The organism is Paenibacillus sp. Lou8.1, from assembly GCF_024213565.1.
Lineage (GTDB): Bacteria > Bacillota > Bacilli > Paenibacillales > Paenibacillaceae > Paenibacillus > Paenibacillus polymyxa_B.
Genome location: NZ_JANAVN010000014.1, coordinates 1 through 57,192, shown reverse-complemented (window position 1 = coordinate 57,192; position 57,192 = coordinate 1). Strand labels below are relative to the sequence as shown.

General features: G+C 45.5%; 55 protein-coding genes. 42 read left to right on the top strand and 13 right to left on the bottom strand.

Annotated elements, in window-relative coordinates; all coding sequences use genetic code 11:
* Together NLX78_RS19490 and NLX78_RS19485 are read left to right on the top strand one after the other, a co-directional pair.
* Window positions 1-1,063, top strand: a 1,063-nt coding sequence (locus NLX78_RS19490) for an Ig-like domain-containing protein (RefSeq protein WP_254351313.1), incomplete at its 5' end; no start/stop codon positions are given.
* Window positions 1,064-1,089: 26 nt separating this feature from the next.
* Entirely contained in the window at window positions 1,090-5,661 is a 4,572-nt protein-coding gene (locus tag NLX78_RS19485; RefSeq protein WP_254351312.1) for an S-layer homology domain-containing protein, read from the top strand.
* Window positions 5,662-5,979: 318 nt separating this feature from the next.
* Here NLX78_RS19485 and NLX78_RS19480 read toward each other — a convergent pair whose 3' ends face one another.
* Genes NLX78_RS19480 through NLX78_RS19470 form a run of 3 tightly spaced genes read right to left on the bottom strand, consistent with a single transcriptional unit; the run spans window position 5,980 to window position 9,089 of the window.
* Window positions 5,980-7,083 carry a CobW family GTP-binding protein gene (locus tag NLX78_RS19480; RefSeq protein ID WP_254351311.1) on the bottom strand — a complete coding sequence of 368 codons (1,104 nt, stop codon included), beginning with the start codon at window positions 7,081-7,083 and terminating at the stop codon, window positions 5,980-5,982.
* A gap of 18 nt (window positions 7,084-7,101) precedes the next feature.
* Window positions 7,102-8,079, bottom strand: coding sequence for a TIGR03943 family putative permease subunit (locus NLX78_RS19475; protein WP_069291814.1), 978 nt, complete (start codon window positions 8,077-8,079; stop codon window positions 7,102-7,104).
* A gap of 8 nt (window positions 8,080-8,087) precedes the next feature.
* Window positions 8,088-9,089: a permease gene (locus NLX78_RS19470; protein ID WP_254351310.1), complete on the bottom strand. Its 1,002-nt coding sequence runs from the start codon at window positions 9,087-9,089 to the stop codon at window positions 8,088-8,090.
* Between the two features lie 234 nt (window positions 9,090-9,323).
* Between NLX78_RS19470 and NLX78_RS19465 the strand changes: the two genes are divergently transcribed.
* From NLX78_RS19465 to NLX78_RS19425, 9 genes are all read left to right on the top strand, one after another.
* The gene (locus NLX78_RS19465; RefSeq protein WP_254351309.1) at window positions 9,324-10,316 is read left to right on the top strand and encodes a CobW family GTP-binding protein; all 993 of its coding nucleotides are present in this window, start codon (window positions 9,324-9,326) and stop codon (window positions 10,314-10,316) included.
* Window positions 10,313-11,437, top strand: coding sequence for a FecCD family ABC transporter permease (locus NLX78_RS19460; protein ID WP_254351308.1), 1,125 nt, complete (start codon window positions 10,313-10,315; stop codon window positions 11,435-11,437). Before NLX78_RS19465 ends, NLX78_RS19460 begins: the two co-directional genes overlap by 4 nt.
* On the top strand, window positions 11,434-12,222 hold the full coding sequence (locus NLX78_RS19455) for an ABC transporter ATP-binding protein (RefSeq protein WP_254329759.1): 789 nt from the start codon (window positions 11,434-11,436) through the stop codon (window positions 12,220-12,222). The genes NLX78_RS19460 and NLX78_RS19455 overlap by 4 nt, the downstream gene beginning before the upstream one ends.
* Before the next feature lie 64 nt (window positions 12,223-12,286).
* Window positions 12,287-13,309 (top strand): ABC transporter substrate-binding protein, encoded by a 1,023-nt coding sequence (locus NLX78_RS19450; protein ID WP_254351307.1) that lies wholly within the window; start codon window positions 12,287-12,289, stop codon window positions 13,307-13,309.
* A gap of 217 nt (window positions 13,310-13,526) precedes the next feature.
* A complete protein-coding gene (locus tag NLX78_RS19445; protein ID WP_185156274.1) occupies window positions 13,527-14,234 on the top strand; it encodes a metal ABC transporter ATP-binding protein in 708 nt (235 codons plus the stop codon).
* Window positions 14,180-15,028 carry a metal ABC transporter permease gene (locus NLX78_RS19440; RefSeq protein WP_254351306.1) on the top strand — a complete coding sequence of 283 codons (849 nt, stop codon included), beginning with the start codon at window positions 14,180-14,182 and terminating at the stop codon, window positions 15,026-15,028. Before NLX78_RS19445 ends, NLX78_RS19440 begins: the two co-directional genes overlap by 55 nt.
* A 55-nt stretch (window positions 15,029-15,083) precedes the next feature.
* A complete protein-coding gene (locus NLX78_RS19435; RefSeq protein ID WP_254351305.1) occupies window positions 15,084-16,082 on the top strand; it encodes a metal ABC transporter substrate-binding protein in 999 nt (332 codons plus the stop codon).
* Window positions 16,083-16,283: 201 nt separating this feature from the next.
* Entirely contained in the window at window positions 16,284-18,545 is a 2,262-nt protein-coding gene (locus NLX78_RS19430; protein ID WP_039273336.1) for an ATP-binding cassette domain-containing protein, read from the top strand.
* 11 nt (window positions 18,546-18,556) lie between these two features.
* The gene (locus NLX78_RS19425) at window positions 18,557-18,979 is read left to right on the top strand and encodes a MarR family winged helix-turn-helix transcriptional regulator (RefSeq protein ID WP_061831374.1); all 423 of its coding nucleotides are present in this window, start codon (window positions 18,557-18,559) and stop codon (window positions 18,977-18,979) included.
* 286 nt (window positions 18,980-19,265) lie between these two features.
* Here the strand turns inward: NLX78_RS19425 and NLX78_RS19420 are convergent, their stop codons facing one another.
* Window positions 19,266-19,517 carry a helix-turn-helix domain-containing protein gene (locus tag NLX78_RS19420; protein ID WP_039273332.1) on the bottom strand — a complete coding sequence of 84 codons (252 nt, stop codon included), beginning with the start codon at window positions 19,515-19,517 and terminating at the stop codon, window positions 19,266-19,268.
* Window positions 19,518-19,757: 240 nt separating this feature from the next.
* Between NLX78_RS19420 and NLX78_RS19415 the strand changes: the two genes are divergently transcribed.
* The 6 genes from NLX78_RS19415 to NLX78_RS19390 all read left to right on the top strand — a co-directional run bounded on the left by NLX78_RS19415 (window position 19,758) and on the right by NLX78_RS19390 (window position 22,560).
* Window positions 19,758-19,970: a hypothetical protein gene (locus NLX78_RS19415; protein ID WP_254351304.1), complete on the top strand. Its 213-nt coding sequence runs from the start codon at window positions 19,758-19,760 to the stop codon at window positions 19,968-19,970.
* Window positions 19,971-20,515: 545 nt separating this feature from the next.
* Window positions 20,516-20,878, top strand: coding sequence for a response regulator (locus NLX78_RS19410; RefSeq protein ID WP_023988407.1), 363 nt, complete (start codon window positions 20,516-20,518; stop codon window positions 20,876-20,878).
* Window positions 20,879-20,962: 84 nt separating this feature from the next.
* Window positions 20,963-21,451, top strand: a complete 489-nt coding sequence (locus NLX78_RS19405; RefSeq protein ID WP_039273324.1) for a hypothetical protein — start codon at window positions 20,963-20,965, stop codon at window positions 21,449-21,451.
* 104 nt (window positions 21,452-21,555) lie between these two features.
* Window positions 21,556-21,750 (top strand): hypothetical protein, encoded by a 195-nt coding sequence (locus NLX78_RS19400; protein ID WP_013310131.1) that lies wholly within the window; start codon window positions 21,556-21,558, stop codon window positions 21,748-21,750.
* 12 nt (window positions 21,751-21,762) lie between these two features.
* A complete protein-coding gene (locus tag NLX78_RS19395) occupies window positions 21,763-22,098 on the top strand; it encodes a YolD-like family protein (protein ID WP_013310132.1) in 336 nt (111 codons plus the stop codon).
* Between the two features lie 117 nt (window positions 22,099-22,215).
* Window positions 22,216-22,560 carry a cupin domain-containing protein gene (locus NLX78_RS19390; protein ID WP_061831375.1) on the top strand — a complete coding sequence of 115 codons (345 nt, stop codon included), beginning with the start codon at window positions 22,216-22,218 and terminating at the stop codon, window positions 22,558-22,560.
* 105 nt (window positions 22,561-22,665) lie between these two features.
* Here NLX78_RS19390 and NLX78_RS19385 read toward each other — a convergent pair whose 3' ends face one another.
* Window positions 22,666-23,535 carry an aminoglycoside 6-adenylyltransferase gene (locus NLX78_RS19385; protein ID WP_250261495.1) on the bottom strand — a complete coding sequence of 290 codons (870 nt, stop codon included), beginning with the start codon at window positions 23,533-23,535 and terminating at the stop codon, window positions 22,666-22,668.
* 315 nt (window positions 23,536-23,850) lie between these two features.
* On the opposite strand from NLX78_RS19385, the gene NLX78_RS19380 reads away from it, so the two are divergent.
* The 7 genes from NLX78_RS19380 to NLX78_RS19350 all read left to right on the top strand — a co-directional run bounded on the left by NLX78_RS19380 (window position 23,851) and on the right by NLX78_RS19350 (window position 29,357).
* On the top strand, window positions 23,851-24,144 hold the full coding sequence (locus NLX78_RS19380; protein WP_254351303.1) for a hypothetical protein: 294 nt from the start codon (window positions 23,851-23,853) through the stop codon (window positions 24,142-24,144).
* A gap of 85 nt (window positions 24,145-24,229) precedes the next feature.
* On the top strand, window positions 24,230-24,925 hold the full coding sequence (locus NLX78_RS19375) for a response regulator transcription factor (RefSeq protein ID WP_250261493.1): 696 nt from the start codon (window positions 24,230-24,232) through the stop codon (window positions 24,923-24,925).
* Between the two features lies 1 nt (window position 24,926).
* The gene (locus NLX78_RS26770; RefSeq protein ID WP_323873420.1) at window positions 24,927-25,982 is read left to right on the top strand and encodes a HAMP domain-containing sensor histidine kinase; all 1,056 of its coding nucleotides are present in this window, start codon (window positions 24,927-24,929) and stop codon (window positions 25,980-25,982) included.
* A 221-nt stretch (window positions 25,983-26,203) separates the two neighbouring features.
* Window positions 26,204-27,385, top strand: a complete 1,182-nt coding sequence (locus tag NLX78_RS19365; protein WP_250261491.1) for an alpha/beta hydrolase — start codon at window positions 26,204-26,206, stop codon at window positions 27,383-27,385.
* A gap of 90 nt (window positions 27,386-27,475) precedes the next feature.
* Entirely contained in the window at window positions 27,476-28,426 is a 951-nt protein-coding gene (locus NLX78_RS19360) for an ABC transporter ATP-binding protein (protein WP_061831377.1), read from the top strand.
* Window positions 28,427-28,439: 13 nt separating this feature from the next.
* Window positions 28,440-29,156 (top strand): ABC transporter permease, encoded by a 717-nt coding sequence (locus tag NLX78_RS19355; protein WP_254351302.1) that lies wholly within the window; start codon window positions 28,440-28,442, stop codon window positions 29,154-29,156.
* Between the two features lie 36 nt (window positions 29,157-29,192).
* A complete protein-coding gene (locus NLX78_RS19350; RefSeq protein WP_250269015.1) occupies window positions 29,193-29,357 on the top strand; it encodes a YdeI/OmpD-associated family protein in 165 nt (54 codons plus the stop codon).
* Window positions 29,358-29,459: 102 nt separating this feature from the next.
* Here the strand turns inward: NLX78_RS19350 and NLX78_RS26765 are convergent, their stop codons facing one another.
* From NLX78_RS26765 to NLX78_RS19335, 3 genes are all read right to left on the bottom strand, one after another.
* A complete protein-coding gene (locus NLX78_RS26765; RefSeq protein ID WP_367988473.1) occupies window positions 29,460-29,756 on the bottom strand; it encodes a hypothetical protein in 297 nt (98 codons plus the stop codon).
* A gap of 262 nt (window positions 29,757-30,018) precedes the next feature.
* Window positions 30,019-30,900, bottom strand: a complete 882-nt coding sequence (gene hslO / locus NLX78_RS19340; RefSeq protein WP_235308256.1) for an Hsp33 family molecular chaperone HslO — start codon at window positions 30,898-30,900, stop codon at window positions 30,019-30,021.
* 31 nt (window positions 30,901-30,931) lie between these two features.
* Window positions 30,932-31,414 (bottom strand): RrF2 family transcriptional regulator, encoded by a 483-nt coding sequence (locus NLX78_RS19335; protein WP_039275257.1) that lies wholly within the window; start codon window positions 31,412-31,414, stop codon window positions 30,932-30,934.
* A 237-nt stretch (window positions 31,415-31,651) separates the two neighbouring features.
* On the opposite strand from NLX78_RS19335, the gene NLX78_RS19330 reads away from it, so the two are divergent.
* The 8 genes from NLX78_RS19330 (at window position 31,652) to NLX78_RS19295 (ending at window position 42,074) form a co-directional block, all read left to right on the top strand.
* The gene (locus tag NLX78_RS19330) at window positions 31,652-32,665 is read left to right on the top strand and encodes an LLM class flavin-dependent oxidoreductase (RefSeq protein ID WP_061831380.1); all 1,014 of its coding nucleotides are present in this window, start codon (window positions 31,652-31,654) and stop codon (window positions 32,663-32,665) included.
* 264 nt (window positions 32,666-32,929) lie between these two features.
* Window positions 32,930-34,999, top strand: a complete 2,070-nt coding sequence (locus NLX78_RS19325) for a bifunctional aldolase/short-chain dehydrogenase (protein ID WP_254351301.1) — start codon at window positions 32,930-32,932, stop codon at window positions 34,997-34,999.
* A 341-nt stretch (window positions 35,000-35,340) separates the two neighbouring features.
* Window positions 35,341-36,561, top strand: coding sequence for an L-rhamnose isomerase (gene rhaI / locus NLX78_RS19320; RefSeq protein ID WP_254351300.1), 1,221 nt, complete (start codon window positions 35,341-35,343; stop codon window positions 36,559-36,561).
* Window positions 36,558-38,033 (top strand): rhamnulokinase, encoded by a 1,476-nt coding sequence (gene rhaB / locus NLX78_RS19315; protein ID WP_254351299.1) that lies wholly within the window; start codon window positions 36,558-36,560, stop codon window positions 38,031-38,033. The genes rhaI and rhaB overlap by 4 nt, the downstream gene beginning before the upstream one ends.
* 20 nt (window positions 38,034-38,053) lie before the next feature.
* Window positions 38,054-38,812 (top strand): DeoR/GlpR family DNA-binding transcription regulator, encoded by a 759-nt coding sequence (locus tag NLX78_RS19310; RefSeq protein WP_250261483.1) that lies wholly within the window; start codon window positions 38,054-38,056, stop codon window positions 38,810-38,812.
* A 268-nt stretch (window positions 38,813-39,080) separates the two neighbouring features.
* Window positions 39,081-39,809 carry a (Fe-S)-binding protein gene (locus tag NLX78_RS19305; RefSeq protein ID WP_254351298.1) on the top strand — a complete coding sequence of 243 codons (729 nt, stop codon included), beginning with the start codon at window positions 39,081-39,083 and terminating at the stop codon, window positions 39,807-39,809.
* Window positions 39,806-41,335 carry a LutB/LldF family L-lactate oxidation iron-sulfur protein gene (locus NLX78_RS19300; protein WP_254351297.1) on the top strand — a complete coding sequence of 510 codons (1,530 nt, stop codon included), beginning with the start codon at window positions 39,806-39,808 and terminating at the stop codon, window positions 41,333-41,335. Before NLX78_RS19305 ends, NLX78_RS19300 begins: the two co-directional genes overlap by 4 nt.
* Complete coding sequence (locus tag NLX78_RS19295; RefSeq protein ID WP_250261480.1) at window positions 41,319-42,074, top strand: LutC/YkgG family protein; 756 nt, start codon at window positions 41,319-41,321, stop codon at window positions 42,072-42,074. The genes NLX78_RS19300 and NLX78_RS19295 overlap by 17 nt, the downstream gene beginning before the upstream one ends.
* A gap of 12 nt (window positions 42,075-42,086) precedes the next feature.
* On the opposite strand, the gene NLX78_RS19290 is transcribed toward NLX78_RS19295, so the two are convergent.
* The 4 genes from NLX78_RS19290 to NLX78_RS19275 form a co-directional block, all read right to left on the bottom strand.
* Window positions 42,087-43,193 carry a sensor histidine kinase gene (locus NLX78_RS19290; RefSeq protein WP_250268205.1) on the bottom strand — a complete coding sequence of 369 codons (1,107 nt, stop codon included), beginning with the start codon at window positions 43,191-43,193 and terminating at the stop codon, window positions 42,087-42,089.
* A gap of 15 nt (window positions 43,194-43,208) precedes the next feature.
* Window positions 43,209-43,910, bottom strand: a complete 702-nt coding sequence (locus tag NLX78_RS19285) for a response regulator transcription factor (RefSeq protein WP_069291836.1) — start codon at window positions 43,908-43,910, stop codon at window positions 43,209-43,211.
* A 110-nt stretch (window positions 43,911-44,020) separates the two neighbouring features.
* Window positions 44,021-45,211: an acyltransferase gene (locus tag NLX78_RS19280; RefSeq protein ID WP_254351296.1), complete on the bottom strand. Its 1,191-nt coding sequence runs from the start codon at window positions 45,209-45,211 to the stop codon at window positions 44,021-44,023.
* 317 nt (window positions 45,212-45,528) lie between these two features.
* Window positions 45,529-45,954 (bottom strand): CHRD domain-containing protein, encoded by a 426-nt coding sequence (locus NLX78_RS19275; protein WP_023988435.1) that lies wholly within the window; start codon window positions 45,952-45,954, stop codon window positions 45,529-45,531.
* Between the two features lie 168 nt (window positions 45,955-46,122).
* On the opposite strand from NLX78_RS19275, the gene NLX78_RS19270 reads away from it, so the two are divergent.
* From NLX78_RS19270 to NLX78_RS19260, 3 genes are all read left to right on the top strand, one after another.
* A complete protein-coding gene (locus NLX78_RS19270; protein ID WP_254351295.1) occupies window positions 46,123-46,545 on the top strand; it encodes a hypothetical protein in 423 nt (140 codons plus the stop codon).
* Between the two features lie 233 nt (window positions 46,546-46,778).
* The gene (locus tag NLX78_RS19265) at window positions 46,779-47,942 is read left to right on the top strand and encodes a rhamnogalacturonan acetylesterase (RefSeq protein WP_254351294.1); all 1,164 of its coding nucleotides are present in this window, start codon (window positions 46,779-46,781) and stop codon (window positions 47,940-47,942) included.
* Between the two features lie 115 nt (window positions 47,943-48,057).
* Complete coding sequence (locus NLX78_RS19260) at window positions 48,058-48,381, top strand: MGMT family protein (protein ID WP_023988438.1); 324 nt, start codon at window positions 48,058-48,060, stop codon at window positions 48,379-48,381.
* Between the two features lie 155 nt (window positions 48,382-48,536).
* Here the strand turns inward: NLX78_RS19260 and NLX78_RS19255 are convergent, their stop codons facing one another.
* On the bottom strand, window positions 48,537-48,725 hold the full coding sequence (locus tag NLX78_RS19255) for a hypothetical protein (protein ID WP_013370989.1): 189 nt from the start codon (window positions 48,723-48,725) through the stop codon (window positions 48,537-48,539).
* A gap of 318 nt (window positions 48,726-49,043) precedes the next feature.
* Between NLX78_RS19255 and NLX78_RS19250 the strand changes: the two genes are divergently transcribed.
* The 7 genes from NLX78_RS19250 to glpX all read left to right on the top strand — a co-directional run bounded on the left by NLX78_RS19250 (window position 49,044) and on the right by glpX (window position 56,408).
* The gene (locus tag NLX78_RS19250) at window positions 49,044-50,207 is read left to right on the top strand and encodes a TolC family protein (RefSeq protein WP_254351293.1); all 1,164 of its coding nucleotides are present in this window, start codon (window positions 49,044-49,046) and stop codon (window positions 50,205-50,207) included.
* A 13-nt stretch (window positions 50,208-50,220) separates the two neighbouring features.
* The gene (locus tag NLX78_RS19245; RefSeq protein ID WP_254351292.1) at window positions 50,221-51,681 is read left to right on the top strand and encodes an efflux RND transporter periplasmic adaptor subunit; all 1,461 of its coding nucleotides are present in this window, start codon (window positions 50,221-50,223) and stop codon (window positions 51,679-51,681) included.
* A 6-nt stretch (window positions 51,682-51,687) separates the two neighbouring features.
* Window positions 51,688-52,407, top strand: a complete 720-nt coding sequence (locus tag NLX78_RS19240) for an ABC transporter ATP-binding protein (protein ID WP_254351291.1) — start codon at window positions 51,688-51,690, stop codon at window positions 52,405-52,407.
* Window positions 52,404-53,615, top strand: coding sequence for an ABC transporter permease (locus tag NLX78_RS19235; RefSeq protein WP_254351290.1), 1,212 nt, complete (start codon window positions 52,404-52,406; stop codon window positions 53,613-53,615). The genes NLX78_RS19240 and NLX78_RS19235 overlap by 4 nt, the downstream gene beginning before the upstream one ends.
* Window positions 53,616-53,851: 236 nt before the next feature.
* Complete coding sequence (locus NLX78_RS19230; RefSeq protein WP_223822107.1) at window positions 53,852-54,466, top strand: helix-turn-helix transcriptional regulator; 615 nt, start codon at window positions 53,852-53,854, stop codon at window positions 54,464-54,466.
* A 13-nt stretch (window positions 54,467-54,479) separates the two neighbouring features.
* On the top strand, window positions 54,480-55,283 hold the full coding sequence (locus tag NLX78_RS19225) for a pyruvate, water dikinase regulatory protein (protein ID WP_069291845.1): 804 nt from the start codon (window positions 54,480-54,482) through the stop codon (window positions 55,281-55,283).
* A gap of 147 nt (window positions 55,284-55,430) precedes the next feature.
* Window positions 55,431-56,408, top strand: coding sequence for a class II fructose-bisphosphatase (gene glpX, locus NLX78_RS19220; protein ID WP_013310165.1), 978 nt, complete (start codon window positions 55,431-55,433; stop codon window positions 56,406-56,408).
* Window positions 56,409-57,192: the final 784 nt, after the last annotated feature.

Below are 57,192 nucleotides of genomic sequence, written 5' to 3'. Positions count from 1 at the left end.
CAACGTGACGATCACGCCGGTGATCCCGGAAGCCGTGAACCATGCGCCGACGGTGGAAACGTCGATCAGCAATGTAATGACAGGGGCCGCGGATGGAGTTAAGACGGTGAGCCTTGCGAGTGTGTTTGCAGATGAAGACAGCGACGCGCTGACATACACGGCAACCTCGACAGATACGGGAGTGGCAACAGCAGCGGTAAACGGAAGCGATCTGAAAATTACGCCAGTGAACGCGGGTACGGTCACGATTACAGTAACGGCAGATGACGGAAACGGGGGTACAGTGGATACGAATTTCACTCTAACGGTGACCCCTCCACCTGCTGCTAATCACGCTCCTGTTGTTCAAAGCACGATTAATGATGTTTCTACAGAAGCAGGTGCTGTGGACACAACTATTGGACTTGCTTCAACTTTTGCAGATGAAGATTTGGACTTACTGACGTATTCCGCTGATTCATCGGACCCTAGCGTAGCAACGGTTTCCGTTACAGGCGACCAACTGAGTATTACTCCGCTTGCAGTGGGAAGTGCTACAGTCACAGTTACCGCAGATGATGGGAAGGGGGGAACCGTTCAAACGATCTTCCAAGTCACTGCTGGAGAAAAGAAGGGACTTTTCTTCTCCGAGTTGGCATGGGGGGAGAGCGACTCTATGATGCAAATTATTGAGCTTTATAATGCGGGTTCTGAGGAATTGGATGCTTCAAAAATTAGAATTGAACGCAGTGATAGTGGAAATTCGATCGAAATAAGTCAAGACGCTGGTGCTTTTATTCCAGGTGGAGCTACTTTCGTGATAGGAGATACCATGTATTTTGGTGATGCGCATGTAGATTACTTCACAGACATGGGATTTTATAACGATGATTCAGCACCTGTTACTTTATCGCTTTATTACGATAATCAGTTGATTGATACGGCAGTGTTTCAGCCTCATACCACTTTAGCTAGACAATCCGATGTTACCCATGGAAATGCAGACTACGAGGCAAGTGAATGGTTTGATGAAGGAACCGATTATACGGATAATATCGGCATCTTTAGTAGTGAGGCACCATAATGAATAAAAAGAATAGAGGAAACATCATGAGTTCTAAACCTAATAAATGGCTGATTACATTAGCCTTGGCTGCACTTGTTGCTCCAACGGCTTTGCAGACGATTGCATCTGCTGCCAGCGGTGCATCAAACGGAGTAGCTCTGGCCAGTCTGCCTTTTAAAGACATCAATAATATTGCTTCAGAGCAAAAGACAAACATCCTGCGAGCCATTGAAGCCGGGCTTCTGCATGGCGACCCATCTGGATCCTATCGGCCAACGGATTTGTTGACCCGTCAAGAAATGGCGGTTCTATTAACTCAAGCTCTGCAACTCTCTATTTCTAAAGCAGCAAGCAGCAGTTTCTCGGATGTAGAAACGAAAAGTTGGTCGAGTCCCTATATTGAGGCTGTACATCGTGCAGGACTCATGAATGGAGACGACGGCTCCAAATTCAGGCCCAAAGCGGCAGTAACCAGAGAGGAGGCTGCGGTTCTGCTTATGCGGGCCGCCGGGCTTCCTATTACAGCTGACGCCACGGAGTCTGCTAAACTTACTGATTGGAATCGGGTCAGTCCGTGGGCACGGCCTTACGTTAATACGGCTTTACAGTCGGGCTCCATGAAGACGGATCAGTCCGGTTTCAAACCTAAATCGTCCGTTCAGCGCCAAGATATAGCCCAGTATATGATGTCTACCTTTTTCCCTAAGGACCATGTAGTCCAACTCCAAAAAGTAGAGGATGGAAAGGCCTGGATTAACGGGATTGAATATAAACTCTCGGATTCAGTTAAAGGAATCCTGCAAACCTCTAACCAAGAGATTCTCAAAGGAGCAGATATTCAATTTGTAGCATCACAGCGGACCATTGAATCGATCACTAAACTGGTCATCCATGCGAGCGGGCAAGCTCCGATAGGGCAAGCTTCCGAATTCAGCGGCAATCTTGTATTAGATGGTCATAACTCCTCGATTGACGGAGATTTAACTATTGACGGTGATTACATTTCGGTTATGAATTTGAATGTCAAAAATAGTTTTACAGTTACGTCAAGCCTTGAACATGATTTCTATGCCTCTAAATTTACGGTACAAGGAAAAACATATATTCAGGGCGGTGACCAGAACACCGTATTGTTTAACACATCTGAGCTGCAGGATGTCGAGGTATCCAAACAGGATGTCCACGTAGTCATTCAAGGAAATTCGACGGTGGATCAAATGTCGTTGATTTCCAATGCAACGATTGAAAATGATTCATCCTCAACGATACAGCAGTTGGATGTTCTTACCGGTGCCAAGCAAGTAGAGTTGCAGGGGATTATTAAGCAATTGTCGGTCAACAGTGATCAGCCCGTAGCTCTGACAGGCCAGGTCTTTATTAATACATTGGCTGTGAACAGTTCCTCTCCGATCAGTCTGGAGGTAGCTGGAACTATTTCAAATTTACAAGTAAATAACTCTGCAGCAAATATTAGTGTAAGCTCCTCCAGCCAAGTCACGAATACTTCATTTGCAGTAGGTGTGTCTTCTTCGACGGTATCAGGAGTCACTGGAGTCACTACAACTTCTTCTGGTAGCTCGCGTTCTACGGTTGTGGCCAATACAGCACCGAAGTTAGTGACCAAATATGACGATCATGCCGTAACGGTGGGCGATTCTGAACTTCAGATTGACTTGCTTGGTCATTTTACGGACGAGGAGCAGTCTGAGCTCAAATATACGGCAGTGTCGTCTAGTACAAAAATCAGTACAGTCCGAGTAGAGGGAACAAACCTGTTTATCAAGGCTGTTGGCAAAGGGACTGCGACCATTACGATCGCCGCAGATGACCAGGCCGGGAAAAAAGCGGGAACGAATTTCAAGGTCCGTGTCAATGAATCTCCTGTTTCATTGAGTATCCCCAATCAAAACGAACAGTTGGGGAGCGACGACGTAACCTTATCTTTAGGATCGTTTTTTACGGATTCTGAAAATGATCCTATGACTTATGAGGTTGCGATCGATGATCCTTCCATTGCTACCTTTACCCTGACGGGTGATCAATTGGTATTAACTCCGGCAGCTGTAGGACATGCCCAAGTTACCGTCAAGGCATCCGATGGTCGGGGAGGCAGCGCAAGCCAGTCGTTTCAATTGGTTGTAACTGCAGTACCTAATCAAAATCCGGTTGTAAATCAGAAGCCGGGCAACCAAACGCTCACTGTGGGCGATGCGGACTACATCCTGGATTTATCTCCGGTGTTCCTTGATTCGGACAGCAATCCGCTAATCATCTCGGCAGAATCCTTGGATCTATCTATTGCGACGGTCTCCGTTAACGGAAACCAGGCCACAGTTCATGCGGTTTCCTCAGGAACAGCAAACATCCAGCTAAAAGCGGCAAATGGCCTTGGAGGCGAGGTTAAGACCGATTTTGATATTACCGTTAATGAACCTCCGGTATCCTTGCGAATTCCGGATCAGACGAAACAAATCAATTCAGACGACATTCAATTATCTTTAAACGACTTCTTTACCGACCATGAGAAGAATTCGTTGTCATACAGCATTGATATTTCCGATTCTTCGGTTGCGACTGCAGTGCTAAATGGGGACACGCTTACCATTACACCGTTAAAAATTGGCAGCACATCAGTATCTGTTAAGGCATCTGATGGCCATGGAGGTAGCACAAGCCAGTTGTTTCAAATGGAAGTAACTGATGTATCTAACCAAAATCTGGTTATAGACCAGAAGCCGGGTAATCAGACACTGAATCTAGGCGATGCGGATTATATCCTGGATTTATCTTCGGTATTCCACGATCCCGATGGCGACCCTGTGGACGTTTTGGCAGAATCTTCGGATTCGTCAGTTGCTGTTGTATCCGTTAACGGATACATAGCCACGGTCCATGCAGTTTCCTCAGGAACAGCAACGATTCAGCTTAAAGCAAAAGATGGCCGCGGGGGCGAGGTCACTACTGATTTTGATGTTACCGTCAATGAATCCCCGATTTCCACAGGGATTCCGGATCAGATGAAAGAAATAAATACAGGCGATATTCAATTGTCCTTAAATGATTTCTTTTCCAGTCCTGATAGCGATGTTTTAACTTACGATGTTGATAGTGTTTCTGACCCGACTGTTGTGACGGCTGCCGTTTATGGGGATATGCTTACTCTTACACCGTTAACGATCGGTAGCACATCGGTATCGATCAAAGCAACCGATAGCTGGGGAGGGGAAGTGATCGAAACTTTCAAAACCACCGTCACGGCTGGAACTCCACAGAATCAGTATCCAGTAGAAACTAGACCTGCCAACCAGTCGCTTACTGTAGGTGGTGCGGTCTACTCACTTGATTTAGGTTCCGTTTTTACTGATCCTGATGGGGATACGTTGACCTTTAAGGCAACCTCTTCTGATCCGTCCGTTGCTTCGGTGGAAATCACTGGAGCTCAATTGGAAATTCAGGCACTAAGTGCAGGGACGACAATCATAGAAATCAAGGCTATGGATGGCCGTGGAGGGGAAACTTCAAGCACCTTCCAAGTCAGTGTCCAATCATCCGGTTCGTCTAACCCATCTTCTAATCAGCCGCCTCAAGTAGATGCGACCATTTATGAACAAGTGTTGACTGCAGGAGTTACGAATGCAAGAAGCTACGACCTATCTCAATTGTTCAGTGATGCTGACGGGGATGCCTTGACGTTTACTTCTACTGTTGAATCAACCGGTATGGTAAATGCAGAGGTTAACGGATCAACGTTGACTCTTACTCCAGGTAATCAGGCAGGAAGTACCAAGGTAACGATTACTGCGAATGACGGGCATGGCGGAACAGCCACCTATAATTTTCAGGTAACGAATGCTCCTCTGGCGACGAATGGAATTGTTCAAATCCGAACCAAGCAAGGGGTCAAAGATCCGATTACTTATGACATGTCAACAGTGTTCCCGGGTGAAACTTCATTTAAAATCTATTCGGGTACGGCAGATTCCACCTTTACTGGGCCAATCCCTCTTAATGGGACGGTTTGGACATGGAACGGGGATATTTTTCAATACTTCTGGGTAATCGGGGCGAACGGATCTGCCGCTGTATTCCAAGTGACCTCAAATCCTCAAGGACCGGAGGATCTATATTTTTCCCAGTATCTATCTTTGGATAAAACCCGTACTGCTATTGAGCTGTTTTATAATCCGGTAGGAGATACTTCTAAACCTATAGAAAATGCAGGATACTCACTTGAGATTCATCAATACAATTTAGCTACAAATACTCCCAAGGTGTGGAGCCAGCCTATTAATTCGTTTTGGAAAGGCATGCCTTATATATATATCGATTCCATCTTTTATGACTTTTTCGACATTGTTCCTGCGACATACTATAATGATGAATTGATGTTACTAGAAACGAATACAAATGTAACGACAGGCTATGTCCTGAAAAAGAACGGCGTAACGATCGACGTCTTAGGTGATCCTAACGGAAAAACGCAATTTATGCCGAATAATGGGACTATTATCCGAAAATCGGGGATTAAGTCCGGTTCCTCCTCTTATAATCTTCCAGGAGAGTGGAACTCTTATCCAACCGGAACGCTTCAATATTTTAGTCATCATACTCCATAACATTTTGTTGAATTAACGGGAAGCCCTCCAGCGCTGATGGTACTTGGGGCGAAGGGTCCCGGGAGAGTAGGATGTCGCCAAGCAATTAATGTATAACTCTTCATAGTGGTACTCAAGCTGTCGAGACATTCTCGACAGCTTTTTTTATTCCCAATCTTTCAACATGGCATCCTATAAGGTACATACTGCTTATATGCAAATTTATGATAGTTACGAAAAAAAGACCGTTCCCTGACTTTTAAAAGTCAAAGGAACAGCCTTATTAATTTCGTAGACATACCAAAGGGAATTTTCATCATTACGAGCCGAATATGTCGATTACAGCGACACGAAGCACTGTTCCCATTGATCGGTAATGGAGGCTTTGTCAAGCTGTTCTCCAATGAGTGTGACATATCCCTGGCTCACAGGAAGTGCAGTAGGCTGCCACTCCAAGTGATTTCCTGAAAATTGCAAAAGCATAGTACCTTCCTGAGGAAGCACGCAGTAACCTTTCGCACGAAGCAACGAGGAACCTAACCCTGTCAAAAGGTTTTCCAATCGTTGTTTTTCGAGTGGCTGAGGAGAATATTGATGCAGCGTTAAGCTCTCCAGACGGGAGAACGAATGAGGCTGCTTAGGATCGTGGTTATGACTGTGTGCCGCAATAACTTTGAAAGCCGTACTTCTGGAGACACTACTGGTGTTTCCGATACTTTTGACGGGAATGGAAACGGACGGTACACCTGCATCGGTGGACTGGACTTGTGCAGGTGCAGGTTGAAGTGTCTGTACAGGTTTTGCGGCAACGGATGCGGAGGCCAGAACAGGCTCTAGTAGTGGTTCAAGGTCAATCCGGCTATATTCAGTAGTTTGCAGCTTGGCCGTATCGTTGAGCTTGCGGATGCTCTTGACGACCTTCGTCACTTCACGGCTACTTGCTGCATCCGCCTTGTTCACCACAATAAAGTCTGCGGTGCGCAGTTGTCCGTGCAGGGTGCGAACCAGTTCTTTATCAGCCGTAAAGCGGCTATTGTATTCATGGAACAGCTCAGCATCTACAACACTGATGCTGTGAACCAGATAAAGCCGATCTGCCAGTAGAGGGGAGCGAAGCTCCTCCAGTACTTGTTCGGGGTTGGCTACCCCGGTGGTTTCCATGAAGATCAGGTCTGGCTTCTGACTGAGCAGGGTATGCAGAGCCCCTGCCAGCTCATTTCTTTTGCTGCAACAAATGCAGCCTTCTAGCAATCCTTCTACTGTTACGTCAGGCATTTCCTCTGAAATTATAGCGCTGTCTACATCATATTCACCCATTTCGTTCATTAAAACAGCAGCACGAAGGGGAATTTGGCGAGTATGGGCTAACAGGCGTAAAAGCAGTGTTGTTTTGCCGCTTCCAAGAAAACCACTGATTAAAATAACAGGAACTTTGTTCATCATTTTCCCTCCTTGGTGGGTTTAGTGTACTGTGTTCAAGCGATCAAAGGTAGCTACCGAGTCTGCTTGGGTATAGACATAAGGGGATTCTGGCTGCTCGACAGCGGTTATTTTTTCGGATCGAATTTCAAGTACTGGAACGTTGCCCTTTTGTGTGGCATGCAGTGTTCCTTCAATGGTCACCCAGGTATCCTTGTCAAAGGACGGGGCCTTCTGGGATTGGACGATGATCCCGAATGGCATGGCATCGGCAGTACAGCACATGACGAGGAATCTTCCTACTGCAAATAGGCCTTTACCCGGCAGGTTGTCGTCTTTATAGACAAAGCCAGTCACCTGTACTTTTTTTCCTTCAAAAGCTTGTTTATATAACTCAATGGCGCCAATAGTTTCGGAGAAAATCTCCGGCTTGATCTGTATGATAGGTTGCTGATACAGGCGTTTCGCCAGCTCGGCGAATTCTACATTGTACTTGTCAGGCGGAACGAACAGCTTATCCAGCGTTTCCTGACTCCATTTTCCCTCTGGAGGGGGCGAAGTTGGGACAGAAGATGCAGTTGATAAAAGGGAGGAGGTGGATGCTTTCGTGGTCTGTATATCTGTTTTTCGTCGGATATCCGGGTTGGGATACGTGAAGGACATGCCTTTTTTGGCGGCCATATCACTACCAAGTGCCTGATTGGGCAGCAGAGAACCGAACAGGAGCGGGATGAGCAGCATTCCATATACGAGTGTTTTTTTGAACCAGCTTTGCGGCAACGGATGCTCACAATCACATACATCCTCACCGTCCCGCTCTCCGATGATTCCGTGCCATGCCATCGCCAATGCGATGAACAAGAGTGGTACAGGACAGAGTAGGAGCAGCTTTTGCATATGGGGAGCTAGGTAGTAATGAAGTGCATTCGTACGGTTTAATGAGATAATGTACACAGCCAATCCGATTAGGAGCAAGGAGCGCATACCATATTGCCAGCGGATGCTAAAGGTTGAATTCACGTTTGTATTCACCTCCCCAATAACCATTCTGCAGCTATAGAACCCACAAGGACGAGTGAAGCAATGAGCAAGCCCAGGATGGCGACAAATTTAGTGCGGAAGGTGCTGAGCAGCATGAGCGTGCCTTTGAAGTCTAACATCGGACCGAGTACAAGAAAGGCTGCCAGCGGACCTAGTGTAAAGGTGTGTGAAAAAGCAGTGGCTACAAAGGCATCGGAGGTGGAACATAGCGACAGTATGTAGGCAAAACCCATCATAAAGGCGTACGATCCGACCGTTCCGTTGCTTAACGAAAGCATCTCATCACGTGGGATGAAGGTTTGGATGCAGGCTGTTAATAATGCGCCGATAGTGAGATATTTACTCATGTCCAAAAACTCGTCACCAGCATGTACAAAAAAGCCCCGCCATGTGCGACTATGCCGATGAGTCTGATTGTTCTGCTTTTGCTGGTTAAAAGAGAGCAACGACCGTTTGAGCGGATGCACTCGCACAAAGGCATACACGATCAGCCCGATGATCGCGGAGACGGCAAAAGCCAAACCCATTCGAACGGCAGTGACCTCGGGATGGGAAGGGAAAGCCATCATCGTCGCAGCCAGTACCACGGGATTGATAATGGGCCCGCTTAAAATAAAAGTGATACCCATATAGGCAGGCATTCCCTTGAGCATTAATTGGCGAACGACAGGGATCATGCCGCATTCACAGATGGGAAACAGCATACCTAGTAAGGAGGCCAGCAGGACACCCGGTACAGGATGCGCAGGCGCTATTTTTCGAATCCATGTCTCCGGTACAAGCCACTGCAAAAGGGATGAGACGAGTACACCGATAAGGAGAAACGGAACAGCTTCCAGAAAAATACCCATAAATACCGTTTTTAACGGTTGCAGCTGGCCCATATCTAACAAACGAAGCCACTGGGGAGATAGCGTGACAAGCACAGGGATGAGAAAGGCAAACGGAATCATAAAAGGCAGCATCTTCAACAGCGTACTGTTTTTCATTCCACGTCTCCTTGGGAATAAGGGTTCTTATCTACATCCTATGTCTGTAGAGGGACAATCATGCCCGCTGGATTGTGCTTGTCTCACCTCCTATATTGACAATTCAAAGAGTGGTCATATATATTTATGTTTGTTATTAGTAATTATTACGATTAAAATCCGATAAATGATTGCAAGAAGGAAACTTTTACGGTACGATCCATATTAAATGTTGTAAAGACAAGGAGGGGTTATATGATACCGATAGTTGTTTTATCCGGTTTTTTGGGTAGCGGTAAAACCACTCTTCTTCAGCATGCGCTGGCTTACTACAAGGAGAAGGGCCTCAAGCCAGCCATTTTGATGAATGAGTTGGGTGATGTTAATCTGGACGGCAGTTTGGTGAATGGCCAAGCACCCATGAAGGAAATGCTCAGTGGTTGTATATGCTGTACTATTCGCGGGGATTTGGGCGTCGAGCTCATGAATCTTGCTGAGGAATATAAGCCGGACGTGATTATTGTAGAATGTACTGGAGTAGCTAACCCGATGGAGATCGTAGATGCAGTGACAGACGCCTCCATCTATTCTTCTATGATTCTACAATCCGTTATCACGGTCATAGACGCGCGTCAATTTCTGGATTTTGCCTCGGGGAACGAGAGAGGCAAGTCGCTTCGTTTGATGCAGGATCAGCTTCGGTGCGCTTCCAAACTGATTATTAATAAGACCGATTTATTGGCTGTTGGCGAGTTGCAGAAAGTACAGGCCCTCGTAAAAGAGTTAAATCCATATGCTCTGACTGTGAGCACGCAACGAAGTGACGTGGACGCGGATATTTTTTTCTCCACTCAAGGAGAGGGGCGTATGGACGTTGACCATCACTCTCATGATCACCATGACCACGCCCATGACCACGAACATGGGGAGCATTATCATTCCTACGACCACGTAGTGGTTCACACGCATTTCTTTGGACAACCTGTGCCACGCTCCGAGTTTGAACAGTTGTTCCGCAGTTTGCCAGCTGAAATTTACCGGGCCAAAGGAATTGTGCGGTTTCTGGAATCAGAGGGTCAGATGATGTTTCAGTTTGCCTATCGGGAGCTGGAAATCATTCCGATCCGCCCGCAAAAGCCAGTGAACGATGTAGCGGTTGTCATGGGTGAGAATTTCTCTGCTTCCGAGATCGAGGAACAATTGAGAAAGTTGGAAGCGGCCGAAAAGCCATTGAGTAGTAGTTCATGACTTCGAGAACGAGCAACCTTAATCCATCAAGACCTAATCCATCACAACATAATTCTCGCGCACACCTAGCTGGCAAGTCTACTTGGGGATTTACAACAATTCTGCTGCTGACTGCTGGGCTGTTGCTTTCGGTGACACTCGCAGTCATGCTCGGTCCTGTAGCTGTCGCACCGGGAACGATATGGCGAATTGCACTGTCTCATCTTCCCTGGCTGGACCAGTGGATACCCGTGACATGGACCAAGCCTGAGCAATATATCGTTTGGGAAATCCGCTTTCCACGCGTGCTGCTAGGAGTTGTCGTAGGAGCAGGACTTGCTGTTACAGGGGCGACTATACAGGCATTAATTCGTAATTCGTTAGCGGACCCCTATATTTTAGGAGTCTCGTCTGGGGCTTCGGTGACAGCCACGTTGGTAATTGTGTTCGGAGCTTTCGGATTTTTAGGACGACTTGCTCTGCCTTTATCTGCTTTTATAGGCTCGTTAGCTGCAATGCTTATGGTGTTCGCGTTAGCCCGTGTGGCTGGGAGCATATCGACGACCCGCTTATTGCTGGCAGGAGTGGCGGTGTCCATGATGCTGTCGGCTGTGACTAGCTTTATCGTTACGATGGCCCCGAATGAAAAAGGCATTCGTGACGCGATGTATTGGATGATGGGAAGTCTGGCAGGTGCTCAATGGGACACGCTTTTCATTCCAAGCCTCATTGTAGCCGTTGGAACGGTAGTCCTCCTGACCCGATACCGTTCGCTGAATGCTTTGCTAACGGGCGAAGAAACCGCAGTAACGCTAGGTGTGAACGTACAGACGTTCCGCGTATTACTGGTTGTTGTGGCGTCTCTTTTAACCGGGGCAGTCGTATCAGTGAGTGGCTCAATTGGCTTTGTGGGGCTTATGATTCCGCACATCGTTAGGCTGATAGTGGGATCAGATCATCGGCGTGTACTGCCCGTCAGTCTGTTGGCGGGAGCTATTTTTGTCGTGTGGGCTGATGTATGTGCCCGGCTCGTGCTGGCTCCACAGGAGCTGCCGCTTGGTATTGTGACGGCTGTGTGCGGAGGACCCTTTTTTGTGTGGCTGCTGCGTCGTAGTTCCTACTCGTTTGGAGGCGAAAAATGAATATAGAAGTCGAATGCGTGACCTTCAGTATTCACGACAAACGGCTGATCGACGGCATCTGTCTCCAGGTAAAAGCAGGGGAGCTGGTCGGATTGATCGGTCCGAATGGCAGCGGGAAATCGACGTTGCTCAAAAATATGTATCGCGTGCTAAAGCCTGACAGTGGTTTGGTTACGTTGGATGGCCAAGATATGCTGCGGATGAAGTATAAAGAAACGGCCCGACAAATGGCAGTGGTGAGTCAGGATGCGCCGCAAACGTTTGATTTTTCAGTACGGGACATCGTCCTGATGGGTCGCCATCCGCATAAGAAACTGCTGGAAGCAGATACTGTCGCCGATCATGAATTGGTCGAGCAGGCGCTGGAGCGGGTAGGCATGAATGCTCAGGCGGATCAGGGCTTTGCCAGCTTGTCTGGCGGCGAAAAGCAACGGGTATTGATCGCCAGAGCTTTGGCCGGGCAGGCGAAATTTCTTGTTTTGGATGAGCCAACAAATCATCTGGACATCCGGTATCAGCTGCAAATTCTGGATTTGGTCAAAACACTTCGGATAACTACGCTAGCTGCACTACATGATTTGAATTTGGCTGCATTTTATTGTGATCGAATGTATGTATTAAAAGAAGGCAAAGTGGTAGCCTCCGGCATAACAGAGGATGTGCTTCAGCCAGACCTGCTGTGGAGTGTATTCGGGGTGGAGACAGAAATCTGTATTCATCCAAAAACCGGGAAGCCGAATATTACCTTTTTACCGGATTCTCTTAGGAGAGGAGGCTATCCATGATGCTAACAGAAAAGGTGATATGATGAGGTAAGATAAACTACAAATAAAAGAGGAGACGGTACATATGAAAAAATATAGCAAGCTCGCGTTACCGTTGGTTATGCTCGCTTTGGCGATGATGCTGTTGTTATCAGCCTGCGCAGCAGGAAACACGGCTCAAACAAGCGATCCATCGGCAAACCGGCAGCAACCTGCCGCATCGCAATCGGCAACCAATAAGACGTCGGTAGAGCTTGAGAACATGGGCGTTAAAATGGCATTTCCCGAGGCGCCCAAACGCGCGGTTACACTGAACCAGCACGCGACTGAGGTTATGCTGGCTCTTGGACTGGAATCCTCTATGGTAGGAACTGCGTATTTGGATGATCAGATTTTACCGAAATATAAGGCTCAATATGACAAAATCCCGGTACTGGCCGAACAATATCCGTCCAAAGAGGTGTTTATGGCCGCTGCACCGGATTTTGCCTATGCAGGCTGGAAGAGTGCCTTTAATGATAAAAATCTGGGTTCCCGTGAGGAGCTAGCCAAACAAGGGGTGCTGACCTATGTACAGGAGTCCTCAAACAAACCGGGTCCCATATTAGAAGATGTATATCAGGATATACTAAATATTGGGCGTATTTTCAGGGTTGAGGAGCGTGCAGAAAAGCTGGTAAATGACATCCGTGAACAAGTGAAGTCCATTCAGACTCAAATTGGTACTGTTGAGCAGGCACCCAAGGTGTTTGTTTATGACAGCGGAGAAGACAAGCCCTTTACGGCTGCCAACAATTATCTAACGTCTTTGATTGAAAGTGTGAAGGCGAAAAATATTTTTGATGATATTGACAAAAGTTTCACCGAAGTAAGCTGGGAAGAGGTTGTGAACCGTAACCCTGATGTGATCGTCATTCTCGACTATGGTGATACTTCACTGGCTGATAAAGAGAAGCTGCTCCTGAGCAAGCCTGCGCTGGCTGGTGTGGAAGCGATCAAAAACAAACGGTTTATAGTCCTGCCATTATCCGCGGCGGCTGAAGGTGTACGTGCACCGATTGCACTGAAAACCTTGGCTGTAGGCTTGTACCCGGACAAAATGAAGTAAACAAACAAAAGAGTTGCCAAAACATTGACGAACCTTGCCTAAACTGTTAAACTTGCTAATGCGTAAAGGTTACGTTTATCAAACGCTTATTTTTTTATTACCAAATCGTAATAATTACGGTAGATGGTTTAATGATCATAAACGACCTGGAGAATCTGCGCAAATGATGATCGCTCAGATGGCTCCAGGCTTTTTAAAGGAAAAGGAGATTTGCGTCATGTTATTGGCCTCATTGGAACAGGTCACATTTGGCTACGGAGATGTTCCTAACTTGGTGGATGCCAATGTTGAAATTTTTTCGGGAGAATTTGTGGCTATTACCGGACCGAATGGTGCTTCCAAATCAACCATGCTCAAACTATTGCTCGGCTTGCTTCAGCCTTGGAAGGGCAAGGTGTTTATGTCTAACCGTACAGGTGAAGGCAAAAAGCTCGTTGTCGGCTTTGTATCCCAACAAATTGCTGCTTTCAATGGCGGATTTCCAAGTACGATTTTGGAATTTGTCCGTTCAGGAAGATATACTCATGGCTCTTGGTTACGCCGTATGCGGTCTGAGGATCATGATCTGACTGAGCAGGCGCTGCGTCAGGTAGGCATGTGGGATTTGCGTCACCGTAAAATCGGCGAATTGTCCGGTGGACAGAAGCAACGCATTTGTGTGGCGAGAGCGCTCGCTCAGGAATCGGATTTGCTCATTTTGGATGAGCCCACGACCGGCATGGATCAGGAAAGCCGCCATCATTTCTACGATCTGATGAATCAGCAGGTTAAGAAATATGGAAGAACTGTGGTCATGGTGACCCATGGACTATCGGAAGTACAACATTATCTGGATCGAATTATTGAGCTTGAAAGGAAGGAAGATGGCGGATGGAAATGCTGCACTACGACTTCATGCAGCGGGCATTTTGTTCCGGTGGGGTAATTGCACTGCTGGCCTCGGTGCTTGGAGTATACCTGATGCTGCGGCGTCAGGCTCTCATGGCGGACATGCTATCGCATGTATCGCTGGCAGGGGTGGCAGCGGGTGCCTATTTAGGCATTAACCCGACGATAACCGGATTTGTTGTTGCCGTAATCGGCGCGATTATCGTTGAATACGTCCGCAGGTCTTATAAAACATATAGTGAGATATCTGTGGCTATTATTATGGTAGGTGGCCTCTCGACGGCTGTTATTTTAATGAATCTGAATCAGAGCATTAACAAAGGATTTTCCGCTTATTTGTTTGGTTCGGTCGTAGCGGTCAATCAGACAGAGCTGATGTTGATGATTGTAGTGGCTGTGATCGGAGGTATTTTCTTTTTTGTATTCCGGCGTCCATTGTATCAGATTACCTTTGATGAAGAAACGGCGAAGACCAATGGTCTTCCTGTCAAGTCCATTTCATTTGCATTTAGTATTTTAACAGGGATGATTGTAGCTGCTGCAATGCCGATTGTCGGTGTGCTACTTGTCTCCTCACTCATCGTGCTCCCTGCGGCGCTGGCGATTCGAATTGCACCGAGCTTCGCGGCAGCCATCTGGATATCTATGGTCACTGCGTTGATCGGCGTATTTATGGGTTTAACGGCATCGTATGAACTCAGTACACCCCCAGGGGGGACGATTGCCATGGTGCTGTTATTATTCCTGATTGTAGGAGCTGGTATTCAAAAGCTGGTCCGTAAGCTGGGCAAGCAACAGGCTTCTCGACGGAAGAATGCGACAGGCCAGTGAGTGTAATTACAGTGAGAATTTACTAAAAAATCTAACATATAAAGGAGTAATGAATATGAATACATGGTTCAAAAAATCATTTGTATTGTCTGCGGGACTAGCACTTATTTTGTCTGGCTGCGGAGCCAAATCGGATAATGCAGCTACAAATGCTTCCCAAACCGAGCCGAATGCGGCACAAACAGCAGACAGTGGTAAGAAGCTGAATGTAGTCACCACTTTTTATCCAATGTATGAATTCACGAAGCAAGTTGCTGGAGACCATGCTAACGTAACCGCGTTGATTCCTGCTGGTGCTGAACCGCATGACTGGGAACCGAGCGCCAAAGATATGGCACAGGTTAAGGATGCTGACGTATTTGTGTATAACGGTATTGTCGAAGGTTGGGCAGAACAGGCTTTGAGCAGCGCGTCCAACGATAAGCGTGTTGTAGTTGAAGCGAGCAAAGGGTTGAACCTGATGGAAGGGACTGGTGAGGAGGAAGAAGGAGAAGAAGCACACGCAGAGGAAGGCCATGATCACGATCATGTGCTGGACCCTCATGTATGGCTTGATCCAGTCTTAGCTCAAAAAGAAGTAGAAGCTATAGAAGCAGGGCTTGTAAAAGCCGATTCGGCAAACAAAGCTGATTATGAGAAAAACGCCGATGCTTATATCGCTAAGCTGAAAGAACTGGATACCGAGTTCAAAACGGGTCTGAAAGATGTAAAACGTAAAGACTTTATTACGCAGCATGCTGCTTTTAGCTATTTGGCTAAGCAATACGGTCTAACCCAAGTACCCATTGCCGGTTTATCTCCAGAGCAAGAGCCTACACCGGACAAGCTGGCGGGTATTATCAAATTTGCCAAAGAAAATAATGTTAAAACGATTTTCTTCGAAACTCTTGTTGATCCGAAGGTCGCTGAGACCGTAGCTACTGAAATCGGTTCAAAAACCGATGTACTGAATCCGCTCGAAGGATTGACAGATGAAGACAAACAGAAGAACCTGGATTACCTTGGTGTGATGAAAAACAATCTGGAGGCTTTGAAAAAAGCCTTGAATGAATAAGTAAACTTTAAATAAATAGTTCGAAAAAGACGTCGGCATAATAGCGGCGTCTTTTTTTATGACTATCGGCCCTTTGGTTACTGGTGATTTTCGTGTCTGCTGACTAAGTTCAACATTGCCATTCATAAAAATAATGATAAAATATAGTTGAGCATATCAACTATCAACCTAATCAACTATATTGTAAAGAAGGTAAATGAAATGAGCGACAATTGTATACGGGTATTAGGAGCGAGGGAACGAAATCTAAAAAATATAGATGTGGTGATCTCCAAAAAAGAAATTACCGTTTTTACAGGTGTATCCGGCTCAGGGAAATCATCTTTGGTATTCGATACAATAGCGGCAGAATCACAACGGCAATTAAATGAAACCTACACAAGTTTTATTCGTCACCGTATGCCGCATTATGGAAAACCAGATGTGGATACAATTGAAAATTTATCAGTCGCTTTTATTATCAATCAAAAACGGTTAGGTGGTAACGCAAGGTCAACAGTAGGGACAGTTACAGATATTTATTCTCTATTGCGACTGTTATTTTCACGAATCGGAACTCCGTTTGTAGGGTACTCTGATGTGTTCTCATTCAATAATCTGGCGGGTATGTGCAGCCAATGTCAAGGTTTGGGAAAGGTTGAAACAGTTGATATCGAACGACTGTTAGATAAAAACAAATCCTTAAACGAGGGCGCAGTCTGTTTTCCCACCTTTGAACCTGGGGGTTGGCGATTAACACGCTATATTCATTCGGGTTTTTTTGACAATGACAAAAAAATTAAGGATTATTCCGAAACCGAGTTGGAAATGCTTCTTTACGCTGATGGTATAAAAGTGAAAAAACCCTCACCTGAATGGCACAAAACCTCGTTGTATGAGGGGCTGATCCCGCGCATTGAGCGGAGTTTTCTAAAAAAAGAAGAAGGAGAAAAGATAAGATACAGTAAACAAATTGAACGTTTTGTTACCAAACAGACTTGTTCACACTGCAACGGGACACGCCTGAGTGACAAGGTCCTATCTTGTAAAGTGAATGGGAAAAATATCGCTGAATGTGCTGAAATGCAGGTGAGTGAACTTTTAGAGTTTATTGAGGCCATTCATACTCCGATGACCACCACAATCGTTTCAGAGTTAGTCAATCGGCTGCGGCAGATGGTATCGATTGGATTAGGCTATTTAAGTTTAAATAGAGAAACACCTACTCTTTCAGGTGGGGAGTCGCAAAGAATCAAAATGGTTTGTCAACTGGGAAGTAGTCTGACTGACCTTACTTATATTTTCGATGAGCCAAGCATAGGGCTACATCCCCATGATATAAGCAAAATAAATGACCTTATGAAACTTTTGCGAGACAAAGGCAACACCGTGCTTATCGTGGAACATGACCCCGATCTGATAAAGATTGCAGACCATGTAATCGACATGGGACCGGGTGCGGGAATTTATGGTGGTGAAATTGTATATCAGGGCGACTTACAAGGATTAAAGGAATCGGGTACACTGACTGGGAAATATTTGTCACACCAGCCTGAGTTTAAACTCAATACACGCACCCCAAAAGGCTGGCTTTCCATCGAAAATGCAACATTACATAATTTGAAAAATATTTCGGTTCAAATACCCAAAGGAGTAATGACCGTTGTAACTGGTGTCGCTGGTTCAGGAAAAAGTACGCTTATCAATCAAGTATTACCTCAATTTTTTCCTGAAACTATATTCATCGATCAAAAAGGGATACAAGCGTCAAAACGTTCAAATATAGCCACCTTTATGGGGATCTTTGATAGGATCAGAAAGTTATTTGCAAAAAAGAACGGTGTTAGTGCCTCCCTGTTCAGCTTTAATTCGCAAGGGGCTTGTCCTGTTTGTAAAGGCTTGGGTGTTACATACACAGACTTAGCTTTTATGGATACAATTGTTACCGTGTGCGAGGAATGCCAAGGGGATCGTTTTACCGATGAAGTGCTCCAATACAAGCTAAGAGGCAAAAATATTAGTGAAGTCCTTAAAATGACTGTAGCCGAAGCTTTGGACTTTTTTCAGGAAGAAGAAATTAGCAGGGGATTAAAAATGCTTTCAGATGTTGGAATCACTTATATTCCTTTGGGACAACCACTAAACACTTTATCAGGCGGGGAATTACAGAGGATAAAGCTTGCTTCCGAGCTTGAAAATGACGGGCAAATTTATGTTCTGGATGAACCTTCAACTGGCCTGCATATGGCGGATATAAAACAGTTAATTGGTGTAATGAATCGCCTAGTGGAACAAAATTCAACCCTTATTGTAATCGAACATAATTTTGATATTATTTGTCAATCTGATTGGATTATCGACTTAGGTCCTTTTGCCGGGCAAAATGGTGGTGAAATCATATTTACGGGGTTAACGGAAGATTTAGTTAAATGCAGAGATTCACTTACAGGAAGTTACCTGAAAGAATATATTGAGCGCACATAGGAGGAAAAGCAATGCCAACAAAAGATTTAGAAGATAGTTATGTTCCTTTTCAATGTATGATTTTAGCTTACTCTAACCGGTTCAGCGTAGAAGGTGTATCAACGGCACAATACTATATACTGGATACTTTGAATAAGCAAGGTCCTAAAACAACAAAAGAACTCGCTGAAATGAAAGGTATTTCACAATCGGGTATTTCTAAATTGACGAAACGTCTGTTGGAGAAAAAGTATATAAATCAGGAAAGGCAACTCAATGACCGCCGCTCTTATAATATTGTACTTACTAGTGAGGGAAAAGCGTTTCTTAACCGTGTTGAGGATTTCGGAAATGAAATCATGAATTTAATGGAAGAAGCATTAACAGAAGATGAAGTACAGTCCTTCTCATTGATGTGCAAGAAAATTACGAGCCTATACGCTGAAAAGCTGTAGGATAGTCATGAGCGTGATCAACCACGCTTTTCATCTGATAACAACAGCGGCCGCTTTGGAAGAGAGGCTTTTATTTACCCTAAGCTATCGAGTGTATCGAGAAAATCATTATCCACCAGCCGGAACAGGCACGGTAAAACCGCCGCCTGCTATGAGTTTGTTGCTTCCTTTAGGACACTGTCCGAAAAGGTCAGAAATATACTTAAAAAGCTGCGGTATATTATATTTACTTATTGCTATAAGCAGTTATCTCTATTACGTAGACCATAAAAACGATCTCTCTCCATTAGACAGAAGAGAGATCGTTTTTTGCGTTGCGTGGGATATATTCCAGAACATCGCTCAGGTTATGTCTCTGACCTGTAAGATCTTCTAATGTGTCGAGAATGTGACTTAATGTTTCCAGATCTATGCGTTTTGTCTTACCATCGCACATATCGTAGATTAAGTTCGGTCGAACTTTTGCTTCACGAGCCAAGGCATTTTTTGTGATTCCTGCTTTGCCCAATGTTTCCTCTAACTTTATATTTATCGCCAAAGATAATCACCTCTTATCAAGTATTTTACCCTGTTAGTAAGCATTATGAAATAATCATTTGACGATAAACGTTTAGGAGTGTATATTCATTATAGGAGTTATCGTATAACGATAAATATTAAACGATAATATCTACTAGAAATCTATTTTTCACAAACGAATTGATTATTATACTTGCTTGGTTGTTAGATTAAGTTTTGATCCGGTCAAATAAATTTTTTTAGAAAAGAGGAAAAGGACATGTTAGACATTGCTGTGCTTGAGAAGATTGTGATTGTTCATGTATGGGAAGAGGAAGAACTTGATTATGAAACGAGCGAGGCTTATCTTATTAAGCCAGGCTATGCTATGTATGTTCTGGCACTGTTCATTTGGCAAGAGTGGAGAGAATTTATCAAACGGGTTTGCATCGTTTTTACGTTGAAGATCGGAGCACTGCATCTATTCAATTAGCATCTTGTCTAACAGGAGACATATCTGTAAAGATACAAGAAATTGTTATGAAGTTATTGAGTAAAAATGCATTAGATTGGCTCACTTGTGATGTAATGCATGGTATGACAGGGGGCTTTGAATTTGAAACATTATAATATAGGCTACATATTCTAAAGTTAAGAATCCTAAAAAAGTAGAAATTGTTAATCAGAACGGGTTCACAAACTTACATGAAAACGGAGTAGGCGGAATGGTGCTGTACAAGAAAGTACCATCCGTCTGCGGAGTGGCACGATAGGTAGTTTTTAAATTCAGCTTATATAGTACTAAGGTTTCAATAGATACCTAGTACTTTGTAATCTTCACACTACATAAATTATTTACGTCATTGTGAAACGTTTTTTTGAAAACTAATGCTGTAGTAGCTAGTTTCAAATTTCTTTTATAATTCATTGGTAGCGTTTTTATTTTTACAGATTCTTTCTATTAATATTACTAGTTTATTCACCGATATTGAAGTTTGGGCGTGCAATATCATTTGACAACGGATTGGAGAGGTTAATTTGGCAACAGTTATAGTAGTGGATGACTCTTTATTTATGCGTTCTGTGCTTAAGGATATTCTTTTGGATTTAGGTCACGCTGTTATCGCGGAAGCAGAAAATGGGTATGATGCTGTTTTGAAATACGCACACTTTCGTCCCGATTTAATCACCATGGATATTAATATGCCTAAGATGGACGGACTTGAGGCTGTTAAAAAGATTGTAGAGCTTGATCCTCAAGCCAACATTTTGATGTGTTCTGCTTTGGGGCAGCAGGAAGCGATTATAAAAGCATTTCAGGCAGGTGCAAAAGACTTTATTGTTAAACCATTTGAGATGGAAAGGGTCGTGAATGCAGTCACAAAAATGCTGGGGAGTTAATGAATCAAGATTTTAATACATAAATATTGAACATGTTAAAGCGAGAATTCCATGCTTATTTTCACGAATATGGAGATGAATAGGATGAGCAATCGAGTGTTGTCTCAAAAAGTATTTATAGACGAATTGATCGCTACGATCAAGAATGGAGGGCTTGTCCCTGTAAATTATGAACACCTCATCAGCGAACAAAGAGAAAGAATGGATGCTCTTAACAATGAACTTACCCTTCGTATTGAGGGATTAGAGACTGATTTGATCTCTGCTTCGACACATTCCATTCCTTTTGCCAATGGCGAAATTATGTTTCTTGCTCGTTATATTGTACTCATTGGGGACCATACCGAGGGATACTTTGTGTTCTATCGAGCAGAAGATTGTGAAAGTCCAGAGGAATATCAGTTTTTAACAAGCTCTTATCAACTTCCACATTTATTACTTGAATTATCTCTTTCTTTAAAAGAACATGGTACTAATGAGCCGATTGATATTCTGACTTATTGGAATGGCCCTGTCTATCCGCTGAAAGATTTGAATAAAGAAGATATTAAGCTATCCACCTATGAATTTTAATTCCCTTGAGAGAGTCAAATCCCTCAGGGGATTTTTTTACATTGATAATCAAACGCATGTTCGCATATAATACAAACAAACGTTCTGATAAGGAGTGAAGGATCATGTTGGAAAAATACGTGGGGCAGATCGTGGAAATCGTGTATTTGGATCGGAAGGGCAAGCTGTCTCATCGGCGTATCGAGGTGCATCGTGTGCAGAATGGCTTGATACGAGCCACCTGTCTACAGACAGGCCAGCCACGTGTTTTTCGATTAGATCATGTATTGGCATGGCATCCGGTAACCAGAACAGCATAGGAGGGGCTTACGATGGGGAAAAAGCTTGAAGGAAATGGCATATGGGAAAGCTCGCGCATGATTTTGCCTGAGCATCGGGAGGCATATTTAAGACTGATGAAGGAGCAAGGAAGGCGCGGCAAGCCAGCACTGGACGATCAGGAAATGCAGCAGATTGAACAGGCCATCATCGTATCCTATAACGAACGGAAGCCTATTACGCTAAAAGTGTTCAACCCGTTTGATGATGAGGAGCTTCGTGGATTGGTCACGGTGATTAATACAAGTCGGCGAGAAGTGAAGCTGTCCCGTGGGGAAGAGGATTTTAGCTGGATAAAGTTGGAGGAAATTATCGAGGCGGATATATAAAAAAGTCTGACTAAGTCGGACTTTTTCTACATTTGTCCTGCCGTTTTATAATTAAGATTGTAGCTCTATGAATTCATATATAAAATAAACTGTAATTGTAAAAGGAGGAGTTCAATAATGAAAATTAGTAAAAATAATGCGGAACATTATATATGGGGAGATCAATGTGATGGTTGGCGCTTGGTGAAAAATAATGATTTGAGCATTATTCATGAGCGGATGCCCGGAAATACACATGAGGTCAGACATTATCATCATCATGCGCGCCAATTTTTCTTTATTTTATCAGGCACAGCGGTACTTGAAGTGGATGGTGAACGAATCCAATTAGGATCTCAGGAAGGATGTGAGGTTCCTCCTATGGTGCCTCATCAAATGTTTAATGAAACGAATCAGGATGTTGAATTTTTGGTTATTTCTCAGCCTGCGAGCAGAGGTGACCGGGTTCTGACCGAAAAATAATATTTTGGAGCAGACCTAAAGGAGCATATAGGACAGAATAACGTTAGAGTATAAAAATAAAACCAGCCTAGCACATGAAAATCAAGTGCCGACTGGTTTTTTTTATCAATAAATGTCCTTAGCATCTGCTGGGAGAGCTTTTACGTGATGGAGATAGTTCGTAACACGTTGATCGTCCAGAGTCGGATATTCGTAGCCATAATAGTTCGCTACTTCCAAGGCAACTTCTCTAAATAAATTTCCCATGATCAAAAGAGACTGCCACATATGTTCATAATCTGCATCCGCAAATGTTTGGATGTAGAGCGTCCAAAGTCCAGGCTCAAGGTGGTTCTTGAAATATTTTCCCTGTTTACCCGGATCTGCCGCGAAGTCTGTTCGTATACCAATATGCCATTCCAGCATCAAGTGGAGCGCATCTCTAACAGGCCGATCTAGCATACATTTAGCATAGGGCAGCTCCTGTCGCCATAACCCTTTAGCCACATAAGTACTGACCCACCAGAACTCATTACAGGAATCTGCATAGGTTTGGGCGGTTGGAGGGACTGTCTCATAATCTTGAAGATTTGGCGGTGGAAAAGGCTTTACCAGTCCGTCTTTATCCAAGAGCAGTACACTTAAGCTGTCTCGGGGCCAATTGGCGATGTTAGCCACAGGGCAGAGGGTAAGATCTATGCGATTGCCATCCGTAAATAACATAAGAAAAGCAAAGCGATCATGGGACGTCACAGTAGGCTCCACATGCTCATCGGGCGTCTGCATAATGATCAATTCACCAAAGTGGTGAATCCAGCCACGTTCCTGAATAAAGCTGTCCATGGAAGATACGAGAAAGACGATGTCATAATCCTGAAAAATATCTCGTAGAGCATGTGGATTAGCGCGTGAACCGTTCATAATCACAGCACGTACCCGTTCGTCCTCTTGAGCAAATTGGAGAATGGTATGCAGCATCTCTTGTTCACTTCTCACTATAGTCGTCTCCACAAACGGTATCGAAAGGAAAAAAACGTAGACAAGACAGCAGTAGAAATAAGGGCCACCAGCTCAAGGATCATCAAGAAAAACGACCTCCTGTAAGTTCTTTTATCTGGGAAAAGTCTCCTACCCTTACAATAGCCTATACACAGAAGCCATTCAATTGTGCTGCCGAGGCCTTCTTCATTACCCAAAGTACACTTGACCGAATTGTATGTTTTATCCATAATGAAGCGAGGCATCAAGTACAGACCATCGAAACTCTCATAGGCTTATGGGAGGCAAATCAGACAGATGTGTGCTTATCACATGATTCAAGGAATGGAACTCGCAAAATCTTATTTTTATAAGGCATTCGGTCCTTTTAATACAATGAAGCATCACATATCGATTCAAGGTGTCATTAGCGGCACCATACCGGGTAGAATTTTTTTATCTAATAATGGGGATAACGCTGTATTGAGCAACCCCCAAGGCATTTTTCTGGGAGGAAGTCCGGACAATAAAGCCTTTTTAAAAGAAATCAACATGTTGCTTCAAGAAATCCTATTACCTCAACTGGCATCCAAAGGAGAAATATCCGGAACTGGAGAGGCGCTTTGAGCGCGACTTTTTTTGTCAATTCGAGTCCATGCGGCTCTTGTGTTATATAAATGCAGTCCATTTAAAGAGGTTGGGAGGTATAAAGATGCCAAAAACGATATTAGTTGTAGACGACGATGAAGAAATCGTAAAACTCATCACAAAGAGTTTAAGATACGAGCAATTTGCAATAATTTCGGCATGTTCCGGGAAAGAAGCCTTATCTGCATTGAAAGAAAATCACATTGATTTCATCGTTCTTGATATAGTGATGCCTGATATGGATGGACTTGATGTCTGCAGAAGTATCCGAAATTCCTATAATGTCCCAATTCTGTTTTTAAGTGCGCGTGATAAGGACATTGATAAAATCGTCGGGCTCGAAATAGGAGCAGACGATTACATGACCAAACCTTTCAGTATTCAGGAGCTTGTCTCCAGGATAAAGGCTCACTTCAGAAAAGTGGACAGGCTTTTTAAAGAGTGGGATGAACTTAGTCCCAGTAACGAAAAGGCGGATGCTCCGCTCATTTTGAACGATAAGACGTTTGAAGCATTTCTGAATAGCAGGAAGCTCAACTTATCAACGAAGGAATTTCAGATTCTGTCTATCCTCATGCGCCACCCCAATCATGTATTGACTCGTGAGCAGATATATGAAAACGTCTGGGGAGACGAATACGGAGAAATAAATACCGTAACGGTTCATATAAAAAATATCCGTAAGAAACTTGGTCCTGAATATGACTTTATTAAAACAATATGGGGCATAGGATATAAATACACGGAAAGAGAGCAATAGTATGAAACTGAAAATAAAGCTTCCTCTTTTGTTCCTGCTGATGTTTATAATATTCATGTTTTCGATTGGAATGTATCTGAAGCTTGTCTTTGCAGTATATTCCCCTATACGCAGTTCATTGCTGGACTCGCGATATATAGCATTGCTCCTGCCCATATTTGCAATTGCCTGTTTCATATTTATTATTCTGATTATCTATATTCATTTTTGCATAGAGAAACCCATTCAGCTTCTGAATACCAGGCTTGAAGAAGTAAATATTGTACATCCACTGCCTCCGCTAGCTCTGAGAAGTAATGATGAGATCGGAGAACTTTATAAGCACTTCAATAAGATGGAGCATCGGCTTCAACTCGCGCACAAAGAGCAGATCGATATGATCGCGGCAATTGCCCACGACTTGAAAACACCCTTGACATCTATTAATGGTTTTACTGAACTGCTGGCTACACACAAGGATTTACCAGAAACTGAAAAGCAGGAATATTATGATTTGATTCAAAGGAAGTCAGGATATATGGTCGAACTCATCAATGATTTCTCCAGCTTCACCAAAGAAAAACTGGAGTTGGAATCTATGGTAGCTAAACCTGTAAAAGCATCAAAATTATTTGAAAACATTGCCCTTGAATATGAGTATGAGTTGGCGGGACTTGACAACGAGCTTACTTGCCGCCATTCATTCACGGAAAATATATTGCTGATGGTCAATGAACCGATGATACGTCGGGTTTTCGGCAACCTCTTTAGCAATGCTGTAAGATATGGAGGGAAAAATAAACTGAAAGTGTATATGACCGGATACCCGCTAGGACAGCATGCCTTTTTTCAAATCGAAGATAATGGAATTGGAGTGCCGGATAAGGATATATCTTCTCTGTTCCTCAAATTTTTCACTGTGGATAAATCGCGGCAAATCCAAAAGGGCGGGCTGGGTCTGGGTCTTGCAAGCTGTAAATCCATTATTGAACATCATAGGGGCGAAATTTGCGCCTACCCTTCCGAATATGGCGGTTTGGGGATAAGATTCAGCCTTCCCTTGGCCGCACAACACTGATTTTATTTTTGCACATTTTCTTTTACTACAGGAGTTAAAGGCTGCTGCCGGGTGTGAACACCCAGGCAGCAGCCTTTTTTGTTTTTTCAGCGGTTTATAGTTTTTTATATTCTCTTTATAAACATTTATTTTTCTTTTAAAGAAGCTTTATCTTTGTGTTGTAAAAATTACTTGTAGTAAAAAAACTACAATCACTAGAACTGGAAAAGGAGGATGTTGCAATGTCAATTGAGTTCAGCCGTTGGCCCAATCACTACATGATGTCATACCAAGTCACCAAAGCTTTGGGTATGGCAAGCCTCGGTGCTACGGACGTCACCGAGATCTACGAGGCCTGCAAAAAAATCGACCCCGATGACAAGGACACGTGGCACAGGGAGTGGCTCATAACGGCTCAGGTATTGGAAAGACACGGCAAGGAGGCCGAAACGGCTGGAAACTGGTATACAGCACGAAACTGCTACATTCGTGCCTGCAATTACTACAGAATTGCGGAATATGCGGTGATGGATGATGACACCGAGAAAATCCGTATATTTAAGAAAGTAAATGAACTCTTCGAAGCTGCCGGAAAGTACTTCGATGTCCAACCGGAGAAGATCCAAGTCGATTACGAAGATGTCAAGTTGGATGGTTACTTCTTCTCCCCTTCCTGGATAAAAGGTCCGAAGCCGACCCTTTTTGCTCTCAACGGTGGCGACGAGTGGTCAATTGAAAACTATTTCTGGCTAGGTCCCGCTTTTATTTCGTGTGGATATAACTTTCTGGTCTATGACCAGCCTGGGACCGGCCTCTCGCTGTACGAAAAGGGAAAAGGAAGACGAGCGGACAGTGAGGCTTTCCATTCCCGGGCAATCGACTTTCTTCTAACGCGGCCGGAAGTCGATCCCGATAAGATTATCGTGCACGGGGAGAGTTTTGCGGCTTACGACTCGCTGCGATTCGCTTCGTTCGATCACAGGATTGCTGCCGTCATCTCCGACGGCGGTACGCACGCCTTCGACTGGGATGCCATGCTTAAATGGATGCCGCCGAGTCTGGCCGCACACGGCATGAGAATTCTGGGGGCAAAAAGCTTGGAGGATTTTGCGGGGAATCCGCGTTTTGCCTATGATCTTGAGGGCGTGCTCCACCAGATAGAATGTCCGCTTCTTGTAATGCACGGAGCGGAAGAGATATTGGTTCAGCCAAATCCGCTGACACAAGCCTTGAAGAATTACGAGCAAGCGGGTTCGAAAAACAAGACGTTCTTCCCGATAGAGGATAGACGACTTGGCGGATTAGAACACTGTCAGGTAGACAACATCAACGTGCTGCATGAGGTAGTGCTGAATTGGCTCTGCTCAATTGGGCTTGGGCCAGCCTCGCCTCGCTTAAGCGATTGCCAGGACATCATAAAGTAGATTTATTGAAAAATTTCTGATTGAGCTTGTTCAGGAGTGTTGTACTTAGAATCCTGAATAAGCTCTCTGTTTATGGAGGAGTTGAAGGCTATGAGTATTTTATCAAAGGAAAAAAATGGCGGAACGCCCGCCATACAAATTGAGGGAGTGCACAAAAAATTTGGCGACTATATCGCATTGAACAATCTTTCGCTGGAGGTGAGCCGAGGAGAGATATTTGGATTTTTGGGACTGAATGGCGCTGGAAAGACAACGACCATAAAGATGCTCTTGGCGATGCTCAAGCCAACCTCCGGCAAGCTCTATATGTTAGGTGAAAAGGTCGATGCCGGAAACTATAAATTATGGGACAAGGTTGGATATTTGGAGGAGGCTACTTTTTATCCCGATTTAACTGTAGTTGAAAATCTTGACATAGCACGACGCATGCAAGGGGTGCCTGACAAAGATTCCGTAAATCGGGTTATCTATAAGTTGGGGCTTGAGCTGCACAAACAGAAGAAGGCAAAGAATCTTTCTTTAGGAAACAAACAGCGCCTGGGACTTGCGAAAGCAATGATTCACAATCCGGAAATTCTAATATTGGATGAGCCGATAAATGGCCTCGATCCCGCAGGGGTGGCGGAGATACGGAATATGTTATATAACCTAGCGAAAAATTTCGGCGTAACTGTTTTTATATCCAGCCATCTGTTAGAGGAACTCTCGAAAGTTTCCACACGCATTGGGATTATTCACAATGGCCATCTTGTTAAAGAAGTCGCAATGGATAAGCTGGAGCAATCGTTACAGAAAAACTTAGTGGTGAATGGCCGCGACAAACATGCCTTAAAGGAGGTGCTTGAAGAGCATGGATATGAATTTGAGGAGATAATAGACGGCTATATTAAACTAACCGATGACCACGCAGCGGATAGTCCTGAACGACTGGCCGAACTGCTGGTTAAATCCAATCAACCGCCAACATTGCTTCGAGTAATTACGGAGGATTTGGAAGGATATTTTCTCCGCACAATTGGTATGACAAGGGGGAATATATAAGGGGGAATATATAATGAATATTTTTTCTGTCTTACATTGTGAGATTCGCAAGATTATCCGCGCCAATGTGTTTTGGTTGGTATTTCTTATTTTTGCATTTGGGCCAATCATGATGGGAGTCGGAATTATTTTATCCAGTGACGCCGGCGGCATCAATTGGAAAATGTATTTAACCGAATTGCTTAATAGTCTTGCCCCGCTGGGACTTATCGGGTACACCTTTATCGCGGCATGGGTATTTGGACGAGAGTTTTCGGATAAAACAATTAAAGATTTGCTTGCAAAGCCCGTTTCCAGATCGAAAATTGTACTGTCCAAATTTCTTATAATTTTAGCATGGAGCCTATTACTTTCCATGTATATGTTTGCCATAGGTTTTGCCGTGGGGGGTATTCTAGGAGTTGCGGGCGGGTTAGCTTCTTTTATTTGGAATATCTTCTTTAAATTCATTATAACATCGCTATTGTTTATTATTGTTACCACACCAGGCACTCTTCTGGCCAATGTGAGCAAGGGATACTTGGCACCATTAGGACTCATCCTGATAATCGTCATTCTCTCAAATGTTTTGGCCTCTTTTGGATTCGTCCCCTATTTTCCGTGGACCATCCCGTCGGTATTTCAAAGCACCGGGTTTTTAAAGTTGAGTAGTATAATCATTCTTGCGTCTACGGGAATAGCCGGAATAGTCGGAACATTTGCCTGGTGGAGATTTGCCGAGCAGCAATAAACGCGCTACATGCACTGAGTTGTAGATATATCAATTATGAAAAGGAACAACAATCTCTCCGCTGCTCGCACGTTCATATTTGACGATAAACTAAGCGCTGGATTGGAGAGTGTACCACAACCGAAGCAGTTCAAAACGCGCGTTTCAAGGGTTGAAACATACACACAGCCCATTCTGGAGGGCAAAGGGTTGAACGATTAGAACGGACAAATGGATCGGATAGTCAAGAAATACGAAAGGCGAGGAACATCTGCCGAAGAGCAGGTGTTTTTTTGCTTAGAATTACAGAGGGAGCAGTAACCCTTAAATTATGAGGGGGATATGATGTGTCCTTATGCTGAATCTGTTTCCGGTGTTCACCGGCATCGGGCTGATCATTCCGTTAATGCCGAAATTCATTAATGAACTGCGGATTGCCGGAAGATGTGTAATGCTCCCATTGAGCCAGTGGACTTCAACGGTAAGTTGACCGACCAGCTTTTCTAGGCGCTCCTGTTTGCTTTCGTATTCCTTTCTCATCTTGTCCGCTTCACTCGTCCCTTTCTCGAACACCATAGACGCCCGGCTCAGAAACTCGGCTTTCCACCAGCTAATCATCACGGACTCATTTCATATTTGGCGGCAATCTCGTTCACGGTCTGCTCTTCCTGCAAGACCTCCAGCACAATCTTCGTCTTAAAATTTCCTGCGTATCTTTTTCGAGCATAGCGCACCTCATTTCAAGTGATTGGAATAATATAACATTATCACTTACATCATGAACAAGTCTACCGTGTTTAGGATTAAGAAATCATCGGAAGCATTGGGAAAGAAAAAAGCTGTTCCCCAGTAGCTAAACCAACTTTTTGGGAACAGCCCATATTTAAATGATGTTTGTTTCCAGCATGTCTTCGAGATCTTCTTTGGTAAGATGGTAGTGTGCGTTACAAAAGTGGCAATGAGCTTCAGCCTGCCCATCGGTATGGATCATATCTTCTATTTCCTTATTCCCTAAGCTGATAATGGCATTGGTAACGCGCTCTTCTGAGCAGGGACAATGAAATTGCACAGGCATGGTTTCCAGTATGTTCAGGTTGCTTTCTCCCAAAATCTGACCCAGAATCTGCTCTGGCATAAGACCTTCCATGACCATTGCGGAGATGCTTGGAATGCTCTCAATGCGTCTCTCGATAAAACTGATAACCTCCTCCTGCGTATCTGGCATCAGCTGAATAATAAAACCTCCAGCCGCCTGAATAGAGTTATCCGGGTTAACAATAACTCCCGCTCCTACAGAAGAAGGAATTTGTTCGGATTGGACGAGATAAGATGTGAAATCCTCCCCCAGTTCACCCGAAACGAGAGGGACTTGTCCAACAAATGGGTGTTTTAAGCCGATATCTTTAGATACAATTAGCGCTCCATCTGTTCCTACAGCTCTGGCGACATCTAATTTCCCTATCTGATTAAGCTCAAAATGGGTTTGTGGATTTTTTACATAACCTCTAACTTCACCTTTGGAGTTGGTATCGACAAGAATAGTGCCGATAGGTCCGCCGCCATTAATCCTGATCGTCAGTTTATCCTCATCTTTAAGCATGGCTCCCAGCATGACGCCGACCGTCATAGAACGTCCCAATGCAGCCGATGCTGTGGGCCAGGTATAATGACGCCGTTGGGCTTCACTTACCGTTTCCGTTGTTCTCACGGCATAAGCCCGTACCTGGTTATTGTAGGCAAGAGCTTTTACTAAATAATCGTTCATGTTCATATTCCTTTCTGTTCATTAGAGTTCTTTACAAGACCATTTTTTCCTGAATCCAGTTCTCCAAAGAAGTCATTTTGTCATCATATCCTTCTTTAAAAAAGTCAGCGGATAGTGACGCGATGGTTTCTCTTTTCAGAACGGCTTTCCAGGAGGCTTCCGCTTCTTCCATCAAATTTGCCAGTAAACAACACTGATCGTCTTTCTTTAATTCAAGCATATCGTTGTAGATACCGCTGGAAGAATAGAGAGTCTGTTGTCCTTCAATCGCCAGATAAATATCAAATACCCGTATATCCTCAGGTTTTTTCTTTAATTTGAACCCGCCCTTGACACCAGGTACAGAAGTAATCAAATCGGCGCTAACCAATTTACGTAACAGTTTATGAAAATAAGTAGGCGAAGCACCTAACTGCTGGCTAATGGCCTCACCAGGTAAAACAGCTTTGTCCGGCAGCATCGTGAGTAGAAGAAGAGCGTAGACAGATTGTTCGACACCTGTTTTCATATGCACTAGCAATCACCTCGATCTTTATAACCAGGCTAATGTAGATAATGATTATCCATATAAATGCATGATAGACGAGCTTCTCGTAAAAGTAAACTGTTTTTGAACAAAACTAAAAATTTAAATCATTTGCAATTTATAACGGGACACATTATCATAATTGACGTATCAATTGATAGGTCAAATAATTAAGGCGTTGAGGAAAATTCGTAAAATAATATTTTGCCAGGGGGTTTATATATAATGACTACGCGTAACGTTGCACTATCTATATTAGATCTTGCACCTGTCCTTGAAGGCGGCACTCCTGCCGATTCCTTCCGCGACACGGTGGATCTTGCCCAGCATGCTGAACAATGGGGGTACCATCGGTACTGGCTAACGGAGCATCATAATATGCAGGCGGTTGCCAGTGCGGCTACGTCCGTGATCATCGGGCATGTAGCTGCACATACAAACAAGATTCGGGTCGGTTCAGGCGGTATTATGCTGGCTAACCATGCTCCACTCATGATTGCAGAGCAGTTTGGAACTTTAGAGTCGCTCTATCCGGGACGAATTGATCTTGGACTTGGCCGGGCTCCAGGCACGGATCAACCTGCGATGAGGGCACTGCGGAGAGGACTTCACAGTACTGGGGAAGATTTCCCCGAGCAATTGAATGAGCTGCGTTCTTACCTGAATCCAGCACTGAACGGAGCCGTTCCGGGAGTAAGGGCGATTCCTGGAGAAGGGCTGGACATTCCCATCTGGTTACTGGGATCAAGCGGATTCAGCGCACAGCTGGCAGGTCAGCTTGGGCTGCCGTTCGCGTTCGCCAGCCACTTTGCCCCGGCTCATTTGCTTCAGGCTCTGGAGTTGTACCATCGCAATTTTCGGCCATCCAAAGCACTGGATAAGCCATATGTGATGGTCGGTGTTAATGTGCTTGTTGCAGATTCTGATGAGGAAGCAAAATGGCTCTTTACTTCACAAGAACAGCAGTTTCTAAATGTGCTGCGCGGGCACAGCGGAGGACTGAAGCCACCAGTGGATGACATGGAAAAGCTATGGAGTGAGCACGAGAAGGAGATGGTTCGTGGTAATATGCTGGGGTATTCAGCCATCGGCAGTCCTGACACCGTCAAGCAAAAGATGGATTTGATAATCGACCAGACGAGAGCCAATGAGTTGATTACAACCTCTCAGGTATATGACCATCAGGCGCGCCTGCGCTCGTACGAGCTGCTAGCCAAAGTGATGCGTATAGTTGGGTAATTAGATGAGTTAAACGAATGAGGCCGTGCCAGAAAGGTTCTTATAACCGATTCTGACATGGCCTTTATTTTGTGCGTGGCAATGATCGTTTACCAAATGAATATATCCATTTTTTTAGATGGGTAAAAATTAAAATTTATTTTTGATTATTTTTGTATTACTCATTTTCAAATTAAAACAAAAGTGTTATAGTCTCCATAAACAAAGAAAAACCACTGTAATAAAGCCTTTCAAAACTAAAACTGAACTTGGAGGTCTTTTCCTATGGTACAAAGTCTGTGGATTTCTTCACAAGCATCTGAGCAGAAAAGCACGCTGGAAGAGCTCGTATACCGTTCTAACCTGATTGGCACAGATAGGAGTGTGTGCAACTGGGGAGGCGGTAACACTTCGGCCAAAACGATGATACAAGATTTTCGTGGGCGTGAAGTAGAAGTGATGTACGTTAAGGGCAGCGGTTCCGATCTCGCAACAATGAAAGCGCATAACTTCACCGGGCTTCGTATGGAGGATATTCGTCCTTTATTTGAAAGGGAAGATATGTCTGACGAGGATATGGTCGCATATTTGGCGAACTGTATGATAGATGCCAAGCATCCACGGGCTTCAATTGAGACGCTATTGCATGCTTTTCTGCCTTTTACACATGTCGATCATACACACCCAGACGCGATTATTAGCTTGTGTTGTGCGCACAACGGTAAGGAAATGGCTAAGGAAATCTTCGGTGACCGTTTTGTATGGGTGCCTTATATCCGTCCTGGCTTTAAGCTGTCGAAAATGATTGCCCAAGGTGTAATCGATCATCCACAAGCTGAATTGGTATTGATGGAAAAGCATGGTCTGGTTACGTGGGGAGACACATCCGAAGCGGCTTATGCCAAAACAATCCAAATCATTCAAGAAGCAGAAAGCTATATTAAAGCTCGTCAAGAGGAAAAGCAGGCGTTTGGAGGCGTAAAATATAAAGCGCTTACTTATGAAGAGCGCCGAAGCATTGCTTCCCAAGTTATGCCATCCGTCCGGGGTGCAGTCAGTGATGAGAAAAAGATGATCCTCACCTTTGATGACGCGGAGGATGTGTTGGAGTTTGTGAACGGCCGAGATTCTGCTGTTTTATCTCAGGTTGGGGCAGCATGCCCGGATCATCTGGTTCATACCAAGATGAAGCCACTCTATGTAGATTGGACACCGAATGTGGAGGACGTAGAGGGCTTGAAAGTTAAGCTCGCTGAGGGTATAGCGGCCTATAAGGAACAGTATCAAGCTTATTTCGAGCGCAATCGGCATGAGGGAGATGTTATGTTTGAGGCTGCGCCACGTGTAATTTTGATTCCGGGTATTGGTATGATCAACACAGGAAAAAGCTGGAGCAACGCGCAGGTAAGCGGCGCCTTGTATCATCGTGCTATTGCTGTCATGCGAGGAGCAACGGCGTTAGGAGAGTTTGTTTCACTCAGCGAGAACGAGTCATACAACGTGGAATACTGGCCGCTGGAGCTTTATAAGCTGTCACTCGCACCAGCAGAAGCTGAATTTTCCCGTAAAATTGCGTTCATTACAGGCGGTGCAGGCGGGATTGGCAGTGCAACCGTACGTCGCTTGGTGGATGAAGGTGCACATGTCGTACTGGCAGATCTGAATCTGGAAGGCGCGCAAAAGGTAGCCGCAGAGATAAATAGCAGCTACGGAGAAAACCGTGCCATCGCCGTAAAAATGGATGTGACGCAGGAGGAGCAGATTCAGGCTGCCTATGCAGAAACGGCATTGACCTATGGCGGTGTAGATATCATTGTCAACAATGCAGGCCTTGCTACATCCAGTCCGTTCGATGAAACATCGTTAGAGGAATGGAATTTAAATGTGAATGTGCTGGGAACGGGTTATTTTCTGGTTGCACGAGAAGCGTTCAAGCTCATGAAGGAGCAGACACTTGGCGGCAGCATGGTGTTTGTCGGCTCCAAAAACTCAGTCTACGCAGGTAAAAATGTAACAGCCTATAGCTCGGTCAAGGCGCTAGAAGCACATTTAGCCCGTTGTATTGCCGCAGAAGGCGGTGAATATGGCATCCGCGTGAACACCATTTTGCCGGATGCCATTCTGCAAGGCTCGGCAATTTGGAACTCCAATTGGCGCAACGAGCGCGCTGCCGCCTACGGCATCGAGCCCGACCAGCTGGAGGAGCATTACCGCAAACGGACGACGCTGTTGGTCAACATTTATCCGCAGGATATCGCTGAGGGCATTGCCTTTTTCGCCTCATCCAAGGCAGAGAAAACGACAGGCTGTATGCTGACCATCGACGGTGGCGTCCCCGCAGCATTTACACGCTAGCCGAATTAAAATGAACCTATGTAAGCCACATGACGATAGTTTCGAAGGGTTGTAAAACACTTTGGAAAACACGTAAATAAGCAATATAACGTATTTACGTGTTCTCATCCTTTATATACACACTAACACTTTAAAAATAGAAGTGACTTTATGGGTGGTCAGCAGCGGAGCGAGCGGAATTGTTCTGAAGAAGCGTAGCGTTCGCCTTTATCCCCGGATTTTCACCTTTAATATGTTTTAGAAAATAAAAAAATCTGGGGATAACAGCGATCGGAAGAACAATCCGCACGCGAAGCGGCCTCCCCCCCGTAACTCACTTTATTTTCCAAGGAGGAACCACGATGAGTGACAAAGCGTACGCCTTATTCGAGGAGCAACAGCAACAACGGGGCATTGACCTGGAGCAAGTAAAGGCAAAGCTGAGAGCGCTTAGCATAGAAACACCATCCTGGGGATATGGCGACTCAGGTACACGGTTTAAAGTCTTTCAGAAAACAGGCGTCCCGCGTGATCCGTTCGAAAAGTTGGAGGATGCCGCGCAGGTTCATGCTGTGACAGGCTTATGTCCATCCGTTGCGATCCACATTCCGTGGGATACAGTGGACAATTACGGCAAGCTTCGCGGTCATGCCGAAAGCCTCGGTTTGCAGATTGGGGCCGTGAATCCCAATTTGTTTCAAGATGAGGACTACATGCTCGGCAGTGTCACCAATGTAGACCCGGCCATCCGCCGTAAGGCCATCAACCATTTGCTGGAATGCGTGGATATTGCGAAGGAAACGGGCTCTAACGATTTTAGCTTATGGTTCGCAGACGGAACGAATTATCCCGGTCAGGGGGATATTCGCAAACGGAAAAATTGGATGCTGGAAGCGCTCAGTGAAATGTATAAGGCGCTCACACCTGACATGCGCATGCTGATTGAATACAAGGCGTTCGAGCCAGCCTTTTATCATACGGATATTGCCGATTGGGGCATGGCGTACAATTACGCAACCAAGCTGGGGCCGCAGGCACAGGTGCTGGTGGATACAGGGCATCATCTGCCGGGAGCCAACGTGGAGCATATTGTCGCGTTTCTAATTGATGAGCAGCGACTAGGTGGGTTCCATTTTAATAGCTATAAATATGCAGATGATGATCTGATTGTAGGTTCTACCAATCCGTATGAGTTATTTTTGATCTTTTATCAAATTTTAAATGCCGCTCAGGATGTAGAAGCTGATATCCGCCAAACCGTGGACAAAATCGCATACTTGATTGATCAGTCGCACAATATTGAATCCAAAATCCCGGCCATGATTCGCTCCGTGTTGAATGTACAGACTCAATATGCAAAGGCACTCTTGATTAATCATGCAGAGGTGGAAGATGCAGCAAACCGCCAGGATGTGCTGGGTGCAGAGGATGCTGTACGCCAGGCGTTTGAGTTTGATGTGGCACCATTGCTCAGAGCGATCCGTGAAGAGCAGGGATTACCTACAGACCCGATGAAAGCCTACTTGGCATCTAATTATGGCACGCAGATTTTACAAAGAGGCAAGGGTGGTGCAAGCTGGTGAGTATCCTCGCTTATGATTTGGGGGCAAGCAGTGGCAGGGTTCTACTCGGAGAATTGACAGATTCACGTATCGTGGTGGAGGAAATCCATCGCTTTTCGAATGATCCGGTCAAAGTTGGGGAACGTCTGCACTGGGATCTGTTGCGTCTGTATCACGAGGTTCAGCAAGGTTTGCTCAAAGCCAGACATATGGGAGTGAATCCGTCCAGTCTTGCGATTGACTCTTGGGCGGTCGATTTTGGATTGATTGGGGAAACCGGAGAACTGCTAGGCAACCCTTATCATTATCGGGATTGGCACACCCAGGGGGTGATGGAAGAAATACAGGGACGGCTAGGGAAAGAGTCCATTTTTCAGCGTACAGGCATTCAATTTTTGACGTTTAACACGATTTATCAGCTGGCTGCTATGCGAAATGCCAGTTCACCGTTGCTGGAGCAGGCAAAGCATTTCTTGATGATTCCAGATCTGCTGCGGTATTTTCTGACAGGTGAAATGTACAATGAGTTTTCGAATGCGACCAGCACGCAATTATATAATCCGTTGCAGCAAAAATGGGATGAAGAGCTTTTGTCTGGAATCGATATCCCCCGTTCCTGGTTTGGTGAGGTCCTAGAACCAGGAAATGTTGTAGGAACGATCCGCTCGTCGGTCATGACCGATCTGGGCATTGGAGCGATTCCTGTGATTGCAGTAGCAGAGCACGATACAGGATCTGCTGTGGCTGCCGTACCTGCGCTGGAGCGCTCGTTTGCGTACTTAAGCTGCGGAACATGGTCCCTGATGGGAACGGAAACGGCACAGCCTGTAATCAATGACGATACGCTTCGTTTTAATTTTACGAACGAAGGTGGGGTTGGTCGAACTTACAGGCTGCTTAAAAACATTATGGGCTTGTGGATTTTACAGGAGGCGCGCAGAGAGTGGAAGCGGCAGGGCTACTCCTATTCCTTCCCCGAACTGGTTCATATGGCAGAACAGGCTCCAGCATTCACTTCTTTGATTGATCCGGACGATGAACTGTTCCTGCACGCCGGGGATATGAAAACACGTATCCGTCAATATTGCCGCAACACTGGGCAGCCGTTGCCGGAGACGCCGGGAGAGATTACGCGCTGTATTTTGGAGAGTCTGGCGTTAAAGTATCGTTACATTTTGGAGCTTACGGAACGGGTGTCAGGACAACGGTTTAATGGTTTGCATATGGTCGGAGGAGGGATTCAAAATCGCTTGCTGTGCCAATGGACGGCCAATTCAATTCAAAAACCCGTGTGGGCTGGACCCGCAGAAGCGAGCGCAATCGGCAATCTTGCGGTACAATGGATGACACAGGGAAAGTTCGCCGATATATGGGAAGCACGCCGGGTCATCGCAGATTCTATTTCCGTGGAGGAATATGAACCTGCCGAGTCAGAAGCGTGGGAGGATGCCTACGGGCAATTCCGGCGAGTGGCGGGACTTTTTGTACATTAAAGATGTGGAGTGAGATTGCCATGCTGGTCGCAGAAAGATATGAGATGATTGTGCAGCTCGTTAATGAAAAAGGAAGCATACGGGTGTCCGAATTGAGTGAGTTGTGCAAAGTAACGGAGGAAACGATCCGCCGTGATCTGGACCGCCTGGAGCAGGCGGGACGACTGCGCCGTTCGCATGGGGGAGCGGTCAGTGTCAAAAACGAGCAACCTGAAACGCCCTATGCGGTACGGGAAATTATGAACGCAGAGGAAAAGCGTAGGATTGCCGAAGAAGCGGTCAAGCAGATTCAGCCGAATGATCGTATTTTGCTGGATGCTAGCACAACCGCCTGGTATATGGCGTCAAGCTTACCGGATATTCCTTTGACAATATTAACAAATTCGATTCGGGTAGCTACAGAGCTGGCAGGTAAGGAAAAAATCGAGGTCATTTCGACGGGGGGGCAGTTGCTTCAACGCTCGTTGTCATATGTAGGCCCGCTCGCAGAGCGTTCACTAGAAACCTATTATGTGGATAAATTGTTTTTCTCCAGCCAAGGGGTTCATCTGGATCGCGGTATTAGCGAATCGAATGAACTGCAAGCTCGTTTGAAGCAGAAAATGGTCAGCATTGCAGACCGTGTGATTTTACTGGCGGATGCGAGCAAATTTGGGCAGCAGGCGTTTACGCATGTCGTGAACCTGTCGCAAGTGTCCGAGATCATTACAGATTCACGGTTGTCGGACCCGATTCGCAGTCAACTTGCGGAGCTGGTGATTCCAGTTACGGTTGTATAAAGCGGGGAGTTTCCAAGGTGAAGGCCGCTTTGCGTTTCATTTAATCTTACGATCGCTGTTGCAGGAGGATTCTTTGATGATGTAAAAAAGGTATAATTGAGAATCCCACTGCAAGCTTCTAAATTATCACTTCCCCGGATTTTTAGCAGTGAGTAAAAAATCTGGGGGCAACAGTGATGGGAAGCAACATCCGACTGCGCAGTGGCACTAAAGGTAACTTTTCAGTTATAAAGTAATAGCAATTCCATGGACGGAAGGGGTGTTCCGTATGAAGGTATCTTTATTTATTACCTGTCTGAGTGATGCGATTTATCCCAAGGTGGGGGAAGCGATGGCACGCTTGCTTGCCAGATATGGTGTTCAGCTGGATTTTCCGAAGGTGCAGACATGCTGCGGACAGCCGTCCTATAACAGCGGCTATTGGGATGAAACGAGGGCTGCGGCCAAAACGATTTTGAAAGCGTTTAACGACAGCGATTTTGTCGTATCTCCTTCCGGCTCTTGCACATATATGATTCATCATTACCCGGAGTTGTTTAAGGATGAACCCGAATGGCTCGATTCGGCACGGAGGCTGGAGCAAAAGACGTATGAGTTTACGCAATTTATGGTGCAGGTGCTTGGCGTGACCGATGTGGGCGCGTCTTTTCCGCATACGGTAACCTACCATCCGTCTTGCCATGGCACACGTTTGCTCGGCGTGAAGGAGGAACCGATGAAGCTGCTTGGCAGTGTAAAGGGGCTGCAATTAGTACCACTTCCCTTTGCTGAGGACTGCTGTGGCTTTGGCGGGACTTTCGCGGTGAAAATGCCGGATATTTCGGGAGCGATGGTGACTGAAAAAGTGGACCACATCAGGGAGACCGAAGCCGAGGTACTGGTCGGACTAGATATGGCCTGCTTGATGAACATTGCCGGAAATCTCCGGTATCGCGAGGAACCAGTTCGGGTCATGCATCTGGCTGAGCTGCTGTATGAAGGGGTGAAGCACGTATGACCGCTGTACATTCACATTCCATGAACCAAAAGGTTAAAAACCGCGCAGAGCTGGCCCTGAACGACGATTTTCTGCGGAATGCAGTTCGTTTCACTACCGAGCGTCTGCGCAACGGCAAGCGGGTGGCCTCAGAGCAGCATGGAAATTGGGAGGAATGGCGTGAACGGGGCCGCCAAATTCGTCTTCATACCATTGCCCATCTGGACTATTACTTAAATCTATTTGTAGAAAATGCCCGCGCCAACGGGGTGCATATCCATTTTGCCGACACAGCAGCCGATGCCGTACGTATTACACTGGATATTGCTGCGCATAGCCAAGCTCGTTCCGTCGTCAAATCCAAGTCGATGGTGTCGGAGGAATTACATTTGAATCAGGCGCTGGAGGGTGCGGATATCGAGACGATTGAAAGTGACCTCGGTGAATATATTATTCAACTGGCAGGAGAGCCCCCGTCTCATATTGTCATTCCGGCGATTCACAAAAACCGCTATCAGATTGCCGAGCTGCTGTCCAAAGAAGCAGGGGAGAAACTGTCCGCGGATACGACGATTTTGGCAGGCTTTGTCCGCAAAAAGCTGCGTGAGAAGTTTCTAGAAGCAGATATTGGCATGACCGGGTGTAACTTTGCCATCGCCGAGACAGGCTCCATGGTTCTGTTTGAAAATGAAGGCAACGCACGAATGGTATCCACTTTGCCCAAAACGCAAATTACGTTGATGGGCATGGAACGGATTATTCCATCCTGGACGGATTTGGAGGTGATGGCTACATTACTGCCACGATCTGCTACCGGACAGAAGCTGACCATGTACATGTCTGGTATTTCAGGCCCCCGGCGCAGCCAGGATGCCGATGGGCCTGACGAAATGCACATTATCATCGTAGATAACGGACGTTCACTACAGCTAGGCAATCCCGAGTTTCAAGAGCTGTTGAATTGCATTCGCTGCGGGGCTTGCCTGAATGCCTGTCCGGTGTACCGACACATTGGCGGACACGCGTATGGTGGGACATATAGTGGCCCTATCGGTGCAGTGCTTACGCCTGCCCTTCATGGCAACATTGAAGAGTGGAACGATATTGCGAGTGCGTCCAGTCTGTGTGGTGCGTGTTATGAAGCCTGTCCGGTCAAAATACCGCTGCATGATATGCTGGTATATTTGCGTAGACGTAAGGTGGAGGCGGGACAAGGAGATAAGCTGGAAACGGCAGGAATGAAAGGTTTTGCGACAGTGGTTTCCAGCTCGAAGCGATTCGCAGCGGCGATTCGGCTAGGGCAGATTGCACAGAAAGCGGTCGTCCGTAAGGGCGAAATTACCCTTAAGCTGGGCCCGCTAAAGGGATGGAATACGTACCGCGTAGCTCCCTCTCTGGCGAAAAAATCCTTTCGTCAGCAGTGGAACACGCTGGAACATAAACTGGAGCAGGAACGCAACGTGATGCAGCCGGATGTTCTCAGCCGCATGGAGAAGATTTTGGCAGATAGAAGTAAAGGAGGGACGCAGCATGAGGGAACAGAGTAATCCTTCTGCGCAAGCAAAAGCGGCCCATGAAGCGTGGCTTCAGCAAATGGAAGCAGAATCGCGTGCTAAGCAAGTACGCTTTATGGACGGCATCGCGACGCGGCTCAAGCGTCCACGACAGACGGAGCCGCCAGTTCAGCCGTTTCGCGGGGCACCTGCATTTTGGCACGAATTCGAATGGAGCGCGGAGCAGCGCATCGAGGAGTTCACCGCCAACTTTACAAGTGTTGGCGGGCATGTCGTGCGTCTGCCGGATTTGGAGCAGACCGCAGACTGGATCGCGCTCAAAGCGCGAGAGCTGGGAGCGGCCTATATCGTCCGGCAGAATGAGCCGGACCTGGATGCGCTCCAGCTGGAATCGGCGCTGCCGGAAGTCCGTTTATCGGTGTGGAACACCGATCCAGTCGAGGACTGGAAGGCCCGCGCTGCCGAGGCGGATATCGGCATCGTCATCGCCGACGAAGCGGCTGCTTACACCGGTTCGGTAGCGGTGCTATCCTCGCCGAAGAAAGGCCGTGCGGTAAGCCTTTTGCCAACCGCACTGATTATTCTTCTGCCCGTAGAGCGCTTGCGAACACGACTGGGCGAGATTCTAAGTCGCTTTGACGAAGTCGGGCGTGAGCAACTGCCCGCAGGCATTCATTTTATTACTGGACCGAGCCGCTCGTCGGATATTGAAAATGATTTGACGATTGGCGTGCATGGACCCGGCATCGTCTATACGTTGTTAGTGGGCTAGCGTGTAGACTGCCTAAAGAGCATGATACAGGGGAAAACGGGTTTCAAAATCTGTTTGTCTGCGATTACTCCTAACCGAAATGCGGCCATCGTGCAGCTCAGTAATACTTTTTGTAATCGCAAGGCCCAGTCCGGTGCCCCCAGTTTCCTTGGAACGTGATTTATCCACCCGGTAAAACCGCTCAAACAAGTGCGGGACATCTTCCGCAGGAATTGGGGTGCCGTAGTTGGTGCAGATTACCACCGCCTCGTCGTCTTCGCGTCCTATGGTGATATCGAGGCGTTTGCCGTCTTTTCCGTATCGAATAGCGTTGGAAAACAAATTTTCATACAGGCGTACCAGCTCGTCAGTATCGGCTAGAATCCGAACAGGCTCGACGATTCGGACACGGTAGGACATGCCCGCCTGTTCCAGCGAGGGTACAAATTCCTCAGCAAGCTGAGTGAGCAATTTGCCGACATCTACAGGCTCCAGCTCCAGTGGCAGACTGCCACCGCTCACACGCGTGTATTCAAATAGCTCGTCGATCAGCTTTTTTAGCGTCAATGACTTTTCATAAGCAATGTTCACATAATAGCGCAGCTCAATTTCATCCCGATAGCGGTCGGTTTCAATATATTCCAAAAAACCGATCACGGATGTTAGCGGGGTACGAAGATCATGAGATACGCCGGTGATCAGGTCGTTTTTGGCTTTGGCGGAAGCCCGTTCTTCTTCCAGTGAGAGACGGAGCTTGTCCGCCATGGTGTTCATATTTTTCGCCAAGGTACCCAGCTCGTCCGCTGAAGAAACAGGAATCGTATAGGACAGATCTCCATCAGCAAACTCCTGCATCCCCGTCGTAATTTCGCGAAGGTAGCCAATCGTATTTTTGGTAAAAAGGAAAAAGAAATAGATATATGTAGGTAGCCCGCCCACCAGCATGATCAGTGGGGATCCAATGTGATTTACGGTCCAGCGAACCAGACGGGTGCCAAAAAATGAACGGGAAGGGTTCAGCCATAGCAGCAAAGATGCTCCATAATAAAACACCATCAAAATCAGTCCGGTTAGAGCGAAAGCGGCAAGGCTAAGGGCTGCCAGCTTCCATCCCAACGTGTCATATCGTTTTGCCTTCAAGACGTGAATCCTCCATTAATCGAATTTTTCCATTTTGTAGCCGATGCCCCACACCGTTTTCAGGTATTTGGGTTTTCTCGGATCAGTCTCAATTTTCTCGCGAATTTTACGCACATGAACCATCAGCGTATTGTTGGATTCCAGATATTGCTCTTTCCACACTTTTTCATAGATCTGCTCCATGCTCAGTACTTGACCACGATTACGGGCCAACAGCTCGACAATGGCAAATTCGCGCGGGGTCAGCTTAATGGATTCTCCGGCGAGAGTGATCTCATGCGTAGCAGAATTAATGGTGAGTTCATCCAGTATCATTTCATGCTCCAATGCAGGGGAGGAGTGGGTATATTTCCGTACTCTGCGGAGCTGGGATTTGATGCGTGCCACCAGCTCCAACGGGCTGAATGGCTTAGTGACATAATCATCGGCTCCAACGCTAAGTCCTGTGATTTTGTCCATATCTTGTCCCTTCGCAGACAACATAATAATCGGAAAATGCTCGGTTTCCCTGATCTTCATGCAAGCTTCAACCCCGTCCATATTGGGCATCATCACATCAAGCACCATCACATCTATCGATTCCCGACTGACTTGCTCCAGCGCTTCCAGTCCGTCCCGTGCCATGAGCAGTCGATATCCTTCATTTTCCAAATAAATTTGCATCAGCTTAATAATTTCAGGTTCATCGTCTACTAATAAAATGGTTCCGTTATGCATGGTTGCGCACCCTTTCTGTTCTTTCTAGCAGTAAACAATATGGGCGTATTATATACCTTTTTAAAGATGGAGGCTATGGACACTCATCTCAGTTCGCTTGCTTGGGGTCGTCAGCCTTTGGATAGGGCTGTTTCAGTTGAAGAAATGCGGTTTTCTTGCTTGAATTGTCTTTTTTCTATTTCTGGTAGTTGACCGAACAAGATCCAAGCAAATGGCAGGAAACGGGAGATGATCGACACGACGAGCCAAGAGCAAAGAAGTGCAAAGAAAAAACCTCCGGCATACCACACATGAATAAGCTGCGGAGAACCGATATGTGGTGAAAACTGCCGATACAGGAGCAGGAAGAATGGATGAACCAGATACACACCAAACGACAGTGTGCCCAGACGTTCCAGTTTGCGAGTGACAAAGGAATGTTGTCGTCTAAACATTAAAAAGCAAATCTGTAGTATTACCAGCGTGCTAGACAGGCTGTACATATTATACATAAGTTCAAAAACTAGCGAATTGTACGAGATTCCGTACATTCTATTTTCGTACCACATATAGACATGCATGGTGGCTGAAATCAGCCATAAACCCCAAATTGCGATCCATGTCAGCACGCCGGCAACACTTCGTTCCCCCTTACGCATCAGAAACCACGTTTTCAGCTGTGGGTAGTAGTAACCGAGAGCAGCACCCAGCATGTAGCAGGCTATATAAGACAGTGCCCAACTGCCCTTATTTTGAACCTGAAATAGAAATTTATTTCCAATAACAAATGACCACTGTACCAATAGCCCAAGGACAATAGACCATTGTGGAAGTTGCCGACAACGCTGGAACAGCCACAGTACGAATGGAAATGCGAGATAGAATTGCATCATGATAAAAATATAATATAAATGAGTATAAGCTTTGCCTGTGGCCAGTTTCAGAGCAAAGCTCTTCGCAAGTGTGGCTATACTCCATGGTTCGGAGCTGCCAGCTATAAGGGACAGGATGAAATAAAACAGGGAGAACATGACGTAGGGTAAGAGTATGTACAGCAATCTCTGCTTATAAAAGCGGGTCAAGAGCTGTCGTCCCAACGGACGATCCTTGTAGTTGTAGAACAGCACCATGTTGCTAAGCGCGATAAATACAGGGGTGCCATACTTCATCAACACATTGAGCGCATTATATACAACATAAAGACTGGAATTTGTAAGCTGAACCGTTGCATAAGAAGTGGCATGTACCATCAAGACGGCTAAAATCGCCATGGCTCTGACCAACTGCAATTCGGGAATTTTTTCTTTGGTCTTAGGCTTCATAAGCTTCATTTCCTTTCAGGAGTGAACTGTATCTTGTTGAACTCTTTCTATTAAAAGATAAAGTTCTTAACAACCTGAAAGGGAACGGCTTAAGAAACGCTTATGAACTTCTTAACTTTTGTTAAGAATTGAGGATTTTGCAAAAATCCCATAAGCGACTTCCAATGAACAAGATATAGATCGAAATGGTTTAGTTCGTCTATATATTGCACTTCGGAGCGACTGGAATCGAATTTGCAAAATCCTGAATTAAAAAGAACTTCCATAGGCTCAAAATGAGCAGCTTGGAAGTTCTTTTTAATACTCATGTTCATTCGTTATTTGCAACGTTTGATAGGTGCGCGTCTGATTTGTCCACGAATGGCACCGTTCGGATGACGGATCGTGTGGACATTGACGTAGGCATTGCCCTCTCTAATTTGGCATACCAAATCATAAATGGTTCTGCCTCTGAGCGGACCGGTAAGATCACATGCACGAAGCACGCCGCTAACGACGCCTCTTCTAACGGTTATTCCAAACTTCGAAGGACCAAACAGTGTAGCAACAACAGGGCCATTTTCACCTCTTCGTCCCAGATGAATATGCGCTTCGGTTACCCGTGAAATATTGCGTACAGTCAGTTCAAAGCTTAATTGTTGGCTCGTTGGACGGTAACGAAATTCGGCTGTTCCTGTCGCATTTGTTCTGACAGGAGGCACTTCATTAGCCCCCCTTAAGGTGGCTCTAAACTTATTAGACATGACATCCCTCCTTTCCCAGTGTTGGTTTAGTGTATTCACAGGGCCAGAGAAAGGGCTGTACATTAGCCTATTCATCCAAAGTTGTGTGTTTTACAAGTTATTCAGTCCAAGCACAAAACAAACTTTTTCATAGTCTATGAGTATCTGCTAGAGAGAGGAGGGGAAACCATGGGAACATTTATTGATGGAAGAACATCCCAAAATGCTTCGACAGCCAACTCTATTGCCATTCCGATCACTGTTTTAAATACACCTCAATTGTTCGGGCAGATCGGATTAAACACACAGGGAGCTACAGGTACGCCACGGGTTCTGCTTAAAGGAACCATATCGCTTCAACTTCCGCTTGCTTTAGTCGGGATAACGATCACTATTGTAAGAGGTACCCTGGTCACTGACCCTGTTGTTTATTCGGCTACGTCTACTTTTAGTTTGAGTTTATTAGCTCCACAGGTTATTGCGTTCTCAGCTGATGACTTTAACCCGCCGATTACACCACAATTGGTTTATACAGCTTTTGTTTCTGCTAACCTGCTGGGTACAGTACGAGTAGGTCCAGAGAGCTTTGACGGAATTCTGGCTGCGGATTAATGTAGTAATTTTGATATGACGAAATATGCTTCATAAAGCTTCGCAGTTGTAACTGCGAAGCTTTTTTTGTGTACAAGTACAAGTTTCAGCTTAACGAATAAACTACTTTTCTTTTGCATAAGAATTACATAGGTATAACCCTGCAACAATGAGTAGAATTTTATGTATGCGTTTACAAAAAAACAAAATGTCCTTTGCTTCATACAATTAAAGATTTGGAGGAGGAATGAAGAATGAAGTGGAAAAAAGGATTGACTGGTATGCTTTTAGCAGCTTTTTTATGTGGTGTACCAGGTGTGGGCATAGCTACCCCGGCACATGCATCCGCTGGCGAGTACAAGTTTGATTTTGGTGGAGGTACGGTCGAAACGGGTTATACTGGAGTGAGCGCTTCGCTGTCCTATGACTCAGCACGTGGCTATGGATTTCGTACCCCTGAGAATATGCGTAATGTCAGTGCTTCGGGGACTGGAGTAGCAAGTGATGCGGTACGGTTTCTGACTACAGGTACGAAAAGCGAGAATACTTTTGACGTTGATCTTCCTCCTGGTTTGTATGAGGTGTCGGTTACTTTAGGAGATACCTCTCGTTCGAGTATTGCGGCTGAAGGGGTATATCAGGTCATTAATATGACAGGGAATGGGGCCAAGGATCGCTTTCAAATTCCAGTGACAGATGGACAGCTAAATCTGCTGGTTACTGAAGGCAAAGAGGGCGCGGTCTTCACACTCAGTGCATTGGAAATCAAGCAATTATCTAGCAATCCGGTTACGAATCGAACGATTTATATCGGTGGAGATTCTACGGTTTGTAACTATTATCCGCTAGATAGCAGCGTGCAGGCGGGATGGGGTCAACTGCTGCCAGAGTTTGTGAACACGAATACTTTTCAAATTCGCAATATGGCGTCAGGAGGCCAAATTGCTAGAGGCTTCCACCAGGACGGTCAGTTGGAGGCCATCGTCCAATATATCAAGCCGGGGGATTATTTCATTCTCCAATTGGGCATTAATGACACCAATCCAAAGCATAACGAAAGCGAAGCGGAGTTTAAGGACTGGATGCGGGATATGATCCGGCAGGTTAAGGCCAAGGGGGCGACGGTAATCCTGTCAACTCCGCAAGGACGAGCCACTGACTTTAATGCTAACAACAATGTACACAACGCAGAAAATAGATGGTATAGAAGCGCTATTTTGGCGCTGGCTCAAGAGGAACAAACGCCTTTAGTCGATCTGAATGTTCTTAGCTCAGCTTATTTCACTTCTATTGGTAAAGACGCTACACTGGCCTTGTATATGAACGGCGATACACTCCATCCAAACTATGAAGGTGCAAGAGAACTGGCCCGATTGGTAGCACAGGATTTAAAAAGGCAGGGTCTGAGCGGATTCTAAATTTAAATTATGGGTTTTCCCCTGCTTCTTGCATTCGTAGGAGCAGGGGTTTTTAGCCTCTGTTCAAGGTGCTATAATTATTGAAAAAGCAATAGTAATACGGAGGAATTAGAACATGCAGCCTTTCACTGCCCGTGTGCTTCAAATTATACTGTTGATCCCTGAGGGAAAAGTAATGACTTACGGTCAAATTGCGGCAGAGGCCGGAAGCCCAAGAGGTGCCAGGCAGGTGGTGCGAATTTTGCATACATTGAGCCAAAAACACCGACTTCCTTGGCATAGAGTAGTCAACCGCTTGGGGGAGATTGCTTTGCAGGAGGATGAGTCCGCATCCCTGCAGCGTCTGTATTTGGAGGAGGAAGGCATACGTTTTAATGAAAGCGGGCGTATTCCACTAGATCAATATCTCTATGATCCGCAAGCGGAGATGGAAGAATAGGAACGGAACAAGCTATGCGGTTTTATATTAGATTTGATTATCACAAAAATCCGGGACAAATCAATTATCGATTTGTCCCGGATTTTTTTCATCTAGCATACGAAGAGATAACTAGAGGTAATCTGTTATTTATAGCATAAGATTCACTTGTCAGTTTATCCAATAAGATGCTGCTGATCCCGTTGGGCAAGGTGAAAAGAAATGCTGTTCATCAGCGGTATATCATTATTTTTCCGGGCTTCCCGGATTAGTTGTTTCTTTTTTTGTTCTGATTCACGTAAAAAGCGGGTCATCCACAAATCAGACGGTTCGTTAGTGGTTGTCATGCGAGATTCTTTTATCATCTATTAACCCTCCCAGTGAGCGGCTGTTATTCTTTCTCTAGTATATGTTCCAAACCTTAATAGATGCTGTTGGTTTCCTTAAAATTAGCTGAAAATTAGGTAAAGTTCAGGTAAAAATAGGTTGAATCGATATCTGTTTGGACGAAAAGTAGTATAAAGCGAGTAATTTGGAAGTAAAGGTTACAAAAATGTATTGTTTTGACACCTTGTACCAACATAAACCTGAAAGTACAATTAGAATACAAAGAGTTTGTGGAAATTTATGTCGAAAAGAATGGAAATGATTCGAAGAATGCACGAAAGGGGAGAGATTCATCTATGAAGCAAAAAGCGGCTGCCGTGCTGCTTGTATTGTCCTTATCATCAGGCTTGGCCTCCACTGTACAGGCTGAGAGTTTATCAGGAAATGTAGCGTCAAGTACGTCAGTTAGTCCATCCGCTGGGGCTACATCGAAGACATCATCCGTAACGGGTCAGGCTTTACCTACATTAACACTTAAGCAGGCCGCGGAATGGGCACAGACGAACAGTTACAATACGCGTACCGCCGAACGGGACGTAGAGCGTCACAGAATGGAACTAAAAAATGCAGAAAAGGATCTGGGGAATGCATTTGTTGATTTTATAGACGGCGAATATGTTGATGATAATACCTCTTGGAGAAGTTATAACTCTTCGACGCTATCTTATCTAGCCAGCAAAAAGCAGGCGCAGTTCGCCAAAGACCAGATTTATTTTAATGTGATGAAAAGCTACCAAAGTGTGTTTGTAGCAGAAAACCAGGTGAAAAATGATCTGGAAGCGCTTGAAATTGCTCAAGCGGAGGAAAAGATTGCACTTGCCAAATTTGCGCGCGGCAAGCTGTCTGAGTATGCAAAAAACGAGAGTACACAGGCCAGAAGCCAGGCTCAGCAAACAGTAGAGCAGGGGAAAATTGCGTTACAAAAATCCAGAGATGCTCTGAACTTCCTTATGGGACAGCCTAATGGAACAGCTTATGAATTGGTTGATCGACCCGTGTACAAGGAACCAAAAAAACTGGATATCGAATTACATATACAACAGCTGACAGACATGAATCCGAATTTATGGAAGCTGGAGGATAGTATCAAAACTTCGGAGCTCAATGTGAGATACTTCGATTTTAACAGCGGCGCAGGTGCTTACGATCTAGCTAAAATGGATGTCGATACAGCCAAAGAGGAGCTAGCCAAAGGTCAAAAGGATTTTGCCGAATCACTCCGCAATTTGTATGCCACGGTTAAGGAAAACCAAAAGAAATACGTACAACTGGAAGAAAGTTTGCGTACGGCAAAAGAGGCCTTGGAGTTATCACGCAAAAAGTGGGCCAGAGGTCTAATTATCGAGACGGAGTTGAAAAATAATCAGCTAAAAGTGAACCAGATTGAACGGCAAATGGAAGAGCTGGCGATCGAGTTGGATCAAAATGAGTATACGTTGAACAAGCCATGGAGCACATAGGGAGGAAAAGGCGTTGGCAGAAACGGTTTTAAATGATGCTTTAATCAAGTTACGGAAAAAACGGAGAAAAAAGTGGATATGGACTGCAATTGTTCTACTGGTTGTAGGTGGAGGCGGAGCGGCAGTATATCTGAATCTGCCCAAGGAGCAGGAGGCACCTTTAGTTCAGGATGAGACGCTTAAAGTAGAGCGCGGCGATGTGAGTGAGAAGCTGGACACGTCCGGCACTGTGCAAGCATCCAAGGAAGTGAAGTTAAACTTCACGAGTGCAGGTGATAACAAGCTGGCAGCGGTAAATGTGAAAGCCGGGGACAAGGTGAAAAAAGGACAGGTGCTGGCTCTTCTGGACAGTTCAGAAATTAAAATGCAAATTCAGACTGCGTCTGATACTTTGGAAATATCCAAAGCCAAGCTGGCTGAATTAGAAAAAGGTCCGAAGGCAGAGGATATTGAAATTCAGAAGACAAATGTACTTCGGGCCAAAATGGCTATCGATACAGCGCAAGAATCATTTGAATTGGAAGAAGCCGAAAGTCAGAAGAAAACTTCCCAAAAGCTGTTGGAACAGGCGCGAAAGGCATATGAAGACCAAAAGTTTTTACATGATGCCGGTGCGGTGTCCAACAGTGAATTGGAGCAGGCAGAGCAAGCACTGGATAAAGCACAGACGGACTATGATGGTCTGGATCTGCAGTTCCGCAAAATCATGTCGCAAAAACGTCGCACCATTTCAGAAGCTGAAATCGGATATCGTACGGCAATGGCAGAGCTTCGCAAAATTCAGGTTCCGGCTGATGCATCCAATATTCAAGCCTCACGGATAGAGGTTCGAAGACAGGCGACGGAACTGGAGCAGAAGAAAAATGAATTGAACAAGCTTCAGGTCACAGCACCTTGGGACGGAGTGATCTTGAAGGTGAACGGGGATGTGGGGACCAGTCCGACCGCTCCATTCATTGTCATGAATAACTCGGATTCCAACGATCTTAAGGTAGTTGTAAAGGTAAGTCAGACCGACATTGTCAAAGTAAAGAAGGGTCTTTCAGCCGTGTTGACTACCAATGCCTATCCGGGTGAATCTTTTCCTGGGAAAGTGCAGTTCGTCTCACCGGAAGCTTCTACGGATGAAGGGATGACGACGTATCTGATGGAACTGTCTGTTCACGACCCGAAAGCAAAGCTTAAAACAGGCATGATTATGAATGTGGCCGTTATTTTGGGAGTACACAAAAATGTACTGTTCGTTCCTGCGACTGCGCTGAGATCCGAAGGAGGACAGGACGGCGTGTATGTTTCCGCTAATAACGCTGCGAATCCGGGGGCACGCACATTCAAGCCCGTAGAACTTGGATTTTACACCCCAGACCGTGTAGAGCTTAAGTCCGGTGTTAAGGAGGGTGACACGATTATTGTGCCTGCTCCTGAACCTCCGCCGGACCCTTCCGCTATGGGTGGCATGCAGGGAGGCTTTTAAAAGGGTATGAGATACGTCATTCAGATTGAGGATTTGAAAAAAGTGTACCAGGTAGGAGATCAGGAAATTCATGCCCTGCGAGAGGTACAACTTAATATTGCTGACGGTGATTTTGTTGCGATCATGGGACCGTCTGGATCAGGCAAGTCCACGATGATGAATGTCATCGGCTGTCTGGATTTACCTACATCGGGACAATTTTATTTGGATGGCTATTCGATATTAGATGCCCGCGAGGATGAACTGGCTATTATACGTAATCAGAAAATCGGATTTGTATTTCAAAAATTCCATTTGCTCCCGCGAGCAACGGCTTTGGAGAATGTGGAACTGCCTATGATCTATGCAGGTATTTCTGCCAAGGAGCGTCGTTTGCGGGCAATGGAAGCCCTCACTAGCGTAGGTCTAGGCGATCGGATGAACAATAGGCCGAACGAATTGTCAGGCGGTCAGCAGCAGCGGGTATCCATTGCGCGCGCACTTGTGAACAATCCGGTTATTCTCTTGGCGGATGAACCAACAGGGGCTTTGGATTCCAAAACAAGTGTGGAAATCATGGGGATTTTTCAGCGGCTGAACGATCAGGGGAAAACGGTTGTACTGGTTACTCATGATCAAGAGGTTGCGGAATATGCCAAGCGTCTGATTCACTTTCGGGATGGGCGGATTGAAAAGGATCAGCCTGTTGAGGAACGAAGAATGGCGGCAGAGGAAGTGAAGGCATGAAGTTTCAGGAAATTATTCGTGTATCGCTCAACAGTTTGCGCACCAATATGCTGCGATCCTTACTGACCATGGTGGGCATTATTATTGGAGTGTCCGCTGTGATTGCGATTGTAGCCATTGGTAAAGGATCAACGGCTACGATTACATCGCAGATCAACAGTATGGGAAATAACCTGCTGATGATTTATCCTTTTGCTCCATATGATGGATCAAGTTCCATGTCGTTTAATCAGACGAAAGGAATATCACTTGAAGATATCGAGGCGCTAGAGCAGCAAAAAGCAGTAGCCGAGGTGGCGCCAAGTGCGATGACCAATGCAGATATTACATGGAGTCGCAATAAGGTCAGCGGGCAAATTGAGGGGACTTCGCTGGAATTTGTTCATGTGAGAAAGTTGTCGCTCGCTCAGGGCAGATCGTTTACCCACTATGAAGTGGATAAACGATTGAATGTGGCCGTGCTTGGGAGTGATGCGGCTCGTAATATTTTCGGCCCGGATGCCTCCAAAGCGGTAGGTGAGATCATTATGATCAAGCAATTGCCCTTTAAGGTGGTTGGTGTGCTGGCCAATGCCAATTCCAATATGAGTAACAGCGGACAGCAGGTATATGTGCCAATCACAACGGGGATGGAACGGCTAGGTAATATGAGCATTCAGCAGGTAGATGCCTCGGCAACAACGGAGGACAAGATTGATCAGGCAAGTGCTGAAATTCGGCAGGTGCTACGGGCCAGGCATGAGCTAAAGCCATCAGAGGGCGATGATTTTCAAATTATGACCCAGACGGAAATCTTAAAAAAAGTGTCCGGGGTTGAACGGGTTATGAATATGTTGCTGATCGGCGTGGCTGCAATTGCGCTTGGCGTTGGCGGTGTGGGTATTATGAATATTATGTTGGTGTCCGTCACGGAGCGTACGAGAGAGATCGGAATTCGCAAAGCGATTGGTGCACAGCGCAGTGATATTATGCTGCAGTTTGTGGCTGAGGCTGTTTTTCTCAGTCTGATGGGTGGACTGGTCGGCGTAATGGTGGGTCTTGGGGGTGCAAAACTGCTTGAGAAATTCGTCCAATTGCCGATTGTGTATTCGATAGAGCCCGTGCTGTACTCTTTTCTGTGCTGTATGGCAGTCGGGGTGTTGTTCGGAGTATATCCGGCGCGGAAGGCGTCGAAGCTACGTCCGATTGATGCTTTAAGATACGAATAAGGGAGCGGGTACTTCGCCTTACTCGAAAGAGCAGGGTGTAAGTACCCGTTTTTTGTGTGTAATAAGTGTTTTAAATGATGAAAAGACATGAATAAACACTTTAGTTTTATATATATGATGTTTTATATGATTTTTAAGGTTGATTTATTGTTATATATGACGTATTATATTCAATATCAGATCAAAAGAAAAAAGGAGGGACGTTCATCATCGACCTTACGGCAAGACAAGTAGAAATTTTAAACATTGTACAAAAGCATGCCCCGATTACCGGGGATCAGATTGCGGAAATGCTTAATCTCAGCAAGGCGACCATTCGGACCGACTTATCCAAATTGGGCATTCTGAATTACATAGATGCAAAGCCCAAGGTCGGATATTTTGTTGGAAAGCGGGGCACGCCAAATCGGGAGGAGAAATTCCGGCTGTTGCAAATGAAGGTCGGCGATCTTCATGGGGTTCCAGTCATCGTACGTGAAACAACAACGATTCAGGAAGCTGTCGTGGCTCTCTTTTTGGAAAATGTGAGCAATTTGATCGTCACCGATGAAGACGGAGATTTGGCAGGGGTAGCTTCCCGCAAGGATTTGCTTAAGGTAACGTTAGGCAATCCCAATGCAGCAACCATTCCTGTCAGCCTTGTGATGACCCGACAGGCGAATGTTGTCACCGTTTCCCCAGAGGATACGGTATTAGAGGCAGCGCGCAAAATTATTGCCCGTCAAATCGACAGCCTGCCTGTCGTCGTCCCTTCCGACTCCGACAAGCCAGGGGAGCACTGGAAAGTCGTGGGACGCATTACAAAAACGAATATTATTAAAATGTTGCTCGATATGGTAGCAGAGGATTAATGGGAGGAATCAAATGGTTCAGGCGAGCAGTCATTTTATAGCGATCTGTTCAGACTCGATTGGTGAGACGGCAGAAGCTGTCGTACAGGCGACCATGCGCCAATTTGAGTTACCAGACACAGAGATCAAAAGATTTATGAACGTGAGGGATGAAGACGAGCTGAGCCGGGTGATGGAGGAAGTTGCCGAGCGTAAAGGCTTTGTAGCTTATACGCTGGTACAGCCGGAATTGAGAGAGGCGATGAAAGAGGAGGCTGTCCGGCTGAATGTGCGGGCTGTCGACATTATGGGACCGATGATGCAGGCGTTTGCCGATACGTTCCATGACGATCCCAAAGAGAAGCCTGGTCTGCTGCATCGACTGGACGACAACTATTTTCGCCGTGTAGAGGCCTTGGATTTTGCGGTTCAATACGATGATGGCAAAGATGTGAGCGCCATTCTTAAAGCGGATATTGTATTGCTTGGGGTATCCCGTATTTCCAAAACCCCTTTATCCATGTTTCTCGCGCATAAAGGTTATAAAACGGTCAACATACCGGTTGTACCGGAGCTGACACCCCCTGTTCAGTTGAAGGATGTTCAGCGTGGTCGAGTGTTCGGATTAACGATCGAGCCAGAGTTACTGTTAAAAATACGCAGTGAGCGACTAAAGGTTATGGGGCTTCCTAATAATGTGCAGTATGCTACAGCGACGAGGGTGGAAGAGGAAATAGCGTATGCGCAGTCTTTGTTTAAAGAGCTGAATTGTCCGGTTATTGATGTTACAGATAAGGCGATTGAAGAGACGGCAGGTTTGATTATCAGAATGTTATAGAGCCTAGTAGTTGCTCATATAACTAAAAATTAAAATCGTAGGATACAGGAGTTTAATAGATAAATAGAAAGATTGCAGCAAAAATGCCCTAAATAATTCATTTGTTTAAGGGTAACAATTATTTTTAGGAGAGGTGGAGGGATAGGTATGGAGAGTCAAATGGCTTTGGAATTCGTTCGGGTAACAGAGGCAGCGGCACTGCAATCAGCACAATGGACAGGGCGTGGAGATAAGAATAGCGCGGACGAGGCGGCTACGGTAGCCATCCGCACTCATTTTAATGCGGTATCCATGGACGGCACGGTCGTCATTGGCGAAGGCGAAATGGATGAGGCTCCCATGCTGTATATCGGAGAAAGAGTAGGCAATCGTAGAGGACCGGCTATGGACATCGCTGTCGATCCACTAGAGGGAACCGAAACAGTAGCAAATGGTTTGAATAACGCTCTGTCGGTCATTGCTGCTGCACCTCGTGGTAGTCTACTCCACGCTCCAGATATGTACATGCAAAAAATGGCCGTTGGCCCGGCATTGGCTGGAAAGCTGTCACTTGAGGACCCAATCCCAACTACATTGTCAAAAGCTGCACGAGTACTCGGTAAATCCTTGTCTGATCTTACCGTGTCCATTCTGGATCGTACACGGCACGCCGGGATCATCAAGCTTCTGCGGGAAAGCGGCGTTCGAATCAAATTGCTTGGCCATGGGGATGTGATGGGCGCGATTGAAACATGCCTGGATAGCGGTGTGGATTTGCATATCGGTTCTGGTGGCGCTCCTGAGGGTGTATTGGCCGCTGCAGCGCTAAAATGCATGGGCGGAGAAATTCAGGGTCGTCTGCTGCCTCATGGTGAAGAAGAGATTGAGCGTTGCAAACGTATGGGCATTACTGACCCCGGTGCGTTGCTTTCCATGGATGATATGGTCGGACGCCAAGGCGTGATGTTTGTGGCTACAGGTGTGACACCTGGAGAGTGGTTGCAGGGGGTTCGTTCTCTTCCCGGTCACAGAGCGGAAACTCATTCAGTCGTAATGCACTCGGAAACAAAAACGATTCGCTTCGTTCGGAGTATTCATCATACAGCTGATTCTTCCGGTACGCTTGCGGTAGCGGCATCCTCTTGAATATTGAAGTCATGGCTTCCTAAATCTGTTTCCACAGTAGGCAAAAGGTTCTTCTTCACCTTGCATCGTCCAGAGGTGAACTCGAAGCAGGAGTTTGCGTATGCTGTAAACACAATACGGAGATTAAGTTTATCGTTTAACAAACGAGGAACGATAGTTCAATAAAACAGCGGTATCTAGGACTCGTCTAAAGATACCGCTGTTTTTCATATTTCGGGATCAATCTTACTGTCATAGAGCAGATGAAGTTATCAACTCTTGGAATACGCATCGAGTAACCTCACTTTCATTGAGTGACGTAAGCATAATTGTTTTTGCCATAACTAATTGACAAAGCAAATCCTTATGTAAAATTAGAATAACACAGATTTAAGTAATACTTCCGCCTATTGGCATTATGAATTACTTTGGTGTTTATCTATAGTTGTCTATTAAAAGGAATTAATTGCAAGTAGAATTAATTTGGTATACGTGTTAAATTACTAGTCCAGCCGATAAAACAAGATCAAAGAATTTTAATAAGTTTGAACAAGCTGGAAATTTTTACAGGTAGACTTAATTGCTTTAAATTGATATATTGTTAGTCCAGCCCGAAAATGATTATTAAAAATCTGGGTTGGATGAATCGCCTGGAATTATTTACAGGTTGAATGAATCAGATGAAAATGTTATACTATTATTCTGGCTCAAACAAAGCCGCATGAAAATTTGATCTTTGAAAACTGAACAACGAGTGAGTACGGATTTTGTTTACAAAATCCAACGCTGAGATTTTGGTACATGC

Excerpts from the sequence above, each read along its gene's own strand:
- NLX78_RS19350 (WP_250269015.1), top strand. The coding sequence starts at position 29,193 with ATGAAAAGGAACAACAATCTCTCCGCTGCTCGCACGTTCATATTTGAC.
- NLX78_RS19450 (WP_254351307.1), top strand. The coding sequence starts at position 12,287 with ATGAAAAAATATAGCAAGCTCGCGTTACCGTTGGTTATGCTCGCTTTG.
- NLX78_RS19430 (WP_039273336.1), top strand. The coding sequence starts at position 16,284 with ATGAGCGACAATTGTATACGGGTATTAGGAGCGAGGGAACGAAATCTA.
- NLX78_RS19270 (WP_254351295.1), top strand. The coding sequence starts at position 46,123 with ATGGGAACATTTATTGATGGAAGAACATCCCAAAATGCTTCGACAGCC.
- NLX78_RS19285 (WP_069291836.1), bottom strand. The coding sequence starts at position 43,910 with ATGCATAACGGAACCATTTTATTAGTAGACGATGAACCTGAAATTATT.
- NLX78_RS19395 (WP_013310132.1), top strand. The coding sequence starts at position 21,763 with ATGGGGAAAAAGCTTGAAGGAAATGGCATATGGGAAAGCTCGCGCATG.
- glpX (WP_013310165.1), top strand. The coding sequence starts at position 55,431 with ATGGAGAGTCAAATGGCTTTGGAATTCGTTCGGGTAACAGAGGCAGCG.
- NLX78_RS19310 (WP_250261483.1), top strand. The coding sequence starts at position 38,054 with ATGCTGGTCGCAGAAAGATATGAGATGATTGTGCAGCTCGTTAATGAA.
- NLX78_RS19470 (WP_254351310.1), bottom strand. The coding sequence starts at position 9,089 with ATGAAAAACAGTACGCTGTTGAAGATGCTGCCTTTTATGATTCCGTTT.
- rhaI (WP_254351300.1), top strand. The coding sequence starts at position 35,341 with ATGAGTGACAAAGCGTACGCCTTATTCGAGGAGCAACAGCAACAACGG.
- NLX78_RS19255 (WP_013370989.1), bottom strand. The coding sequence starts at position 48,725 with ATGATAAAAGAATCTCGCATGACAACCACTAACGAACCGTCTGATTTG.
- NLX78_RS19435 (WP_254351305.1), top strand. The coding sequence starts at position 15,084 with ATGAATACATGGTTCAAAAAATCATTTGTATTGTCTGCGGGACTAGCA.
- NLX78_RS19235 (WP_254351290.1), top strand. The coding sequence starts at position 52,404 with ATGAAGTTTCAGGAAATTATTCGTGTATCGCTCAACAGTTTGCGCACC.
- NLX78_RS19415 (WP_254351304.1), top strand. The coding sequence starts at position 19,758 with ATGTTAGACATTGCTGTGCTTGAGAAGATTGTGATTGTTCATGTATGG.
- NLX78_RS19225 (WP_069291845.1), top strand. The coding sequence starts at position 54,480 with ATGGTTCAGGCGAGCAGTCATTTTATAGCGATCTGTTCAGACTCGATT.
- NLX78_RS19325 (WP_254351301.1), top strand. The coding sequence starts at position 32,930 with ATGGTACAAAGTCTGTGGATTTCTTCACAAGCATCTGAGCAGAAAAGC.
- NLX78_RS19405 (WP_039273324.1), top strand. The coding sequence starts at position 20,963 with ATGAGCAATCGAGTGTTGTCTCAAAAAGTATTTATAGACGAATTGATC.
- NLX78_RS19305 (WP_254351298.1), top strand. The coding sequence starts at position 39,081 with ATGAAGGTATCTTTATTTATTACCTGTCTGAGTGATGCGATTTATCCC.
- NLX78_RS19330 (WP_061831380.1), top strand. The coding sequence starts at position 31,652 with ATGACTACGCGTAACGTTGCACTATCTATATTAGATCTTGCACCTGTC.
- NLX78_RS19250 (WP_254351293.1), top strand. The coding sequence starts at position 49,044 with ATGAAGCAAAAAGCGGCTGCCGTGCTGCTTGTATTGTCCTTATCATCA.
- NLX78_RS19280 (WP_254351296.1), bottom strand. The coding sequence starts at position 45,211 with ATGAAGCCTAAGACCAAAGAAAAAATTCCCGAATTGCAGTTGGTCAGA.
- NLX78_RS19365 (WP_250261491.1), top strand. The coding sequence starts at position 26,204 with ATGTCAATTGAGTTCAGCCGTTGGCCCAATCACTACATGATGTCATAC.
- NLX78_RS19485 (WP_254351312.1), top strand. The coding sequence starts at position 1,090 with ATGAGTTCTAAACCTAATAAATGGCTGATTACATTAGCCTTGGCTGCA.
- NLX78_RS19425 (WP_061831374.1), top strand. The coding sequence starts at position 18,557 with ATGCCAACAAAAGATTTAGAAGATAGTTATGTTCCTTTTCAATGTATG.
- NLX78_RS19260 (WP_023988438.1), top strand. The coding sequence starts at position 48,058 with ATGCAGCCTTTCACTGCCCGTGTGCTTCAAATTATACTGTTGATCCCT.
- NLX78_RS19265 (WP_254351294.1), top strand. The coding sequence starts at position 46,779 with ATGAAGTGGAAAAAAGGATTGACTGGTATGCTTTTAGCAGCTTTTTTA.
- NLX78_RS19455 (WP_254329759.1), top strand. The coding sequence starts at position 11,434 with ATGAATATAGAAGTCGAATGCGTGACCTTCAGTATTCACGACAAACGG.
- NLX78_RS19390 (WP_061831375.1), top strand. The coding sequence starts at position 22,216 with ATGAAAATTAGTAAAAATAATGCGGAACATTATATATGGGGAGATCAA.
- NLX78_RS19380 (WP_254351303.1), top strand. The coding sequence starts at position 23,851 with ATGATTCAAGGAATGGAACTCGCAAAATCTTATTTTTATAAGGCATTC.
- NLX78_RS19360 (WP_061831377.1), top strand. The coding sequence starts at position 27,476 with ATGAGTATTTTATCAAAGGAAAAAAATGGCGGAACGCCCGCCATACAA.
- NLX78_RS19400 (WP_013310131.1), top strand. The coding sequence starts at position 21,556 with ATGTTGGAAAAATACGTGGGGCAGATCGTGGAAATCGTGTATTTGGAT.
- NLX78_RS19240 (WP_254351291.1), top strand. The coding sequence starts at position 51,688 with ATGAGATACGTCATTCAGATTGAGGATTTGAAAAAAGTGTACCAGGTA.
- NLX78_RS19375 (WP_250261493.1), top strand. The coding sequence starts at position 24,230 with ATGCCAAAAACGATATTAGTTGTAGACGACGATGAAGAAATCGTAAAA.
- NLX78_RS19295 (WP_250261480.1), top strand. The coding sequence starts at position 41,319 with ATGAGGGAACAGAGTAATCCTTCTGCGCAAGCAAAAGCGGCCCATGAA.
- NLX78_RS19275 (WP_023988435.1), bottom strand. The coding sequence starts at position 45,954 with ATGTCTAATAAGTTTAGAGCCACCTTAAGGGGGGCTAATGAAGTGCCT.
- NLX78_RS19300 (WP_254351297.1), top strand. The coding sequence starts at position 39,806 with ATGACCGCTGTACATTCACATTCCATGAACCAAAAGGTTAAAAACCGC.
- NLX78_RS19355 (WP_254351302.1), top strand. The coding sequence starts at position 28,440 with ATGAATATTTTTTCTGTCTTACATTGTGAGATTCGCAAGATTATCCGC.
- NLX78_RS26770 (WP_323873420.1), top strand. The coding sequence starts at position 24,927 with ATGAAACTGAAAATAAAGCTTCCTCTTTTGTTCCTGCTGATGTTTATA.
- NLX78_RS19480 (WP_254351311.1), bottom strand. The coding sequence starts at position 7,083 with ATGATGAACAAAGTTCCTGTTATTTTAATCAGTGGTTTTCTTGGAAGC.
- NLX78_RS19445 (WP_185156274.1), top strand. The coding sequence starts at position 13,527 with ATGTTATTGGCCTCATTGGAACAGGTCACATTTGGCTACGGAGATGTT.
- NLX78_RS19440 (WP_254351306.1), top strand. The coding sequence starts at position 14,180 with ATGGAAATGCTGCACTACGACTTCATGCAGCGGGCATTTTGTTCCGGT.
- NLX78_RS19465 (WP_254351309.1), top strand. The coding sequence starts at position 9,324 with ATGATACCGATAGTTGTTTTATCCGGTTTTTTGGGTAGCGGTAAAACC.
- hslO (WP_235308256.1), bottom strand. The coding sequence starts at position 30,900 with ATGAACGATTATTTAGTAAAAGCTCTTGCCTACAATAACCAGGTACGG.
- NLX78_RS19460 (WP_254351308.1), top strand. The coding sequence starts at position 10,313 with ATGACTTCGAGAACGAGCAACCTTAATCCATCAAGACCTAATCCATCA.